Here is a 56,977-nt window from a genome sequence, read left to right on the forward strand (position 1 = left end):
TACTAGATTTTACTTTCGTAATTCAGGGTAATACATCTTTGCCTGCCTCCGCGTTTTCAGAAGGCAGGCCATTTCATTTGACAATATAGGGATGGTCATTCGCGTCATAAGCCTCATCTTTTTTCCGCAAGTCATTCCCCTTTTCAAATACAGCTTCGAAAAAATCGCTCGCCGGTTTTGCCAGCAGCTGATAATATTGCCTGAAAAGCAATGCCGCATGGTTGCCGCTCCACATCGGCGGCAGCAATTCCTTTGGTAATCCCGGATCTACAAATAGGAACTTCCGGTATTCATGCACCAGTTTGGTTCTTTCGACAAAGCAGTCGGCATCACTCATTTTTCCTTCATTGAGCAAGCTTTGATGGATAATGAATTGTTTGCCGTACACTGAAACAAATTCCTCATATTTTTCTTCAATTTCTTCCAATGGCCAGCTTTTCTTGACTAATTCGGCATTATCTTTCGGTCCGATATATTCAGATGTGAAAAAATCCACAAATTCCTGGATTTCATATTTTTCAATCAGCCATTCCACTTCTTTCTCCAAATTATTGGGAGAAATCCAGCAGCTGTGCGTGAAGCTCCCAAAGCCGCTCCAAAGCAGTTCTTTCCTCAAGTCATCCCTGATTTGTCTTTTTTCTTCCGGGATTGAATACATAAGCATTCTCCATTTTCCATCCCATTCATGGGGGTCCAGCTTAAATATTCTCCGGCCCGCTTCATCTATACGACTGACACCGCGCGGTGTTAAAAAGTAGAAGCTTTTATTTCCCTGCCTCTCCGATTGCAGCCACCCCTGCTTGACCATCCTTGATACAGCCACCCGAACAGCCTGTTCATTATGGCCGAACTCTTTCAGCAGCCGAATCAGGCTGCCGATCCAAATTTTGTTTCCATAATGGCGAATATAATCACCATATATTGTAAAGATCATCGATTGTGTGTTAAGGCCCATACATCCGTCACTCTCTTCTTTTTATCTGAATTATAACATTCCTAACATAAAGAATAAGCAAAACAGTTTCTGGATGTCTTGCTGCCCAAACTTTTTTAAACTGAGTAAGAAAGTATAAGATGTTTTAGCATTAAATTTTGAACAAAGCCTTTTGTTGTCTAGCTCCAGCGCCTATCGACTTGCAGACTTCGCACCTGGTGTGCTCCTGCGGCGTAGCTTATTCGAGGATGTTTGGCTCGCCTCGTCGCAAAGCTGCACGACGCCAACTCGAGGAAGCATCACACGAGGCCATTTCAAGTAGTAGCTTTCCTACGATAAGTCAACATCGGCTCGTTCCTCGCCGTGTTTCCTTTATCTCGTCGGAGGCACTCCAGTCTGTACGTCGATGGGCAAGGCGCTTGCGCTTTTCTTAATTAGACTTTATTTTCAACGATGACTGAAATTCCCTGTCCAACCCCGATACACATTGTTGCAAGACCGTACTTTGAATCCCGCCTTTTCATTTCGTAAATCAAGGTTGTTAAAATTCTTGCCCCGCTGGCACCAAGAGGATGCCCAAAAGCAATGGCGCCTCCATTTACATTTACCTTCTCCTTGTCCAGGCAAAGCTCTTTCATGCACTGCAAAGACTGAGAAGCGAAAGCTTCATTAAGTTCCACCAAATCCATATCATCCACACTTAATCCTGCCCGCTCCAGGGCCTTTTTACTCGAGTAGATCGGCCCAAGCCCCATGACAGCCGGTTCAAGGCCTGCTACGGCTCCAACTTTATACGTTACAAGGGGCTTAAATCCTAACTCTTCCGCCTTTTCTTTGCTCATTAACAAAAGGGCCGCCGCTCCGTCATTCACGCCGGAAGCATTTCCAGCAGTGACTGTTCCCCCTGGAAAAATAGGCTTTAATTTGGATAGTTTCTCAAATGTAGTATCCGGACGAGGATGTTCGTCACGATCCACAATGATTTCATTCCCTTTTCTGTCCGTATAAACGACGGGAACTATCTCTTCCTTAAAAACGTTTTCTTCCAACGCCCTTTTAGCTTTCATTTGGCTTTCCAAAGCAAACTCGTCTTGCTCTTCTCTGGAAATGCCAAATCGTTTAGCAACATTTTCCGCCGTTTCCGGCATGGTGTCCGCCCCGTACATTTCCTTCAGTTTTGGATTGGTAAATCGCCACCCGATAGTCGTATCTTGAAGTTCCATTGAACCGCGCGGAAACTCTTTATCAGGCTTGGCCATGACAAGCGGTGCCCTTGTCATGCTCTCCGTTCCGCCGGCGATGAAAATGTCCCCGTCGCCAACGGCAATAGCCCTTGCAGCATACATCACCGCATCCAGTCCCGAACCGCATAGCCTGTTGACAGTCGTTCCTGCAACATTTAAGGGAAGCCCGGCCAATAATGCGGACATCCTGGCAACGTTTCTGTTGTCTTCCCCTGCCTGGTTTGCATTTCCCAGAACAACCTCCTCGATTTCCTCTTTCGGAAGTTTAGTGTTGCGATTGATCAAGGCTTCGATGACGATAGCGCCCAAATCATCCGGCCGGATGTTTTTCAATGCCCCTTTATACCTGCCAAACGGTGTCCTGACAGCATCTACTATCACAACTTCCCTCATTTTTCTATCAACTCTTTTCGTTATTTGTATAGTCATATACGCCTTTTCCGGTTTTCCGCCCTAATCTGCCGGCTTTTACATATTGCTCAAGCAGCGGTGCCGGCCTGTATTTTTCACCGAGTTTTTCATGAAGGTATTTCAGGTTGTTCAGGCGTGCATCCAATCCTACAAGATCAGCCAGTTCAAAAGGACCCATCGGGTAATTCAAGCCCAGCTTTATCGCCTTATCGATATCCTCCGGCGTGCCAAGGCCTTCCTGAAGCATGTAGAACGCTTCATTCCCTACGAGGGCACTGATTCTGCTTGTGACAAAACCCGGGAACTCATTAATGACAACAGTTTGTTTTCCCATCTTCTCTGCGGTATTTTTAATCGCTTCTACAGTTTCTTCACTCGTTTCCAATCCCTTGACGATTTCAACCAAAGGCATTTTATGGACCGGGTTGAAAAAGTGCATGGCGATTGTTTTCTCAGGCCGTCTTGCATAAGAGGCAATTTCTGTTGGACTCATCGTTGATGTATTTGTCGCAAACAGACAGTGTCCTGGTGCGGATTCCTCCATCGCTTCAAACACCTGTTTCTTTATCTCGGCTTTTTCCGGAACAGCTTCAATGATCAGATCCGCATGAGAAGCCGCCTCTTCCAAGTCTGTCTTGTACACTAAATGATCTTTTAAATGTGCAAAGCTTTCCTTCGTCAGCTTCCCTATAGCCAATCCTTTCTCTGCAATGTTCATTATTTCTTCTTTAGCGTTAAGAAGGGCTTCCCCGCTTACATCAGTCAGGCTGACTGAGTGGCCGGCCGCTGCCGCCACATATGCTATGCCTCTTCCCATAACGCCGGAACCGGCCACCGTAATGTTTTGAATCATTCGTTTTCCTCCCTGTAAAAAAGTACGAATAGAAAACTTGTCATCCTCTATTCGTACAGTGTCTAAACCATTATTCAAATGTTCGAAATCGGTTTCATCGCTTCGAATGGATTTTTGCAAGATTTGCAGTATAAGATGCTTCTGCAGGCTGTCGGACCAAAAATATTTTCCATCGTCACATAAGTTGACCCGCAGTACGGACAGTCAACATGCCAAGTGCCATCTTCTTCCATATGCCGGGGCGGAGGTGCAATTCCAAATTTTCTCAGGCCTTCGTGGCCTTTTAGTGTAATTCGGTCAGATGTCCATGGCGGATCATAAATGAACCGGACTTTCGCTGTTTCTGCCGGGGTAGAAGCCTCAATGGCTTTTACGATATTCCTTTCGATAATTTCCAAAGCCGGACACCCAAGGAATGTCGGCAGTACGTCCACTGTCACCTTCCTGTCATTTATATGGATATTTTCGATCATTCCCAAATCAATTACGCTGACTGTATCAATCTCCGGGTCTTTGACAGTATCCAAGATTTCCAATATGGCATGTTTGGAAAGGGGCATGGCTGTCTTCATCATTGATCACTCCTCTTGCATATTACCATGAAGCGGCAGTATCCAGACGGTACACCTCCGAAAGGGTTTCAAGAGCGGAATCCAAGTCGTTCGAATGCTCCCCGATCCGCCCGTTCATTTTCGGTTTTTCAGGGATTTCAGGAAGCTCCAAATCAAGGGATGTGTATGCTTTTTCCAGCTCGGCAAACCATCTTTTCTTCAGAACTGTACCTTCTTCAATCAAACCATAGTCGTAAATGTCTTTCGTCAATTTTCCAAACGCAAAAATATCTCCAAAGTCTTTGACAACTTCATCGATTGCATTTTTCATTCTCTCGATTGCCTCGTCGGAGGAGCTCAAGAGCTGTACAAACCAAGTTTTCCAATGGAGCGAATGGTAAAAGAGCTCCAAGTTCACCCTCGCTGCCATTTCGGCCGCAGGCTTATATGAACTGTTTTTCAATGAATCTATTTTCACTTTCTTTGCAGTGGTATAAAAGTAGTTTCTTACTACGGCGTAAGCCCAATCATACTTGGGCGTTTCCATATAATAGCCTTCACCATTCGGCCTTTCCGCAAGAATGCTGTTTCTGCGTTCCTTGGAAGGGCGCAAATGCGCCAGCTCATCCGCTGTGCCATAACCCAGTTCCTCCAGTAAACTGTAAAACATGGTTGCATGACCCATAGTGTCCTGGCTGATGGAGGAGAACGCCACATCTTCCTCGATATGAGGAGCCAATCCGAGCCACTCGGAGCCCCGAAACGAAATCAGAAAATCATCATCTGCCAATTGAAATAACAAATCTGCAACAGCCTCTTTAAATTTCACATCGGTTTTAACATCTGTCATTTCTATCCGTCCCCTCCCCATGAAAGAATTTCTTTCTCATCGAGCATTTTCTGTTCATATTGCCGCCATTTCTTTTTCAGATAGCCGTAGCCTTTGGCTGTACGGTAATCCTTATTATCCAAACGGGCAACGCTTCTTTTTTCTTCCGGATCTAAAGTGCGGATATGATCCCGCTTTACGACCCATATATCGGCAACGGGTTCTCGCCGCATAAAATTCTCCTGCGCCATGACCAGTGCTATTTCTTCATTTGGCGCCAACAGGCAGAATTGATGCTGGATCGGTGATGTTGCGGTGCGTTTGCTGAATACTTCATACTCATGATAGAACGTGTTTCCGGCAGTCATGACTTTTCCTCCCTATGCTTGGCTGAGCGCTTCCCGCACCCATGCGTTATTTTCATAAGAAACTCTTCTTAAATTCAAGCGTGCCTGGGATCTGGGCCCTTCATTTTTGATGATCTTTTTGAATTCATTCCAGTCCGGCTGCCTGTATTCCCATCTTTCTTCCTCTTCATTATATTTAAGCGTTGGATCCGGAATGGTTAATCCCAGTGAAAGAATCCGGGGAACGTACTTGTTGAAAAATTCCTGCCTGAATTGCTCATTCGTTTTCGTCCTGATTTTGTACTTGATGGTAACGTCCTGCTTGGATTGCCCTGTCGTATCGCTGCTTGCCGGGCCAAAAAACATCAATAAGGCATCCCACCAGCGGTTGAGGGCATCCTGGATCATTTGCTTTTGCTCTTCGGTTCCTTCAGCAAGCGCCATGATAATCGCTTCACCATGCTGGGCATGGAATACTTCCTCTGCACAAATGCGCTGAAGAGCCCTGGCATATGGTCCATATGATGCTCCGAGCATGTTTGTCTGCGTAATGATCGCCGCTCCATCCACCAGCCAGCCAATCAAACCTGCATCGGCCCATGTTACCGTTTTCATATGAAACACATTATGAAACTTCAAATCTCCTTTAAAAAGATCTTGCATCAAGTCATCCCTGTTTTTTCCATATGGCTTCAATAGATCTTCGGCTACCCTCAATAATAATTGGCCATGCCCCATTTCGTCCTGAACCTTTGCCATAATTCCAAGTTTTCTTCTTAACGACGGCGCTTTTGGCACCCATTCCTTTTCGGGGAGCGCTCCCATAATTTCGCTGATTCCGTGCATGGAAATCAATCTGATCAGGGCTATCCGATATTCTTCAGGCATCCAGTCATCAGCTTCAATTTTATCTCCTGCTTCGATTCTTTCGATAAAATTTTGCAATTTTTCTGCTTCCACAGCTTCTTCGGCATACATCAAGCCCGCCATATATATAACCTCCCAGTTTGCATAACAAGGTTTTAACGTTATTGTATGTTATTGTTATATTAAAATCAATCGTTCTCCCCTTGAAATATGATGAAAAGACTTATTTTATCCCGCTTTCTCGACCTGTCCTTCAAACGGCTCATCCGCAACTTTAATTGAATCTGTCGGACATCCGTCGCAGGCATCTTCCAAATCGTCGTACAATTCCTCCGGCACCTGCTCCGTACCCGTATTATCATCCAGGATCACATATGACAGGCCTTCTTCATCATAATCAAAAATATCGGGTGCGCAAGCTCCGCAAGAACCGCAGGCAATACATGTATCCTGATCGACGATAGTATATTTCGGCATAATCGGCATCCTCCTTTTTTTTACTGAATAAATGAATTAAGAAAGTATAAGATTTTTTCGTTTTAAAATTTTGAACAAAGCTATTTGTTGTCTAGCTCCAGCGCCTATCGACTAGCAGACTTCGCACCTCCTCCTACGATAAGTCAACATCGGCTCGTTCCTCGCCGTGTTTCCTTTATCTCGTCGGAGGCACTCCAGTCTGTACGTCGATGGGCAAGGCGCTTGCGCTTTTCTTATTAAACATTCACCTTTTTGTTTTCCATGACTGTTGTACTGTGAATCGGCTGGACCCTTGATGACGGATCAATTGAAACTTTCGCATTGCTGACCGCAATCGGGGCTTCTCCGAATCCGGTGGCAATCAATTTGACTTTGCCTTCATACGTATTGATATCGCCCACGGCATATACACCTTTGATATTGGTTTCCATCTTTGAGTCAACTACAATTGAATTCTTTTCGATTTCCAGCCCCCAGTCTTTGATAGGACCCAGAGAAGCGACAAATCCGTAATTACATAAAACGTCATCCACATCGATTGAAATTTCCTCTTTTGTTTTGACGTGCTGTAAAATGACCTGCTCAATCTGCCGGTCGCCTATCAGATCCAAGGCCACATAAGGTGTAAAAATATTGACAGAGGATTGGTGAAGTAATTCTGTGCTGTGTTCATGTGCTCTGAATTTATCCCTTCGATGTGCTATATTAACTTGTTTGGCAATCGGCTCAAGCATAAGCGACCAATCCACTGCCGAATCGCCGCCGCCGAAAACAAGGACTCGCTTTCCTGAAAACTTTGCCATATCATCCACGAAATAATGAAGGTTCTCTTGTTCGTACTTCGCCGCTTTTTCCAATGGGAGCTTTCTAGGCTGGAAAGCCCCGTTTCCTGCAGTGATAATGACAGTGCGTGAAAAATGCCTTCCTTTATCCGTAGTCAATATGAAGGTACCGTCGTTTGCCTTTACTAAAGATTCTACTGATTCTTCCAGACATATTTCCTGCTCAAACATCTGCATCTGGTTCGTTAAGTTGTCGACCAGCTCCTGTGCACGGACCTTTGGAAATCCGGCTACATCATAGATATACTTTTCAGGATATAAAGCCGTGAGCTGCCCGCCCAGTTGGGGCAGACTCTCGACAATTTTGACTGACATCTGTCTTAGACCTGCATAAAAAGCAGTGAACATTCCGGCAGGCCCGCCTCCGATAATCGTTATATCAAATGTTTTATTATCCATTTATATTTTAAAGCACTCCTTTTTGGCATCGGATTAAGAAAGCATTACCGGCCCTGATTTTCTCAAGTCAACGATTCTTATCGCTTTGCCTTCCGACCTTGGAATACTCTTAGGCGTCCCGATCATCGTTTTTACCGAAACGAGGCAGGCCGATTTAATTTCTTGCTTTATTTTTCTTTCAAGAATCTGCACTTGTTCAGACTTTAGATCTCCATTTATTCCGGAATATAGTTCATCACTTATTTCAACATGCAGCTCTGCACAGTCCATCGGGCCGTCTTTGACCAGTTTGATTTGATAATGGGGAGCCAAGCCTTCGATTTGCAAGAGTACGCGCTCCATTTCGGAAGGGAATACATTCACTCCACGAATGATGATCATGTCATCAGTCCTTCCCTTCACCCTGGACATCCTTGCCGTTGTCCTTCCGCATTCACATTTTTCGCGCGTGATGGAAGCAATATCTCCTGTACGGTATCTGATTAATGGCAACGCTTCCTTAGTAAGGGTTGTAAAAACAAGTTCTCCGTCCTTTCCGTCTTCCACCGGCTCGAGTGTTTCAGGATCTATCACTTCTACAAGAAAGTGGTCATCGGCAATATGAAGGCCGTCCTGTGCTACATGGCATTCGATTGATACTCCCGGTCCCATAATTTCACTTAAACCGTAAATATCGACCGCTTTTATTCCGAGCATATCTTCAATCGTTGCGCGCATTTCTTCCGACCATGGTTCCGCCCCGAAAATTCCATACTTCAGGCTGTTATCCCTTGAATCAAGGCCCATATCCTCCATTTTTTCAGCAATGTTTAAGGCATAGGAGGGCGTACATCCAAGTCCCTTTGGCTTAAAGTCTTGAATGGCCAAAATCTGTCTTTCTGTATTTCCGCCGGAAATGGGCACTACCGCAGCTCCCAACTGCTCAGCGCCGTAGTGCAGCCCCAAACCCCCGGTAAACAGCCCATATCCATAAGCATTATGAAATATGTCGCCTTTGCTTCCGCCCGCTGCCGCTATAGCTCTTGCAATCAGCTCAGACCAAACGCTAATATCGTTTTTTGTATAACCTACGACTGTCGGCTTTCCGCTCGTCCCGGATGATCCGTGCAGACGGACAATATTTTCTATCGGTTCCGCAAACAATCCAAAAGGATAATGATCCCTCAGGTCCTGCTTTTTTGTAAAAGGCAGCTTCGATATGTCCCCTATACTTTTAATATCATCTATTTTTATTCCATTTTGATCAAACTTCTCTTTATAAAATTTCACCTTGTTATAAACCCTGTTCAATGTTTCCTGTAATCGTACAAATTGCAACTCTTCCTTCTCTGTAATTGACAGCGTTTCCATTTCAGGGTTATAAATCATTGAATCTACCTCCATTTGTATTTCTTTTCAGCTTTAATGTAACAAAGATGAGTCGATTCCAAGTAAATATGTTATATTTGTAATTTAATCTTTTGCCTAAAAAAAGTCAACCATTTTTTCGGAAAATTTGATGTGTTTATAATCATTCTTTTATATTTTTATTTCCTATATCCAAGAATCCTCTTCATTTAACCTCAGATTTGTCATATACTTGCAATTTTTCAAATTTTATGTTTACAACATTTTTTTATTATGGTATCTTTGTCTCAAGTTGTAAGGGCTTTCTTGCCATCCGTTTTTCTTTTGTAATAAATCGGTTTTAAGGAGGTGATTTAAACAAAGACAAGCTTGCCTATCTGCAACCTAAGGAAATGCGAAAAAACATGAAATTTTCACACTTATTTTACTGTGCTCAAGGGGGGAAAGTATATGAAGAATATGAAAAAATGGCTTTTTGGCCTGCTGACATTTGTTTTGGTAGCTGCACTGGCGGCATGCGGAAATAAAGAGGAAGCTTCTGGCGGAAACTCCGACAGCGGGGATCAGTCCGGAGAGATTAAAATTGGCAGCATCATAGACGCATCAGGCAGTGCTGCTCCACTTGGAAAACCGGAAGAAGAAACGATCAAAATGATCATAGATGAAGTGAATGAGAAAGGTGGGGTCGACGGAAAGAAAATCAAACTCATCTCCATAGATTCCAAATCTGACCAAAACGAAGCCGTTTTGGGTATGAAAAAGTTGATTGAACAGGAAAAAGTTACAGCGATCATCGGCGGAACGATCAGCGGTAACAGCCTGGCGATGATTCCTCTTGCTGAAAAAGCACAGGTGCCATATATTTCTCTTGCTGCGAGCAAACAGGTAAATAAGCCTGACGACAACTCACCGCGTGACTGGACTTATAAGACTGCGCAAGGTGATGACGTAGTTGTTCCGAAATTATTGGAATATTTGGAAGAGGAAAAATTAAATAAAGTCGCGTGGCTCGGTGTTGCGAATTCATATGGTACAAGCGGCCATGAGGAGTTTGAAAAGCTAAAAGATGAATATGGAATTGAAGCTGTCATTGAGGAAGAATTCGAAGCGACTGTAAACGATGCAAAATCCATGCTTACAAGGGTTAAAAAAGCCAATCCACAAGCGATCATCGTTTGGGGAACAGCCCAGGAATCTGCAGTGGTAACTAAGAACATACGTGAAATCGGCTTGGATATCCCGATCATTGAAAGTCATGGAATCGGTACGAAAGAGTTTATCGAACTTGCCGGGGATGCAGCAAACGGCGTCATCTTCCCTGCCGGCAAACTGCTTGTAGTCGATGAGCTTGAAGACAGCGATCCACAAAAAGAAGTGCTGAACCAGTTTAAAGAAAGCTATGAAAGCAAATATAACAAGGCGGCAAGTACTTTTGGCGGACATGCCTACGATGCTGTCCATATTTTGGTCAGTGCATTGGAGGAAGCTGGAACTGATAAGGAAAAATTGCGTGATGCATTGGAGAATACCGAAGGCTTTGTCGGAATATCCGGCGTATTCAACATGTCAGCCGATGACCATAACGGTCTTAAATCCGACAGCCTGGCAATGATTGAAATCAAGGATGGCAGCTGGATAAAAGGAGATTGATCGTATGGCAGGGAATATATTCTATTCCCTGCTTTCTCCTGGTATAGGAAATTATAAAGCGCTTAGGTTGTTGATAATTCATTATCTTTTTGTGCTACGTCCGGCTCCGACGGACAGGAGGTCCTAGTGCCGCCGGCGCCACAGGACGTGGCGCTTTAAGACGGCCAGCGCCTATCGACTAGCAGACTTCACGCTTCTTCCTACGATAAGTCAACATCGCTCCGCTGCGCGTGTTTCCTTTATCTCGTCAGAAGCGCTCCAGTCTGTACGTCGATAAACAGGCGCTTGCGCCTTTGTTCTTAATAATTATTTTCTTTGCAATCACCCTGAAAGGAGTTTAGAGGATGGAGCTCTTAACCCAAATACTTCAATTGGTTTTCTCAGGCTTAACGATTGGGAGCATTTATGCTCTTATCGCTATCGGTTTTGTCATAACATATAATATTACCGGCGTTCTGAATTTTGCCCAAGGAGAATTTGCCATGCTTGGCGCCATGTTCGCCATCACATTTGTGTCTATGAACATGCCCATGCCCGTCGCAATTGTTCTAAGCATTTTGATAGTGATTCTGATAGGCGGAGTTTTTGAGAGGACCGCCATATATCCTGCAAGGAATTCTTCCTTGCCCACTCTTATCATTATTACAATCGGAGTAGCCATCGCCATGCGCGGGCTGGCTATCCTGCTTTGGGGAACCCAGCCTAAGTCACTTGCCCCGTTCACTAAAAACGATCCAATCAATATAATGAATGCTGTTTTGCTCCCCCAAAGCATGTGGGCCATCGGTATTTCGGTCATCAGTTTGATTGCAATGTTCTACTTTTTCAATAAAACATTTGTAGGAAAAGCCGTTACGGCTTGTGTTGTCAATCGCAACGCGGCCCGCTTGATGGGCATCAAGCCGGAATGGATGTCCTTCCTCTCGATTTCCGTCAGTGCCGGATTGGGAGCAGTTGCCGGAATTATCATAGCTCCCATTTCAGGCGCCTCCTATGAGATGGGCCTCATGCTGGGAGTAAAGGCTTTTGTGGCAGCTGTCATCGGCGGCCTGACCAATGCTCCTGCAGCCATTATCGGTGCTTTCATGATCGGTATTTTGGAATCGTTCACAGAAGGCCTTTGGACTTCCGGCTACAAGGATGCTGTTATTTTTGCCTTGCTATTATTGGTTTTATTTTTCAAACCAAGCGGGCTATTTGCCAAAGCAAGCGGAAAGCGGGTATAAGCATATGATGAGTAGACATAGCCAGCAAAAACAATTGATTGGAATAGCCATTTTGGTTGCGGCTCTCGCCGTCATTCCGTTTTTTGCAAATTCTTTCATGCTGAGTGTCATGATTATGATCGGTTTATATGCCATCGTGACCTCCGGCCTGACGATGCTAATGGGGTACGCAGGCCAAATATCATTGGGGCACGCGGCGTTTTATGGAATCGGTGCCTATTCGGCGGCCATTGTTACAGGTACGTACGGTTTGCCAAGTATATTGGGCATCCTGGCAGGTATTATGATTGCTTCGGCGATTGCTGTCATTATCGGAATCCCTACTTTGAAACTCAAAGAAAACTATTTGGCACTGGCAACGTTGGGGTTCGGCATTATCATATTTGTTTTTTTCAAAGAGTTTAAATCGCTTACAGGGGGATTAAACGGATTTTTTGGCATCCCTTCTTTTGAGCTTTTCGGCTTTTCTTTCAATACGGATATGAAGTTTTATTATTTGGTTTGGCTTATCCTTCTTTTAAGCATTCTGTTTTCCAGCAACATCATCCACTCCCGGGTTGGAAGGGCTTTAAGATCCATACACGGAAGCGATATTGCTGCCAATTCCATCGGAGTCAATATTCAGCAGTATAAATTAAAGGTGTTTGTCCTGAGTGCAATTTATGCCTCCATTGCCGGAAGCCTGTATGCCCATTATGTCTCATTCATCAATCCGGAACTGTTTACAGCCATGGAGTCGATCAACCTGTTAATCATGGTTGTCATCGGCGGCTCCTCCAGTATTTGGGGCGGTATGATCGGCGCAATTGTGTACGTTCTGCTTAATGAAGGATTGAAAGATATTGTCCCTGCGATTCTCCCGAGTGTCGGCGGAGAATTTCAGATCATCTTTTTCGGGATATTGCTTGTAGTCATTTTGATATATATGCCGCAGGGACTTGCGCCGGTATTGGGAAAACTGTGGAACCTGATTCCTTTTAACAGAAAAAAAGATCGTCCGTCCATCGAGAAAAAGAATGAACCCAAAGTATCGGCAGGAGGTAGTAAATGATGAGCAATCCCTTGCTGGAAGTGAATGGACTTACAAAGTCATTTGGAGGGGTCGTAGCGGTCAATGATGTCGACTTTCACCTTAATCCTGGTGAAATCGTTGCAGTCATCGGCCCGAACGGTGCCGGAAAAACAACCTTGTTCAATATGATTACGGGGGTATTGCCTCCAACATCAGGCAAAGTCTATTTCAGCGGAAAGGAAATAACGGGAAAGCAGCCTTTTCAAATCGCGAAAGCGGGAGTTACCCGGACATTTCAAAACCTGCAGGTGTTTGAAAATATGACTGTTGTTGAGAACGTAATGACCGGTGTGCATTGCCGTTTGAAAACTGGCTTTTTAGCTTCCGGTTTTCGACTGCCGCTTGTACGGAGAGAGGAAAAGCAAGCTTTTGATATCGCCATGCATTATTTGAAAAAAGTGGGAATTGCCGATCTGGCCCATGAGGACTCCAAAGTTCTCCCATACGGAAACCAACGTTTATTGGAAATTGCCAGAGCTGCAGCCTCCTCACCGAAATTGATCTTGCTGGATGAACCGATGGCCGGCTTAAACCCCCAGGAGTCTGCACAGCTCGTACAGGTTATCCGGCAAATGAGAGAAGAAGGCATGTCATTCCTGTTTGTCGAGCATGATATGGAGACGGTGATGGGCATATCCGACCGAATTGTTGTAATAGATTACGGGAAAAAAATAGCTGAAGGTACACCTGCCGAAATCTATGAAAATGAAAAAGTCATCGCTGCCTATTTGGGAACAGATGATGAGGAGGCGATATAGATGCTGCAGGTCAATAATATTCATACGTATCACGGGTATCTGCATGTTTTAAAAGGCATCTCATTTGAGCTTGAAAAAGGTGAAATATTTGCCATCGTAGGTTCCAACGGAGCCGGAAAAAGCACGTTGCTCGGCACCATTGCGGGTGTTTATCTCCAAAAGGAAGGCGACATCGTGTACGAAGGCCAAAATATCGGGAAAAAGAAAGTTGAGGAGATTGTTAAGAAGGGTATTTGCCTGGTCCCGGAACGGCGCCAAATATTTGACTCACTCTCAGTTAAAGACAACTTGATGCTTGGAGCCTATCATCGCTTGAAAGAAAGTAAAAAAACATTACAAAAAGACATCGACCGCTGTTATGAACTGTTCCCGAAATTAAAAACAATGGAAAACCGGCCCGGCGGTCTGTTGAGCGGCGGCGAACAGCAGATGCTCGCCATTGCCCGCGGATTGATGTCGAACCCTAAGCTGATGATGCTGGACGAACCCTCATTGGGACTGGCACCGTTGATTGTGAAAGACATCATGAACATACTTGATCATCTGCGGAATGATTTCAATACAACGATCATACTGGTCGAACAGAATGTCAAAGCGGCTTTAAAGGTAGCGGACCGTGCCTGTGTCATAGAACGGGGAGAAATAGTCATAAAAGGAAATGCAAAAGAACTGATGAAAGACCCGCGCGTCAGGGACGCTTATCTGGGAGGAAAAAAGGAGACCAGCTTCATTTCTTGAAGCCGGTCCCTTTTTCCATTTCTTCTACTGAAACAAAAAAATCATTTTTACGATATACCGTTGCATCCATTGTCGCAAGCAGTTCATCCTCACAAAACACTTTAATCTTATACCAGGCAAGCCTGTTGCTCCTCTTTTCTTCTGTTGCTTCAGCCCGCAATATATCTCCTTCTTGTGCAGGTGCCATAAAATTCATGGTCGTAGTCAGCCCTACGGCTGTCTTCCCATAAGAATTGCTGGCCGAAGCAAATACATAGTCTGCCAAAGCAAACAGGATAGCGCCATGCACCGTTTCGTGCGAATTAAGCATATGTTTTTGTACTTCCAATGCAGCAGATGCTGTTCCCTCCCCTAGCGTCTCCAGCTTTATTCCCAAATGCCGGGCATAAGGCTCCTGTTCCAAAACGGAAAAAATCTCATCATAGAATGATTGATGAACTTTTCTTTCATCCACTTTGTTCATAAAAACTCCCTCCTTCGTCACCTTTGCAAACGATTCTCAGTGTAATTTTTAGCAAGGGCTGTTTATTTGTATCAATTTATAAACGAATTATATATTTTTTGTTATATTAAATCAACCAAACTTTTTGAAATTTGGATAAATACTGTCGCCAATATGATAAAATAGTCTCAGCTGCCGGACAATTAAAATAGATGGAGGTTTTAAAATGATGTCAATCAAGGAAATGCTTGAAGGCTACAAGGCAAAAAAGTTTTCGCCTGTTGAGGTCACGAGAGAATATATTAACAGGACAAAGCGGGCAAAAGCGCTTAACGCCTTTATTGAATTGACCGAAGAAACTGCCTTAAACCAAGCGAAAATAGCGGAATCCCGCTGGTCTATAGGACAGGCTGGAAAGCTCGAAGGAATACCGTTGTCGTATAAGGACAATATCTATGTAAAAGGAATACCGGCAACAAGCGGATCAATCATTGACCGCGACTTTGTTCCAACTGAAAATGCTCCCGTCATTCAAAAACTTCAGAACGAAGGGGCCGTCATGATCGGAAAAACGAATATGCATGAATTTGCCTTTGGAATAACAAACAATAACCCTTTTTACGGACCTGCGAGGAACCCTTGGAATCCAGACTATATTTCCGGGGGATCAAGCGGTGGGTCTGCCGTTTCAGTCGCAGCCAATTTAAGTGCGGCTTCCATAGGAACAGATACGGGAGGCTCCATCAGAATCCCCGCCTCCTGCTGCGGACTGATCGGATTAAAGCCGACGCACGGTCTGATCAATAATTCCGGTACCACTCTCATTTCGTGGTCAATGGACCATACCGGTCCTATTGCGAAAAATACTGCTGACCTGGCATTAGTTATGGAAGCAATGACGAATACAAGCTATACATATGAAAATACTACTTTAAAAGGTTGGAGAATCGGTATTCCTTCCACTTATTTTACAGACCGGATGGAACCAGAAATATTGGAAGTATATAAGGATACATTGAAAAAGCTCGAAAAACTGGGAGCCTTGCTTTTTGAAGTAGAGCTGCCACATGCTGAAGAGGCAGGCTCATTAACTTTTACAGTGGCGATGGCAGAGGCCGGATATGTTCATAGAGAAAGGATTGCCGAAAATATAGACAAATACGGAAATGATGTAAAAGCTGTCATGGAATCGAGCTCGGCAATTTCGGCAATCGAATATATTAACGCCCTTACAAGAAAAGAACAAATAACGGCCGAATTCAATCGTTTATTCAATGAAGTTGACCTGATTGTAACCCCCACCCTGCCGGCTCTCCCGAAACCTGTCGGAGAAGAAATTATTCAATTGACCGATGAACCAGAACCTATTTTTAATTGCTTCATCCGATACACATCTTATTTTAACCTGACCGGACACCCGGCCATCTCTATTCCCGCCGGTCTCAGTGACGATAAGCTTCCAGTCGGTGTTCAGTTTGTTGGGGCAAAGCTGAATGAACAGCGCCTTATATCCGCTGCAGCTGCTTTTGAAAAACACTTTCTCGGGGATTTTTATAAAACGAGGGAAGAAGTATTAAAGGAACAAACCTTCAGTTTTCAATGAAATGAAGACATCATTAAGGGGAAGCCTCAGCTTCCCCTTTTATTGATGATCAATCATCTGATTCTTCTGCAATGATGTCTTTTTTCAATAAATACTCAAACGTGATATCCGCAAGCTCCCTTACCTCGTCCTCTGCAGGAATGAAACCCCTTTTGATAAGTTCTTGGTAAAAAAATTCGGCAATTTCTTCTGTATCAATAAACACATCGATTTCGCGCATTTCATTCCGCCCCTTTTCTCTATTTTTTATTCTCTGCTTCCAAATACAGCTCCCAAGCTTCATCATAAACCGATAATGTTGTTTTATAGCTTCCGTTCAATTCAAGGTATTCGCTGATTTCATAATAATCCTGCGAATCTTTTGGAAAGTCGTGATCCTTATAAACTTCTTCCGCAAAAAAACTTAATTCATCTTTTGGTTCCGGCTGCCGGTATTTAAGTAAAAAGTGATAAAAAGATTTCTTCATGATCCCATACGCCTTTCAGCTTTCTTGTTCATCCAATATAATGGATTGTCCAGCACATGTAAACCAAAAGCCCTTGCAGGCAAAAACATTGTTTGTCTTTCTATAAATGTATGCAAAGCCAGTTTCAAAAAGCCCCCTATTTTCAGGGGGCTCGCTGCTTAAAGATTTTTACGCTTTTCGTGTTTCATGATTTTCAAATACGTTTAATTAACCCAGCAGGCGCCGATGATGATCAACAGGATGAACAGCACAACAATCAGCGCAAAGCCGCCTGCGAAACCAAACCCGCCGTATCCACAACCTCCACCATAGCCATACGCAGGCGATACGAAGCCGTCGCATCCACATCCGCAGCCGCCATATCCCCCATATCCGCCATAGTACATGTCATCACTCCCCAATCATTTCATATGGTCTCTTCATCCATATACTATGTAGGTGTTTCGCGGACCGCATGTGCTTTTGCCCATTTTTTAAACAATTGAGGGTTATTTGCTTAGAGGCAACGGCCTATTCAAAAAGCTTTTTAAACTCACCGTATCCTTCTTCTTCCAGCTTTTCCTTGGGTATGAAGCGAAGAGCGGCGGAGTTTATACAGTATCTCAGCCCCGCAGGCCCTGGTCCATCCGGAAATACATGCCCCAAGTGGGAATCAGCAGTCTTGCTTCTTACTTCCGTTCGTATCATACCGTGGCTGAAGTCCTGGTTCTCCAATATTTCACTTTCCTCAATCGGCTTTGTAAAGCTTGGCCAACCGCAGCCGGCATCATATTGATCCTTTGAACTGAACAATGGCTTTCCCGAAATAATATCTACATATATCCCTTCCGCCTTGTTATTCCAGTATTCATTATGAAAAGGAGGCTCAGTTCCATTATTCTGCGTCACTTCATATTGAAGCGGCGTCAACTTTTTTCTCAGCTCATTTTGTTCCATTTTGTTCACCCCAGTGTCGCTCAATGAATTGTGCCCTTCCTGACCCATGTTGGTAAGCAGTGTAGCGTTCGGGATTTTTCCGGTAAAAGTTCTGATGATATTCTTCTGCCTCATAAAAAGGCTTGGCCGGCTCAACCGCTACTGCTATAGGCTTTGAGAACTTTCCGCTTTTGTCCAGATCTTTCTTTGATTCTTCTGCCAAAACCCGCTGTTCTTCATTGTGGTAAAAAATGGCTGGGCGATATGAATCGCCCCGGTCGTAAAATTGTCCACCGGCATCGGTCGGATCGATTTGCATCCAGTATAGATCAAGAAGCTTGTCATAAGAAATGACTGTTGGATCAAACGTGATTTGAACGGCCTCCGTGTGGCCTGTCAACCCTGAACAGACCTGTTCATACGTAGGATTAACAGTTGTTCCGCCAGTATAGCCAGATATAACTTTTTTAATCCCGGGCATTTCGTCAAATGGTTTGACCATACACCAAAAGCATCCACCTGCAAATGTTGCAAGCTGCAGCCGATCATCTGCTCCCATTATTACCCCTCCTTGTACAATACAAATTATTCTGTGGGAACAAGCATCTTCATAGATATCCTATCCTTTTCAAGGTCAAATTCCTGCACCCTTACTTGAATGCCATTGTTAAGTCTCATTTCCTGCAGCGCCACGTATACTTGGTGGTCATTTGGCTGGATAATGACCCACGGCGGCAATTTATAGGCATCCCGTATAAATTTCATTATATAAGATACCGGCAATTTTACATCGCCCAAATAAACATCCTTTTGTTCCAGCACAAGATCGCCATTCTCCAAAGCTTTCGGCTCAAAAGTCATTTTCAACTGCATGGCTTGTGAAAATACAGAAACCTCTCCATAAAGCTCGACCTCATCGGTCAAAAAAACATTATAATGAATGGGCCCATTCAGGCCTTCCTTTTCAATATAATAATTGATAAGGTCGTTCAAATCCTCTTTATGGGTATCTATCGTAAATTCCGAATAGGTACCCGTATCCGAAGCGTTTTTTGGAATCTCCTTTTGATCCGATGATAAAAACAGGAGCAATCCAATGCCGCAAACAAATAGCAAGTTAGCGGCAGCCAACACAATAAAAGCTATTTTCCAAACGTTTTTGTTACCCATTATGTGTCCCCCGTACAGCAAGCTCATCATATATATTTTTCGGCAGTCAAAAGATCATAAATTCGCTCTGCAATCAACTCATACCCTCGAGTATTAGGGTGGAAATAATCAGTATACAACAGACTCTCCTCATTATTTTCAAAAATGTCGGCAACAGGGACAAAAAGAGCATGATCATATTTTGCAATCGTCTCAGAACTTACGTTGTTCCAGTTGTCAACAATTTGATCCATTTCCTTTATATCTGAAAACCATTTGATAAAAGGATTATATATACCGACAAGTACGATTCCGGCATCACTGTTATAACTCCTGATCAGGGTTAATATGTCATCCAGCCTGTCTTGATATTCATCTTCCGCCGCAATGAATTTATTCAGCTTAAGACCCAAAAGGTTTTCCCTGAAGACCTGCATGACATCATTGCCGCCGATCGTAATAATGACAAAATCAGCATCGGTAATGTCTGACTGTACCTCTGGCTGTTGCAGGCGACTCAATAATTGGTCCGTTCTGTTTCCTTTTTTGCCGTGATTTTCAAACTCTGCCTTGTTGATGCCTTTGAGATTCTCAAGGTTTTCTTTTAAGAAGGGAATATAACCCCCATGCTTATCATCAGATCCTACTCCCTGGGTCAACGAATCCCCGACAGAAACTATTTTAACATCTTGAGGTATAAAATCTTCAGGGGGCATCTGCTTATGTTCCAAAGCCGTTTCCTTTTTACCGAGCTCTCTTGTATGGTTCGCACACCCTGCAAGAAGTAATACAAAACACATTAATGCAAATACAATTTTTTTCATATGGCTTGCCCACTCGCTTTATTTAAGTGCCTTCATTATAACATCATATGCCGTATATGATAAAAAGATATTGAACCATTAGAGAAAACAACTATTTATTGCTCAGAGAAAAGCGCAAGCGCCCGTTTAGCGACGTACAAACGGAAATGCGGAAGACGGCTGTTTAGGGGCGACAAGCGCTGGCCGCCGACAAACGCCACATCCTGTGGCGTCGGTGGCACTAGGACATCCTGTCCGTCGGAGGGCAATCCAGTGAAGTCGTTCTTTGACTTCATTGGATTGACCGAAGCGACCTCGAGCCCCTGCCGTCTGAAGCTAGACACTGGAGCCCTCCGCAATGAGATAAAGGATAAGGAAAGGCGGAGAGTGCCTGCCTATCGGCGCAAAGCTAGACGAGCGCTGAAGAAGGCGTAGTTTGCCTTCAGCAGCGATTGGCTTAATCCTTGCGCCGATGGCACTCGGAGCCGGACAACACGGCGAGGTACGAGCCGATGTTGACTTATCGTAGTACTCTGAGCCTACTTCCTCGAATAAACATCCACGCAGAAAAAGCGAAGCTTTTTCGAGGAAAGGAGGACGAAGTTTGCTAGTCGCTGGGCGCTGAAGCTGGACAAAGAAAAGATTCTTTTGAAAAAAATTTTCATATTAGGCTATACTTTACTTTTGCTCTAAAATTAAAAGCGATCTTCATGACCGCTTTTTTCAGTCTGCATAATATGAAAAGCCTATGGCCCCTTGGCCGGTATGAGTGCTGATAACCGGGCTTGTCCAAAGTATCTCAACAGAGTGGAAATCTGTCTGTTTCTCAATCTGCTCTTTCAATTTTGCCGCAAAATCCAGCCCATTTGCATGTGCAATGCTTGCATATTTGATTGTTTTCCCTTTCACATCATTCATAAACTGTTTCATAATATATTTTACTGCCTGTGAATGGCTCCGAACTTTGGCGACCGGGGAATATTCTCCGTTTTCAAGTATCGCAATCGGTTTGATATTCAAGAAGGAACCGATCAATGCTGTCCCCTTTCCAATCCGCCCTCCTTTTACAAGGTTTTCCAATGTGTCTACTACCACAAACAAATTGGTGTTTTTTCTTATTTCGTTCATTCTTTCAAAAATTTCGTCTGCAGCAAAGCCTTCTTTCGCCATTTTTGCCGCTTCCCTTACTTGAAAGCCCAATGCTTTGGAAATAAACAATGAATCTACAACATTTACTTTTCCAGTAGCCATGGCTGCTGCGGCCTTTGCTGATTCTGCCGTTCCACTCAGTTTCCCCGCCAGGTGAATGGATATCACTTCGCTTCCATCCTCTGTCAGTTGATTATAAAGATTAAGCAATTCTCCTATTGCCGGCTGGGAACTTTTTGGAAAGTCCTTTGATCCCTGCATTTTTTTAATGAACTCTTCAGGAGCAATATCAACCCCATCTAAAAAAGTCTCCTCCCCGATGGATATAGTAAGGGGGATAACTCGGATATTCAATTCACTCGCTTCTTCCACCGTCAGATCACTGCTTGAATCCGTCACTATTTTTATCATTTGCATGCTGCACATCCTCAGAGCTTATATTTTGTTTGCGGGCTCACGTATGAAAAAAGCGAACACACCGGTTCGCTTTTTTAATCCCGTTCGTATATTTGGAACTCATAATCATATGGATTTTTGTCATCCTTCGGACCTTTTACAGCTGATATTAAACGCCACTTTTCCCAATCCATTTTTGGGAAATAGGTATCGCCTTCAAATGCTGCCCTGATTTTTGTTACATACAGCCGGTCGGCGACATCCAGAAAAAGCTTGAATATTTCCGATCCGCCGGTAATAAACACTTCTGAGCCGTTTTCTTCAATCCATTCAAGAAGTTTTTCTTTCGTATGAAAAACAAGACAGCCTTCAGCCCGGTATTCTTCATCCCTTGTCAAGATGATATTCGTGCGTTCCGGCAATGGCCGGCCGATCGACTCATAAGTTTTTCTCCCCATCACAATCGGATGGCCCATTGTTGTTTTTTTAAAATATTTCAAATCGGCCGGCAGCCGCCATGGAAGTTCATTGTTATTCCCGATCAGCCCATTTTCATCCTGAGCCCATAAAAAAGAAATCATACACTCACTTCTCCTCTAATATGCGGTTGCGCATTGTAATCTTCCAATGAAAAATCTTCATAAGTAAAAGCGAACAAATCTTTCACATCCGGATTGATTTTCATCTTTGGAAGCGGCCCCGGCTTTCTTGTCAACTGAAGTTTTACCTGCTCAACATGATTTTTATATATGTGGGCATCTCCCAATGTGTGGACGAACTCTCCTGGCTTAAGGCCCGTAACATGCGCCATCATCATGGTCAATAATGCATACGAAGCTATGTTAAATGGGACGCCCAGAAAAATATCGGCTGAACGCTGATAAAGCTGGCAGGAAAGTTTTCCGTCGGAAACATAGAACTGAAACAGACAATGGCATGGCGGCAGCGCCATCTTATCGATGTCCCCCACATTCCAGGCGTTGACAATCATCCGCCGGGAGTCCGGGTTTGTTCTAAGCTGATGCAGAACCTCTTTGATCTGATCCACTGTTTTCCCGTCAGCCGCCTGCCATGACCGCCATTGTTTTCCGTAAACAGGGCCTAGATCTCCGTTCTCGTCAGCCCACTCATTCCAAATTCTGACTCCATGATCCTGAAGATACTTCACATTCGTATCACCGGCCAAAAACCAAAGAAGCTCATAAATAATTGATTTCACATGCAGTTTTTTTGTAGTCAAAAGCGGAAAACCTTCCTGCAGATCAAATCTCATTTGATATCCGAAAGTGCTGATCGTACCGGTACCGGTCCGATCTTCCTTTACTGTTCCGCTTTCAAGCACATGGCTGCATAATTTCAGATACTGTTCCATAAAAGACACCCTCGCTTTATTGTAGGCTGTTTAAAAAATTATACATTTTCGGAGCTTTCACTTTCAATTGTTCCCGTGTATGTTCAGAGTAAAAGTAATAGGCAAAACATTCGGCGAAATACTCTTCCTTGTAGTCGAGAAAATAATCCCGTTTCGGAAATAGTGAGCTTGCCTCCTGTTTCCATACCTCTGTCAATTCCTTATCCGTTTTGTCATCATTATAGGAGAATCGCTGCAGAGAATGGGCCAGCTCATGATATTCAAGATTTACTGAACCGTGGCCTTTCCCTTTTTCACTTGATCCGATTTTGACAAAGACATACTGTGAGCCGCCAGCACCCGGCAAATCATCCCATAACACAGTTTCAGGGTAACCTCTGGGCACCTTCCCTTTCAGATGCTCTACGTAAGGCTGATCCGTCAATTTCCCTTCGAAAAGAATTATTTTTATTCCATTCTTTTTTATATCTGACAAGATTGATTTCGGCAGAAGATCCAGCCTCTTGATGATGTTGGCCGCTTCCTCACCGTCAAACTCTTCTTCCGGCAATATGACTGCATCTTTCAGCAGATTGCCAGACTTTAAGGTTAACATGCTATAAAGTTCGCTTTCTCCAAGCGGCACCCCAATATTTGTTGCCTTGGAAAAGTCGGAAATAAAAAATAGGACAGGGAAAATAAGAAGGATTAATAATATTTTGCGCATTCTGGGCTGCCTCTTCTCTTCTTATGTTTTTTGAGGATAAAATAAATTATATCATATTTATTGAGAGATTTAGAGATTCCCAGAAGAAGATTTCATTGCATCGACGGCTTTAAATAAGAATAAACATGAATTTATTGCATTTAAAGGAACTTTTTCCGTTATCAATGGTAAAAGTTTTAAGTTGAGGTATAATATGAGTATTCGTTTGGAATAAGGAGGGTTAATAGATGACATCTGCACTTATTACAATTGGACTCATTGCTTTGCTTGGTTATTTTGTTTATTTGAATATTGCGGATTAAGAGCTTTGGGCACATGAGCAGCCCAAAGCTCTCTATCCTTTTATTTACAGTTTTTTTCAAAAGCTCCCTTTAAGCTGGCGATGATATTCTCCACTTCACTGTCCTCAATATCTTCCCTCGGAATGAAATGTACAACTTTCTTTCCTTGCATCAGTGCAATGGAAGGCGACGATGGTTCATAGCCGGAAAAATACTCACGCATTTTCGCGGTTGCTTCCCTCTCCTGCCCGGCAAAAACCGTTACGAGATGGTCAGGCTTGACAGTGCTTTCTTCAATTGCTCTGATGGCTGCAGGTCTTGCAAGCCCGGCGGCACAGCCGCAGACCGAGTTGACGACAACAAGCGTAGTCCCCGTTACATGATTCATAAACTCCTCAACTTCTTCAGGGGTCAAAAGCTCTTTGAAGTTTGCCTGCACAAGTTCCTCTCTCATTGGCTTGACCACTTGTTTCATATATTCCTCGTATGCCATCGACATATTGATTCCTCCATTTCCATTACTTCGTCGGCTGTTTCCTTGCTTCAGTCATTTGCTTCCAAACGGAGCCTTTTGCTTCTTCTCCGCCCTCAATGCGCTCGATAGCCATTTTTATTTGCAGCCGGACTTCAAATTCCGGATCGTTCTCCGCCGCTTTAAGGGCTGGCAAAACCCGTTTATCTCCCACTTCATACAGGAACATGGCAGCGCGCCAACGTACAATTCTGCTTTTATCTTTCAGTGCCTGGCTCATTTCTTCCATGGCTTCAGAAAATCCGAGATCTGAAAGACAGTCACCTGCTGTTCTTCTTACGGTGACCGTTTTATCATGCAAACCTTCATATAAAAGAGGAAGAACTCTCTTATCTTCTATCATTCCAAGATAAACGACAGCCAGTCTCCGTATGGATGACTTTTCATCGTGCAGGGCTTTTTCAAGCACCGGAAGATCTTCAAGACCGGGCGTATCCATTTGCTCCAAAAGCTGATATCTTTTTCTCCAATCAGGCTCATCGAGCATTTCCGGGGTGAGCTTGATCAATTTTCTTGTTTGAACAGATTGCCGGGCATCAGGTTTGTTGGCATCTTCGATGATCTGTTTCAATCTTTCGTCGGGATACGCAGCCCCCAGCTCTTCAGTCACCTGTTGTCCAATCGCATCGAGGTCACCATACCTAACTCCCATATCCTTCCATTTTCGCAAAAGGACATAATTATCGCCTTCTGATTGTACCGCTGACATGGCATCTGTAAACCGCTTCGGCAGTCCGAACCTTTTTTCTTCCGTCCCTGTTGACAGTTTGACTTGCAGCGGGATGCCTTTAAACATTTGAACCTGGACCCCTACTTCACCGAAATGTTCGTCCGGCTTGATCATTTCCTCATTTGAAGGATCTGTATTTTCACCAAACACTTCCCTGACTTTTGGTAAAATTTCTTCCCAATGGAACTTCCCATTTCTTTCCACAGCCAAAAAATCGGCTACATGGTAGACTCCTTTTACTCCATCTATTTCAAGAATCTGTTTTATATAAGGCGGGGCTGATTCCATATGTTCCTTTTTATAATTGTTGCTGACACCCGCTTCAAGTTCCTCGCTTAAAATGACCTTCATCGTATTTGGACTCGGTGTCGGTTCAATTGTTTTTATTTTCATGACAATCCACCTTTCCCGAAAATGTTTAAAACCCCTGTGAATAATTGTACCACAGTCTTCACCCTATCCACTAACAGCAGGATCTAACACGCCGGACGCAGCACAAAAAGATAATGAATTATCAACAATTTCCTATACCAGAACAAAGGCGCAAAGAGTTGGTTTGCGCCTTTTTGTTCTACAAATAAAGTATAACTTGCTTCTTAAAACAACCCGATTGCCCGGCCTCGTTCGTCCACATCCATATGATTGGCTGCCGGCTCTTTTGGAAGCCCCGGCATTGTCATCATTTCCCCGGTTAACGCGACAATGAAGCCGGCTCCCAGTTTGGGTTTCAGTTCCCTTACATGAATGATGAAATCCTCAGGACGTCCGAGTTTGGAAGGGTCGTCTGAAAGGGAGTATTGTGTTTTCGCCATACAGACAGGCAAATTTCCCCATCCCTGGTCTTCAAATTCCTTCAATTGCTTTAACGCCGCAACTGAAAACTCTACGTCCTTGCCTCCGTATACTTGTTGAACAATCGTCCTGATTTTTTCCTCAAGAGAATCCGATAGATCGTATAAATAGTTGAATTGCCGCTTGTCCGATTCTATTACGTGCAACACTTTCTCAGCAAGACTTATACCGCCTGCTCCGCCTTTTTCCCAAACCTCTGTCAATGCAACAGGGATAGAATGTTTATCGCACCATTTTTCAAGAAGCGACACTTCAGACTCCGTATCTGCAGAAAATTTATTGATCGCCACAACAAATGGCAGGCCGAATGCTGCAATCGTTTCCGTATGTTTCTTTAAATTCTCCAAACCCTTTTCAAGAGCCATAATATTTTCATGGGTCAGCTCATTCTTCGGAACCCCTCCATGCATCTTTAAGGCCCTGATTGTTGCCACAATAACAACGGCATCCGGCTGCAAACCCGCATTTCTGGATTTGATATGGAGGAATTTTTCTGCCCCAAGATCTGCTCCAAAACCAGCTTCCGTTACTACAAAATCACCCATTTTCGCTGCCGTTTTCGTCGCCATGATGCTGTTGCACCCGTGGGCGATATTGGCAAATGGCCCTCCATGAATGATAGCGGGGGTATGCTCGATTGTCTGGACGAGATTCGGCTTGAGCGCGTCTTTTAATAATAGGGCAAGAGCTCCTTGAACCCCGAGATCTTTTACTGTGACAGGCTTCTTGTCTAAATCATATGCAATAACCATGCGGGAGAGTCTCCGCTTTAAATCCTCCAAATCTGTTGACAGGCACAGCACAGCCATGATTTCCGAAGCGACCGTTATATCAAAGCCGTCCTCGCGCGGAATCCCCTGGGCTGGCCCCCCAAGTCCGACGACTACTTCACGCAAAGCACGGTCATTTAAATCAACTGCCCGTTTCCAAACGACTCTGCGCTGGTCGATTCTCAGTTTGTTCCCCTGCTGCATATGGTTGTCCAGCAATGCAGCAAGTGCATTATTTGCTGTGGTGATGGCATGCAAATCTCCCGTGAAGTGCAAATTGATGTCCTCCATCGGAAGTACCTGTGCACGGCCTCCGCCTGTTGCCCCACCTTTGATCCCCATCGTTGGGCCGAGAGAGGGTTCTCTAAGGGCAATCACCGTCTTTTTTCCAAGCTTTGATAAAGCATCGCCGAGTCCGACGGTCACCGTGGACTTGCCTTCGCCTGCCGGTGTCGGATTGATGGATGTGACAAGGATAAGCTTTCCATCTTTGTTTTTTTGAAGTTCCTTAATCTTTTCATAAGAAATCTTTGCTTTGTATTTCCCGTAATATTCAATGTCATCTTCATACAGGCCTATCTTTTCGGCAACTTGTTGAATTGGCAATACCTCGGCGTTTTGTGCGATTTCGATATCACTCATTGGCTGTTTTCCGCTCACATGCATACCTCCCGATTTTTTAAATCAATTGTACCATATAGCACCATTTTTTCCTTTTATTATCCTTATTCACGCAAAAAAAGCGCCTTAATATCTAATATCAAGGCGCTTTTTTTGGAGTTTATTGACTTGCTGTTTCTTCCTCGTTTTTTTCTTGAATAAGCTTCAGTTCCGTGATCCTTTCCGGGTATTCTTCGAAATACTGTACGAGATCACCGATGCGGTCAATGGAATTCCAGCTCAAGTGATGTTCAATCCCTTCCACATCAGCGTATATATTATCTTCATCCACCCCGATAATCATAAGAAACCTTTCAAGCAGGTCATGACGGTCAACAAGCCGTTTGCCGATTTTTTTCCCTTTGGCGGTTAAAACCAGCCCTCTGTATCGTTCATAGTGAAGGTAGCTTTCCCGATCAAGTTTTTGAACCATTTTCGTAACCGAGGAGGGATGGACTTCGAGAGCTTCCGCTATATCTGAAACCCTTGCATATCCTTTGTTGCTGATCAGTAAATAAATCTGTTCAATATAATCCTCCATGCTTGGGGTCGGCATCTTTATCCCTCCTCTTTCCCGTAATAAGCAAATAAAAGTGTACTATAAGAAAGGAGTTTTAACAAGTGATGTATGTACTTCGGCTTACCGTTATTACAATTTTCGAATAAATCACGTTAATTTTAAGCGTTTTCTTGACTCTTTATTTTACCTGGTGTATAGTTGACTTATCATTTAAGCAAAATATAGGGAATCTACAGATTTTTCAGTTGTTTTGCTTTATGATAATATTTTTTATTGGCATTCGTTGCCGAAGATTTTAGGAGGATTAAGTGCATGCAAAACGGAAAAGTAAAATGGTTTAACAATGAAAAAGGTTATGGATTCATCGAGGTTGAAGGTGGGGACGACGTTTTCGTACATTTTACCGCAATCCAAGGAGAAGGCTTTAAAACACTGGAAGAAGGCGAAGAAGTTTCTTTCGAGATTGTTGAAGGAAATCGCGGGCCTCAAGCTGCTAACGTAAATAAAGTTTCTTCTATATAAAAAAATCCAAAGGCTGACAAATTTTTGTCAGCCTTTTATTGTTAACAATAAATCGCCTTTCTTTCGAAGGCTTTCACCAACCGTACATTGCTTAATGCAAAAGTGGTGAGCGTGCGTTTTGCTATATTCTTTCCTGAAGTGTTTCTTTAAAAAACATTCTTCACAATATTCCTTTAATAGACCATTAATTTCTTTCATCACTTCTGAACGGTTCATGTGACCAACCTTCCCTTGACACTGATTCTTTTTATTCTTGCGTTTCGAGCTTCAGATGACTGTCAATCATCTGATTTCGAAGGGCCTGGCCGGCCAGTTTATGGGCTTCTTTATTTTCATTTCTGGCGATGATTTGAAATGACGGCTTTAGACCCATGGCTTTTATTTTTTCTTCAATCCTGTCCAGCCACAGATTCAGCGTTTCATCAAAACAGGGCCATTCTCCGGACAGCTGTTTAAGCACTCCCTGTGCATCCCCCATGATTACGCAAGGGGAATGCTTCACACCGAGTTGCTGAAGTACCTCCAAAGCATTGTACAATGCTGCATATTCCGCCTCATTGCTGCTCAACAGCTCGAGTAATTTCGCGTTATATCTTATGCGGAATTTCTCTTTGCCTTTATCATAATAAATCACAATGCCAATTCCGGATTCCGCGTTTTCCCGGTCGTATCCCCCGTCAAAATAGATGGTCGGATTGCGCGGCTCATCTTCTGTCTTTTCCATCAGTTTATGAAATTCCTTTAATGTCCATTCCCTTCCCATTTCATCCATTACGGTTATATCTTTAATCCTGCCTGTCTTCAGCATATCGTTGACCAATGGCGTGATCCCCTTATCCTCAAACCATTCCGACTCCAATTGGAGCTGTTTTGTGCCGGGGCCCTTATAATAAAATTTCAGCTTTACATCCATTTAACTGATCCCTCAATGTGATTTTGTTGGTTCAAACATTCCTGTCAGATATAATTTAAGTGATCTTCTTTAAATATGATATTTCCCCAGTTGGACAGAAATAACCGAAAGGAGATGCTGTTAAATTGATTGAAGTATACATTGATGGCGCCAGCGCAGGGAATCCGGGCCCGAGCGGCATCGGCATTTTTATAAAGAATAATGGACAAGTTGAATCTCATTCGATTCCGCTTGGACAGTTGACCAATCATGAAGCCGAGTTTATGGCTCTGATCAGGGCACTGGAAATTTGCCGGGATCGTTCCTGTTCGATTATTTCAGTGAGGTCTGATTCCGCCCTTGTAGTTGATGCCGTCGAAAATACATTCGTGCGAAATAAAAAGTATGCGCCGCTTCTGGACACAGCCCTTCAGCTTGCAAGGTCTTTCGAACTTTTTTTCATTAAATGGATCCCGTCAAAGGAAAACAAAAAAGCGGATGAACTTGCAAGGAAAGCCATCCGGATGAACCGTTAAGAAAGATAATCGATTCATATTTCAGGTCAGCGGGACAATTCCCATTCCGCAAACGGATCTTCCGCCACTTCTTGTTTTAACTGATAAAGCTGGCGGCGTATAGTGTTCATTTCGTGTTCTTGAACGATTTCAAAGGCCGTATGGGGAACGCCTGGCCAATTCGCTTCCTCAAGATCGATTGTGACCGGGACATTACAATGTATTTTGGCCAATTCCCGAGACATATGCATCATCTCTTTGTCCTGTTCTATCTTGTTTCGCTGCGATGGCGTCAAAGCAGATAAATTCTCAAGCAATGACTCAATATTTCCGTGCTCCTGTATAAGCTTCATAGCTGTTTTTTCACCGATTCCCTTTACCCCCGGATAGCCGTCACTGGCATCGCCCATCAAAGCTTTCACATCTACAAGCTGTTTGGGCTCCATTTGAAACTTTTCGGTAAACGAGAGTTTGGTATATTTGGCATAATGGCCGATTCCTTTTTGCATAATCCATACATGCACCTGATCATCCAAAATTTGAAGCAGATCGCGGTCACCTGTCAAAACGGTGACATGGATATCTTTTTTGATTTGTTCGCAAATCGTTCCAATGCAATCATCCGCTTCATAACCGGGAAGTCCTATGTTCGGTATGGAAAATGCTGATGTCACTTCTTTTGCCAAATCGAATTGGGGAATAAGCTCGACGGGAGGTGCCTCCCGATTGGACTTGTAATCTTGGAATATATCATTTCTGAATGTTTTGCTCCCCATATCCCAGCAAACGGCAACATGTGAAGGCTGTGATGATTCCAACGCTGTGAAGAAGTGGCGCAAAAAGCCCTGAACAGCGTTTGTCGGTATTCCTTTGCTGTTAATCATAAACTGCTTTCTGACGGCCGTGGCAAAAAATGAACGGAAAAGCAGAGCCATTCCGTCAACTAGTAATAACCTATTTTTATTCATCAATGGATAGCACCTTTCAGCCATTTTTTTATATTGTCATTATAGCATAGAAAAACAGGGCTTGCCGGAAGCCCTGTTTTAATTTTCTTCCTTTTCGACCGGATTTTCTGGGTATGAAACCCAATCAGAATAACTGCCTGCATACAGCTTGACGTGTTCAAACCCTGCTTCAAGCAATGCGATGATATTCGGGGTGGCTGTCACACCCGATCCACAGTAAACAATGATACTGCCGTCCTTATCCAAATCGGAAAATCTGCTGATCTGTTCTTCGCGGCTCTTCCATTTTCCTGCTTTAAATCCGTCTGTCCATTCGCGATTAATCGCGCCAGGAATATGTCCCAGTTTACGGTCAAGCGGTTCAATAATGCCCAAGTATCTCTCCCTCGCCCTTGAATCAATCAGCACTGCCGTTTGTTTATTTATTGCGGCTTTAACGTCCGCTATGTCCGCGAGCATATCGAGGTTCAAATTGACAGTAAAATGGACAGGCTTCGTACGCGGTTTGACATCCGTTATTGGAAAACCGGCTTTCTCCCAATTTTCCATGCCCCCGTCCAGCACATAAACATCAGGATGCCCCATGTACTTCAACAGCCACCAAAAGCGGGAAGCGAAGCAGCAATCCCCGCCGTCATAGGTGATAACTGTTGTTTTTTCATTGATGCCGGCTTGTTCGAGCTTTTGTTGCAGCTTTTGAATATCGGGCAGAGGGTGCCGGCCCCCGTGTTTCTGAACTTTGTCAGACAGATCATCGGCCAAGTCAAAATGGACAGCACCCGGAATATGTTTATGCTCATAAGTCTTTTTGCCATATAAAGGGTCTGTTAATGAGTAGGTACAGTCAACAATCCGGATATTTTCGTCTTCCAATCTCTCTTTCAGCCATTCTATCGATTTAAAAAACATAAACATTCCCCCTTCAGAAGTTCATTCAGCCGGGGCTATCGCCTGGCGAATCTCCTTCCAATGGCCGATCTTGCCGGTATCCTCAAATGCAAGGAGCCATGCTGAATATTGACCGTTTATATCTTCTACTATGCTTTTTATCATTTTATCAAATTCGGCAGCAAGCATTTCCTGATAATGCTGATTCAACTTGGCCAGGCCTTGTTCCAAATACGAATCTGCAAGCGGGGAAAGCAGATCTTCCAATGCTTCTTCCATTAGCTTTTTCTCGTTCTTTTCAAAAAAAGACTTTGGGTTTTTGAAATACTTGAATGATCCGGCAAAGTATTTCCTATCGCTGTCTTTAAACGCCGGAGAAAAATCAAGTGTGTCCGCCCGGCCAATTTCCGGTGCTGATATCATTAAATTTTCATCCATCGACGCTATTTCCCGATTGATTTGTTCAAATCGTTCCTTCAGAAGCTTTGCTGCAAATTGCTCAACCCGCAATGAGGTGGCCCGAAGTTCCTGTGCAAAATCGAAGCCGGAAGCTTCCAAATAATCATCCAAAGCCCTGTTCAAAGAGTCCTTGTTATTGTTTTGCAATGCCGCGGGATTGAAAGCTTCCTTAAAGAAGTCCGGAAGCCTGTAAAAGACTCTCTGTTTGACGTAATGGACCAGTTCCCGTGCCTCTTGCGCAAGCCTGTCAGGCATTGTTGCGGCCCCCATGCCTTCAAGCCACTCATTCAATTTGTCCCTCGATTCAATAAGCCTGCTTTTGCGTGCAGCTCTCTGAGATTCATCTTCGTTGGCTGAATCAATCATCTGGTCAAGCATTTTTACGGCGCGTTGATATTCCGCTTCAGCAGATTGAACGGCCATTTTTGCCAGGTCATTCTCAAGAAAATTTGAAAATGCATTAGAAAATTCTCCGATATTGGAGGCTTCTTTTGTTTCCTGTTCCTGGGCAAGTTTGCTCGATAGACCAAAAATTCTCGGGAAGCGGATGCCATATTCAGTCAATTGATCCCTGACATACCCCAGCACATCGCTGACTTCTTCATCAGAGGAAGCGAGGTCGATGGCATTGACAATAAAGAACATTTTATCCAGTTCAAAAGCATCTTTTACCCGGCCCAATTGGATCAGGAATTCCCTGTCCGCTTTAGAGAACGCGTGGTTGTAATAAGTGACAAATAATATGGCATCCGAATTTTTAATATAGTTGAAGGCAACGCCTGTATGCCTTGCGTTGATTGAATCCGCTCCAGGTGTGTCCACCAGAGTAATACCTTCTCTTGTAAAAGGGCAGTCATAATACAAATCGATCAGTTCTACAAAGCATGATTGGGATTCATTGGCGACAAAATCTTGGAAATCATCCATGCCTGTAATAATGGATTGGCCGAGTTTGCCGCTAAATTTCTTATATCCTGTTTCAAAGGCGCGCAAGAAAGACAGATGCACCTTCTCTTTCCCTTCACCTTCTTTTTGAGATAGGACTGACGGAATAAGACGGTATGCTTCCTCAAGACTATCGCAATTTTTTCCGAAAAGCTGTAATGATTGGTTGACATCATCAAGCATGTCTTCCGGTTCTTTCAAACGGACTAAGGCAGTTCCATGCTTGTAATCCTGATTCGGCGGACATATCCGATTTATGGCTGCCGTTGTCGGATTTGGTGAAACAGGCAGCACCTTTTCTCCAAGCATGGCATTGGCAAAAGAAGATTTCCCCGCACTAAAAGCGCCAAACAGGGCAATTGTATAGTTATTGTTTTTCAAGCGGCCGGCCTTCTGCTGAAGCTGCGCGGTCATTCTCTCGAAACCTTTTTCTTTCGATAAATAAGAGACGGCGAGATCCAGCTTGCGGATTACATCCTTTTGTGGTGGAATACCGCCATCATCTTCCCCCTCCGGGGCACTTTGCTTCATATACACTTTTTCAGAGACTGTATGGCTCTGCGCATAGTTCCCTTGAAAAATATTTATGTCATTCTCTAACATTTCCCATTGCTGCTGAAGCTTTTCTAAACTCTTATCTTCATTGCCTGTCGGTATCTCGATGCATTCGAGCTTCGTCTCGCAGTCCTTGTTAAGCCTTTCAAGCTCTTCGATGGCTTTAGCCACTTTTTCAACATCAGCAGCCGCTTCCTCGACGGAAAGCAATTCATTTTTTGCCTTTTCTTCTATCGCGGCCGCTATTAGTTCCTTTAACTTGTCGGACTGGTTGACCGCAGCCCTCTTCAATTGATTGGCGAGCTCTTCCGTGTAATTCAGAACATATTCGCCTGTTACCCGCGCACCTTTGTTAATGGCTGAGGCCAGCAAATCGTTATCAAAATCAATTGTTAAGCTTTGAGCCTCGGTTTCCAAGTCGCTCCGTGAAATCGCGCTTGCCTGAAGCTTGCGTGCAAACAGTTCACGCAAATGCCATTCAAGCTGCCGCTCAACTTGGCTCCGGATGCTTTCGGCAAAAGCATTGAGACGGGAGGCTTTTTCTTCTTCCGTCTTTTTTTTGCTCATAAAAAAACCGACCTTGAAATCCGGCTGTGCGGACTCCAAAAACCGTTCTGCCAACTCTCTTATTTCATAAGGCATCAAGTAGGCATTTTTTAGGAGATTGGCTCTTTCCTCTTCAAAATCGCGAATCCATTCATTCGCCCTATTTAGCAACTTTCTCTTTTTGATATGCAGCTTTTCCTGTTCCCTGAAAATGCCGGCAAGCTCTTCTTCTGCAAGCCCGTCAATTACAGCCGTAAAAGGAAGGGCCTCCTGCATTTTCTCCTCTTGCAGCCATATTTCATGCTCTTTGATCATTTGGTGAAAAGCCGCTTCGATTGTATGCTGTATCCAATCCTCATGATTGGCGATGGCATCTTGAATCAATGCTTTTACAGAACCGAATTCATTGAAGTTGTTTCCGGGATCCTTCAATGTGGTGAAGAAGATCTCTTCAGGATACACGCTCCATGCTGCAAAGGAGTCGCGGACCGACTGTTTATAGGCTTCAAATGGCAGTTCATCCTCATTGTGCTTATCAATTTGATTCACAATCAAATAAAGCTTTACACCGTGCCGGAGCAAATTTCTCGTATATAAAAAATTCAGTTCGGATTGGACGTGGTTATAGTCCATCACATAAAAAACAATATCTGCCAAATGTAGTGCCGACTCTGTTGAAATCCTATGTGCTTCATCAGTCGAGTCGATACCCGGTGTGTCCATGACTGTGATTCCCGGGGGAAGATTTGAGCCGTGCTTCCCTATTTCTACTTCCAGCACTTCGCCGCTCTTACAAAACTCTTTCACAGTATCAAAATCATACGGGGCTTTAAATAACAGCGGCTTATCGTTCTTATAATATACTTTGGCGAACTCTTCCTGTGAATCACGGACCTTTACCAGGTTGGCACTGGTCGGAATCGGGCTGGACGGAAGAATCTGTTCACCGATCAATGCATTAATCATAGTGGATTTTCCAGCCGAAAAGTGGCCGCTGAAAGCTGTAATAAATTCTTTATCATGTATTTTCTTGAGCAGTTTGGCAGCCTTTTCAGCACTGGCAGTATCTCCATTTTGCTGGAACCTCTCGAATAATGTGAGTGCTTTTTGAAGCTGCCTATCATTTATGGACCTTTCCAATACCTGTACCATCTGCGTTGACAATCCCCTTACATTTTCTTTTCTATCTCCATTTTACCTAATTTTTAGCCATTTTCATATAGTATGTCCCGAACAATTATAGGGGTTATGAATAATCTGTATGTTTTCGGAGGGCTTTTTCCTCCGCCGGTATTCTGACAGCCAATATAAGCTGATTTAAAACAAAAAAAGCTCCTGCGGTGATATATGCCTGAAAAATAAGGGGTATGATAACCAATTCAACCGTGACGATCAAGTAGTTGGGGTGCTTGATATATTTGAATGGTCCCTTTTTAACCGGCCTTGCACCAGGGAGGACGATGATTTTTGTATTCCAATATTTTCCTAAAGTTGAAATAATCCATATTCTCGCTGCCTGCGCCAGCAGGAATATGACTAATAACGGTTTCCAATAGGTGTTGAGTGTCGGATGAAACCGATTTACCTCGATGATCAGGGAAATAAAAAAGCTGATGTGAATCAGCACCATGGCCCAATAATGACCCTTTCCGTATTCTTTGCCTCCACGCTCTTTCATCCAGCGTTCGTTCCTTTTGGCCAATGCCAGTTCGGACAAACGCTGGATAATGACAAATGTTAAAAATATAGTAAAAAACATCATTCCCACCTGGCCAAAAGAAGCTCGGAACTGAATCCCGGACCCAAGGCAGTTATGATTCCGTATTCCCCGCTTCTTATGTTTTTATTTAAAAAACTTTTTAGTACAAATAGAACGGAAGCTGATGACATGTTGCCGTATTCGCGAAGAACATTTAACGATTCAACTGTTTTTTCCGGCTGGAGCTTCAGGGCTTTTTCATAAGCCAAAATCACTTTTTTGCCCCCGGGATGTGCAATGAATTGTCCGATATCCCGGATTGTCATTTGATGCTCTTCCAAAAAGCCCGATACATTGGGTTCAAGCCAATTTTCCACAAGTGCCGGGATGCTCTTTGAAAATACAACAAATAAGCCCTCATCCTTAATATCCCATCCCATTACATCCAAGGAATCGCTAAGCAATGTGGACTTTGTATCAATCACTCTGGGCACCGGACTGCTTGTAAATCTTTTACAGTCACTCTCTGTACCGGCTACAAGTACAGCTGCAGCTCCATCGGCAAAAAGGGATGTGCCGATCAGGTTGCTTTTTGAAAGATCGTCTTTCTGGAATGTCAAGCTGCATAATTCAACAGCTACAACCAACACTTTTGCTGAGGGAAATGCCCGGCAATACTCATAAGCCCGTGAAAGCCCCGCCGCCCCGCCGGCACACCCCAATCCCCAGATCGGAATTCTCTTTATATGCCTTGAAAAAGGCAGCACATTCATAATTCTTGCTTCGAGGCTCGGTGTGGCGAGACCTGTTGTGCAGATCATGAAGATCGCATCAATATCCTCATACTCGACATTCTTCTTTAACAGCGGGGAGTGCAAGCAGTCTTTTATGGCCTGGGTGCTCAAATCTACTGCCGCCTCAATAAATGCATCATTTTTCTCCACGAATGAATGGTCGCTTTGATACCATTTTATATCTTTGGCAATATGTCTTTTTTCAATCTCCCCATTGTGAAAAACTTTCAGTAAACGGTCAATATGATCAACAGACCTGGAAAAAAGATGCCTGGCAAATTCCATGGCATCTTTCTGAGAAATTTCATTTTCAGGGACTCCTGTTCCGACTGACAAAATGTACGGCAATTGAATATCCCCTTTCTCTTCGCTTCAGGCGAATGTAATGGAAAAGTTATGAGGTCAATTCATTTAAATGTTGAAAAAAATCTGGATAAGAAATGGATATGGCTTCACTATTTTCGATGACGGTCTTCCCTTCGGCAAGGCAGGAAGCAATTGCCAGCATCATTCCGATACGGTGGTCTCCGTGACTGTCAACTGAAGCTGGGCGCAGCTTGGCACCGCCGTAAATGATCATCCCATCATCCGTGGCCTTGATCCTTGCCCCCATTTTTGTAAGCTCTTTGACTACCGTATCAATGCGGTTTGTCTCTTTCACTTTTAATTCTTCCGCATCTTTAATGATCGTAGTGCCTTCAGCCTGAGTGGCAGCCAACGCAATGATCGGAATTTCATCTATCAGCCTCGGAATGATATCCCCGCCTATTTCAATACCTTTTAAACCGGACGATTTAATGGTGATGTCCGCAGCCGGTTCAATTTCATCCGATGCAGTTTCTTCTATTATAATATCTGCACCCATTTCTTCCAGTACATCTATTATTCCAGTTCTTGTAGGGTTTATTCCGACATTTTTGACTGTCAGTTCACTATTTGGGACAATTGCGCCTGCCGTAAGGAAAAAGGCTGCTGAAGAAATATCTCCGGGTACATGGATTGTTGTACCTTTTAAAGCTTGTTTTCCCCTGATCATAGTTTTTAATCCATCGACTTCCACCTGGCATCCAAAGGCTGACAGCATTCTTTCCGTATGATTTCTCGATGTCTGTGGTTCAAGTACGGTTGTCTCCCCTTCCGCGTGGAGTCCCGCCAATAATATGGCCGATTTAACCTGTGCGCTGGCAACAGGAGACGAATATTCAATTCCTTGAAGACCGCCGCCCCTGATGCTGATCGGTGCAAAGCTGCCATTTTCGCGGCCGTCGATTCTGGCACCCATCTGCCTTAAAGGATGCGCCACCCTGTCCATTGGCCTTTTAGCAATGGAGTCATCTCCTATAAGGCAAGCATGGAAAGGGGCCCCGGCTAAAATTCCGAGCATTAGGCGGATAGTCGTTCCGGAATTTCCAACATCAAGGATTTCAACCGGCTCTTTTAAGCCATCAAACCCAGTCCCGTCGATTTCTACATAATCCCCGTCACGCCTGATCCGAACTCCCATCTTTCTGAAACATTCAATCGTATTCAGACAGTCATCGCCTGTGAGCAGGCCGTAAACTTTTGTTTTTCCTTCGGCAATAGCCCCGAGCATGACCGCCCTGTGGGAAATTGATTTATCACCCGGCACACGGATTGTTCCTTTCAATTGAACATCGCCTTCTGTTTTTAATGTTATCGTCAACAGGATTTCCCCCTACATATTTAAATACGTCTCATAATCATTCTTAATCAGGCATTCTTGTGCCTTTTCCCTGTCTTCCTCTGTTTGGAAGCTCAGCCGCAGCACCCCGAAAACATCTTCACGGGCTTCGATGATCCGTATATTTGTCAAGCTGATCCTCTTTTCGGCCAATACGGCCGTCACATGCGAAATAACCCCCGGCTTATCCAGTACGTCGACGTACAGATCGTAGAAAGCGTCGATTGCGCCCCTTGCCCTGACAGGGAGAGCATCCCTGAACTTTTTCGCATCGGCAAAATAGCTGTAAATGTCATCCTGATCCCCGGATTGTACTAGGTCCTTGACATATTCCATCTCATCGATCCATTCATCGATCAATGAAAGCAGACTGCTTTGATTATGTTTGACGACATCTCTCCACATGGCAGGGCTGCTGGAGGCAATACGGGTGATATCCCGGAAACCGCCCGCCGCGAGCCATCGGACACGCTCGTTGACCCCTGCATGTTTTTTCACCTGGCGGACTATACTTGTGGCAATCAGGTGAGGCAGATGGCTGACAACCCCGGTAACCATATCATGTTCCTCCGGTTCCATGACAACGAAATTTGCACCTGTCCCCTTCAGCCAACTTTTTAGTTCACATACTTTTTCTTCGGTCGTATTTCCGGCAGGTGTCAATATATAAAAAGCATTCTCAAACAAATGCCTCCTGGCGCTTCCAGCCCCGGATTTATGGGAGCCGGCCATAGGATGGCCGCCGATGAAAACAGCGCCTTTTTCGCGCAGCACCGCTGACTTTTCCATTATTTTAACCTTTGTACTTCCTACATCAGTGATAATGGCTTCCGGCTTTAGGGGCAGTTCCGCCAACTGGCATATTTTCTGTTCCACTTCTTCAACCGGACAGGCCAGAATGATTAAATCACTGGCTGCCGCTTCTTTTTCAAAGGATGGCAGGCATTCATCGATGATGTTCATTTTCTCTGCAAGCCTGCAGTTTTGTTCGTTCAGGTCATAACCGGTAATATACACACCGGGATGCTCCTTTTTGATCGCTAAGGCAATAGAGCCGCCGATCAGCCCAACCCCTATGATTAAAACTCTTTTATCCAAGCTGTATTTTCCTCTCTGCTAAATCTAGTGTGCGACCAGAACCATCTTTTCTACCAATTCAAAGAGTTCGCTGTTCTCTTCTTTAGTTCCGATTGTGATGCGAACTCCATTAGGAAACGGCCTGACTGTAAAGCCCCTTTCCAGTAAATATTGGAAGACTTCCACACTTTCTTTTCCCGGGATTGAAATAAATATAAAGTTACCCTGTGATGGATAATAATCTATTTCATGCCGCTTGCAGATCCCGTAAAATTTTTGAAGCTCAAGAGCATTTAAGCTCACGCTTTTTTCAACAAAATCCAAATCCTTCAATGCTGCAATAGCGGCTTTTTGGGCAAGCATGGATGTATTGAACGGCAGCCTTACAACTTCCAATTGCTTTATGAAGGATGCAGCTCCGATCCCATATCCTATACGGAACGCAGCAAGTCCGAAAGCTTTTGAGAAAGTCCGCAATACCATAAGATTGTCGTATCGGCCGAGAAGCGGAATCGTTTCAGGATAATCCTCCGCCGTTGCGTATTCGTAATAGGCCTCATCCATGACTACGAGAACATGCGATGGGACGGACTGCAGAAATTGTTCAAGTTCTTTATCGTTCACATAAGTTCCGGTGGGATTATTCGGATTGCAAATCCAAACGACCCGGGTTTTATCATCAATCTCGTTTGCCATTGCCTGCAAATCATGACAGCCGTCTTGTAAAGGCACTTCACGGATCTCCGCATTTTGCACGACGGCATTATGGCGATACTGGGGGAACGTACCAGATGCCATAACTGTATTGGAATTTTCATCCAGCAAAGCTTTGCTTATAATTTGAATCAGTTCATCCAATCCGCTGGAAAAAATCAATTGATCTTCCTTGACTCCTGTGTACTTCGCAACCGCTGTTCTAAGAGCAGCCGCTGCTCCATCAGGATAAATTGCAAAGTCATCAATTTCAGAGATCGCTTCACTCACACGCGGGGAAGTTCCATAAGGATTTTCGTTCGATGCAAGTTTGACGATCTTTTCCAATCCGTACTCACGCTGTACTTCTTCACTTGATTTTCCCGGGGCATATGCTTTCAATGACAGCAGTTGCGGTTTCACTTTTACATTCATCATTTTCCCACCTTTAATTATTTGTAGAAGTCCGGCTCAGCGTCTGGTCAATTGGGAGAGCAGGCGCCCGTCCCAATTAAAAGTTTCTTGTGTATTCTTTGTATTGTTCAACATGATCCTTTATTGCATCTATCCGGTCGTGTCCGAAATGCTCCAATACTGCGGCAGCCAATTCCCATGCAACCACTGCCTCGGCAACCACACTTGCGGCGGGAACAGCACAGCTGTCAGATCTTTCGATGCTCGCCTTGAAAGGTTCCTTTGTATCGATATCAATACTTTGGAGCGGTTTGTAAAGTGTAGGAATAGGCTTCATGACGCCCCTAACCACAATCGGCATTCCCGTCGACATTCCGCCTTCCAGACCACCCGCATTATTGGATCCCCGTGTGTATCCTTTTTCCTTATCCCACAATATTTCATCATGCACCTGGCTTCCGGGTTTGTGGGCGGCTTCGAATCCGATGCCGATTTCCACTCCTTTGAATGCGTTGATGCTCATAATGGCACCTGCCAGTTTCCCGTCCAGTTTCCTGTCGTAATGTACATAACTTCCTACGCCTGCCGGCATTCCCTCAACGACTACCTCTACTATTCCGCCGATCGAATCCCCTTGCTCCTTGGCTTCATCAATCGCCCGCATCATTTTTTCCGCAGCCGCTTCATCCAGGCAGCGAACCGGAGAGCTTTCCGTTTTTTCCTGTAATTCCTCAATGGTTCCATAATTGGTGTTTTCAGCACGGACTCCGCCGATTTCCAAAACGTGGCCGGCGACCTTGATGCCAAGCTGCGATAGAATGATTCTTGCGACAGCCCCTGCGGCTACTCTTGCCGTTGTTTCTCTTGCTGAGGAGCGCTCCAGTACATTTCGCATATCGCGATGGCCATATTTTAATGCTCCATTTAAATCGGCATGGCCCGGACGCGGACGCGTAATCTTCCTCTTTACTTCCTGTTCTTCCTCTTCACCAAGCGGTGCAGCCCCCATAATTTTCGTCCAATGCTTGAAATCCCGATTTTCGACGACAAGTGTAATGGGCGATCCCATTGTTTTGCCGTGGCGTACCCCGCTTAATATTTGAACCTGGTCTTTTTCAATTTGCATCCTTCTTCCACGGCCATAGCCTTTTTGCCGCCGGGATAATTGTTCGTTTATCATTTCTTCGGTAAGCGCCAATCCGGCAGGAACGCCTTCCAAAATTGCGGTCAACTGCGGACCATGTGATTCTCCTGCTGTTAAATATCTCATTCGTCATGCCCTCCAATAGCTATTTAAAATAAAAAACGCCCCTGCATATAGCAGGGACGATTCATTATCGCGGTACCACCCTCATTGCGGAAATTTATTTTCCACCACTCAAACAGATAACGGCTGCTCCCGTCTTTTCATACTGGCCTGAGGCGAATCAAGCGTTCCTAAAAGAAGCTCGAGGAAGTAATTCGCATTCATCTTTGTGCTGATTTTCACCTGCCATCAGCTCTCTGAAGAAACAGGGAGATGAACACTACTTTGTCCTGTCATGGCTATTTTCAAAGTTATTTAACATTAATTTTTACCACATTATGATATGCTTGTAAAGCCAATTTTTACATTTAGCCGCAATGCACGAAAATCTTCATATTTACCGGCGATCGCCCCGGATCAACGATGATATAATTAAAAATAGGCACACAATTTAAAAAATCTGCTTGACAAGTAAACAAATACGGTTTAATGTGTTGAGCTATCAATAAAAATTATAACACACATGCTTTACAGCGTTGAAGTCCTAAAGTTGATTTTTTTAAAAAAATCTTCAACCGCTGTGATGCAGTGAATAAATCAAGGAGGGCTTATCGTTGTCAGAACTGGAAGGTTTACGTTCTCAAATTGAGAAAACCACATTGCAAATGTTAGAGCTGTTAAACGAACGGGGCCGAATCGCTCAAGAAATCGGCAAATTAAAAGAAATGCAGGGCGTGAAACGTTTTGACCCTGTCCAAGAGCGAAAGCTGTTGAATATGATTGCAGATCACAACGAGGGCCCATTTACTACATCAACTGTCCAGCACATATTCAAACAAATCTTTAAAGCAAGCCTGGAATTGCAGGAAGATGACCATCGTCAAGCACTGCTTGTTTCAAGAAAGAAAAAGCCGGATGATACGATCGTCTCCATCCATGGCGAAAACATCGGAGATGGGAAAGCCCACTTCATCATGGGTCCTTGTGCAGTTGAAAGCTACGATCAGGTAAAAGCCGTAGCGCAGGCATTGAAGGCTCAGGGACTGAAACTTCTTCGCGGAGGAGCTTTCAAACCGCGGACTTCCCCTTACGACTTCCAAGGACTAGGCCTGGAAGGCTTGAAGATTTTGAAACAGGCTGCCGATGAGGAAGGCCTTGCTGTTGTCAGTGAGATCCTCAATCCTTATGACATGGAAGCAGCACTCGATTATGTGGATGTCATCCAAATTGGTGCACGCAACATGCAAAACTTCGAGCTATTGAAAGTTGCCGGTGCTGTACGCAAGCCTGTACTGTTAAAACGCGGACTTGCAGCAACGATCGAAGAGTTCATGTATGCCGCCGAATACATCCACGCACAAGGAAACGACCAAATCATCCTTTGCGAGAGAGGGATTCGCACGTACGAAAAAGCGACAAGAAATACGCTTGATATTTCCGCTGTTCCGATTTTGAAGAAAGAAACGCATCTGCCGGTTGTAGTTGACGTTACTCACTCAACAGGCCGTAAAGATCTCCTTCTTCCTGCAACAAAAGCGGCAATCGCCATTGGTGCGGACGCTGTCATGGCGGAAGTGCACCCGGATCCTGCAGTGGCACTTTCTGATTCCGCCCAGCAAATGGACATCGCACAGTTCAACGAATACATGGAAGAAGCCAAAGCTTTTGCAAGCAAAATCGAAAAAGAAACAGCCAATATTTAATTCTAAGAAAGGCGAAAGGCGCCTGGAGCTGGACATTAGTAACCTTTGTTTGAAGATAAAATTCGTTAAATTTTTTATACTTTCTGCAACAAAAAACGATTCAATTTCGGTTGTCCGAAACTGAATCGTTTTTCTATGCAAATAAAGAAAATAATCACTATTACAAATTATAAATGGCGGAATATTTTTTAACAAGATAGTCGGTTAAATATTTGGCGGATAAACCTTCCCCTGTGGCTTCCTTGATCAATTCAAGCGGTTTTTTCGTTTTGCCGTAACGATGGATATGCTTGGTGAGCCATTCCTTTATCGGCTTGAGATTTCCCGACTTTAACAGCCCATCATATTCCGTTATTTCCCTCACCATGGCATTTTTAATCTGTGCAGCATACATATATCCAAGCGCGTAAGAAGGAAAATACCCGAAATTGCCGGCCGCCCAGTGCACATCCTGCAATACCCCTTCAGCATCGTTCTTTGGGCGGATTCCCAAATATTGTTCATATTTATCATTCCATATGTCCGGTAGGTCCTCAACGTTGATTTCGTTATTGAACAGGCCCTTTTCGATTTCGTACCGGATGATAATATGCAGAGAATACGTCAGGTTGTCAGATTCGATCCGGATCAGAGAAGGTTCGGCTTTGTTGATAGCGCGGTAAAATTCGTCCAGCCGGATGTGATCCAATATACCGCCCGCGTATTTCCGCAATAATTCAAGGTTGTATTCCCAAAAGGATTTGTCCCTTGCCAAAATATTTTCATAAAATAATGATTGTGATTCGTGGATTCCCATTGAAGTTCCCCTGCAAAGAGGCGTTCCAATCAATTCCTCTGATATATTTTGTTCGTACAATGCGTGCCCGCCTTCATGGATGGTTCCGAAAACAGCCATTCTCCAATCATTATCATAGTATCTTGTTGTTATCCGCACATCTCCCGGATTGAGCCCAGTGGCAAATGGGTGAATGGTCTCATCAAGTCTTCCCGCCCCCAAGTCATAACCCATCTGCTCCAAAATTTTCAGGCTGAATTCCCTTTGCTTTTCCTTAGGAAAAGGCTGATAAAGGAAATCCGTTGCCTGCTTGTTTCCGGATTCATTTATTTTTTGAATCAAGGGAGCGATGGCCCCTTTCAAGGTTTCAAATTCCTTGTCTACAGTTTCCACTGTAACACCGGGTTCGTACAGATCGAGCAATGTATCATATTTGTTGCCTTTATAGCCCCAATACTCAATGAACTTTTTATTGAAATCCACAAGCTTCTCAAGATATGGCTTAAACATAGCAAAATCAGATTTTTCGCGGGCTTCTTCCCACACATTCTCCGCTTCGGTTTGCAAAATCACATATTCCTTATACTCGTTTGGGGGAATTTTCTTGTTGCGATCATAGATTGTCTTACATTCCTCCAATGTTTTTTGCACCAGTTCCGGCAACTCCTCCTTTTGCCCGGACAATTTTGCGATAAAAGCAGCCATTTCTTCAGAAATCGACATCTGATAGTATTCGTCGGATAAAGTGCCTATGACTTGGGACCTCTGTTTTACCCCTTTTTTTGGGGCGCCTGTCCGCAAATCCCAATAAATAAGCTGGAGAGCTTCTTTGAACGCTTCCATCTTTTTCACATATTCCATAAAAGTAGTTTCCGTTTCGTTCAATCGCATGTAAACGCCTCCATTATGTATGAATACATCAATCTTATACCACATTGGCAGACTATTCCAGAAAATCTTCCTCAACCATAGCAAAACGCAAGTGATCTTAAATTCACTTGCGTTTCATTTTTGGGCAATATTCCTCTTTTCCGATAGAACATGATAAATTGCCTTATTCAGGCTATGTTCCGCCTCCTGCAGACGCCTTTTTGCTTCTTCGGGCAGATGCTCCTTTTGCAGGATTTCGTTGGAGGAGTACAATGCGTCGGATATCCTTTTAAAGTCGCTCATCATTTGAGACATAACCATTAATCACTCCCTTTTTTGAATTTATAACAAGAGTATATTCTAAACCCTTTCCTTATATTCTTTTGTAAAGGCTTTCATTTTGAAGAAAAATCAATGCCTTCCCAAATCAGGAAGGCATTACTCGCTGTTTCACCTATAAATAACATTCTATAAGCCATGTTCTGTACCTTTGTACTGCAGACGATCATAGGGCGATCTCGTACTCAGGCGGTAATCATCTATCTGCAGGCGCTATGCCTGCCTCTTGTTGCGTTGATTTCCGCAATAAGAGTGCCTCTACCATTATTTGAGTTTCTCGCTCACGGGGTTTACCTCGTTCCACCTTTGCCGTTTCCGGCAAAGCTTCGTCACTGTGGCACTTTCAAGGTATTCACATCATATCTGTATAGACTTAGATGCTTTCCCTGCCGTCAGCCGTATCCCGGCTGCCCTGGCTTATTGTTTCACCAGGCGTGATCACTACGGGCATCTCAGCACCGTGCGAGCATGGACTTTCCTCTGCCGCTTTTAAAAAAGCGAACAGCGATTACCCGAATGTTATTTAACCGAATGATTATTATAGTATAGAATTGTTATTTTTTCAAGTAGCAATAAAAGGATGTTTATACATTTTCATCAAGTTTGCTTCCAAATACATGCTTTTCCAAATTCGACAGCCGCTTTAAAATATCAAAGTTAGTCGTGCCTGCAGGCTGGATATGCTGGCGGCGTGAACTCTCTTCCAGCTGTTTTTTCAACCTCATGTTTTCCTGCTGCATCTCATCAATGATGGAATGCATGGATTCATAATCCTTGATGATCAAATCCAAGAACTTATCCACTTCTTCTTGTTTGTATCCTCGAAAACCTGTCTTAAATTCTTTTTCCAATATTTCTTTAGCAGTAAGTTTTAATTTCTCAGCCAACATTCGAGACCACCTCAAATTCAAACGACATTAATATCATTCTTTCAAAATATTGGTTATTTGTCAATTTAACCATTGAAATAATCAGCTCATTAATCTTATGTACGGAAACAAGGATGATTCCTTGGCCATTCATCCTTGTTCCATTTTATCAATAAGGAAACATCGGTCCTCCCATTGGACCCATCGGCCCCATTCCTGGTCCCGGGCCAAATCCGGGCCGCAGCGGCATACCATATCCCATTCCAGGAGGAGCAATCGATTCGGTATTCGTCACTTCAGTCGCACATGACTCAGTGTGCGGGAAGCTATGCACATGATTATAATTAATGTGGTTAACAGTTGTTGTATGAGATGGGTGAATTTCAGGTACAACATAATTATAACATTTGTTGATTACACAGCATTTCGTCGGGTGCACCACTGGCGGACATACCTTTGTACCACAGTTTATATACATAAATTAAACTCCTTTCCACCAAAGATTCTTTACACTAACAACCTATGTAAAATAACCATACATGTACTGATACAAACACCTATTTTACTGTTTGGCCGCAGTCAAAAACATTTGATCAATATACGACATTTCCAAACAAATTGCGCTATTTGGACCAAAATAAAGTCGAATGTTGCGCTTGCCCGGGAAATGTTTATCAGGATTATTCCTGGCCGACGCCTTGAATCTTTAATGGTGTGAAAAGAGAGCAGTGCCAAGCGCACTTTTTATTTTATTCATACATACTATACCATATATTTGCTTAGGGAGGGAGACCTGTAATGACGGAAAATTTTTCAAAGGACAACTCAAAAAATAAGGGCCATGAACCCATTAATCAGTTAATGAAGGCGATGAATGACTTTTTCGAGCACCGCCCTGTCAAAGGTTTTTTGGAAAGCATTGATGAATTATTCGTAACTTCCCCTTTTTCAAGCAGCTTTCCTGTAGAATTAAAGGAAACCGGCTCAAAGTACATCATCCAGGCAAAGCTGCCGGGAATTAAAAAGGAACAAATTGAGATTGACGTTTTGCAGCAATACATTACAATCTCAGTTATGCATCGGGAAACGATCACCACCGAAAATAAACACCAGGAAGTAGTCCAGCATAAAGATACAACAAGAAGAACTTCCCGAACCATTCCGCTGACAAAAGCCATTGATACAAAAAATGTAAAGGCAACGTATGAAAACGGCCTTTTGACAGTCTCCATCAACAAACTAAAGGGAAAAAGAATTGATATCACATAGCAGCTTAGCGTTACCGGATAGTTGAAAAAAGGAACGGTCATATTTGACCGATTCCTTTTTTCTTTAGGTTTTGAAGAGACTTCCCAGACCTTTTGCCATATTGGAAACTTGTGTTAAGGCATTCATCATTTGGCCTGCAGTATCCATCATTTTATTCAGGTCAAGAGAGCCGCTTTGGGATTTGAATGAATTCAGAAATGAGTTAAAATGGCCTGTTTGCGGCGGTTGGGGCAGTTTTGGAATATGATAAGGATGGGAATATCCGCCCTGGTATTGACTATGCAAATGTTCTTCATCTGCCTGCAAAGGATTATGAAATAACTGGCTGGTTAGGTTATTTCCTCCATGCGGCGGATTCATATATTGTTGAGCATGCATATGGCCCATTTGCATTGGAGCTTGGTAAAAACCGTTAGGCGGATACGTCCCAAAGCCTGAATGATGAGGCACTGGCATGTTCGGGTAAGGAGGGGCATAACTTGTAATCCTTCTCATGTGGTACATCCATGATATCCTCCTTCTTCTTCAAAATTACTCTACATATAAAATATGTTCATTGCCGAGAAATGTGATAAAAGCACATTTTGGAAACGCATACAAATATGTCGATTTTTCTCCTCCTTTGTCGGAAGTCTCACTTTTCTATTAAAAAGGAAATCAAAAAAACTATGTTACTATGTAAAAAAAGCCTGGGAGGTATGTTCATGACAATTCACGAATTAAAGGAAAAGTTTCTCCAGAAAAGGTCATACCCTATTGAAGACACTTGTCAATTGCTGGACTTTGCTAAACAGACTTATATCAATAACGAAATATCCCTGAAGGAATTCAGGAGCGTTGTTCGTGAATTGGAAGCACTTGGGGCCAAAAACATTGATGTGTTCTTTGAAAGCGCTATTAAAACTGAGGCATAGAGCAAAAGCAAATCCCCGGGGTTATTGATCCGGGGATTTGCTTTTTTCTATTTCTTCAAGAATCCGTTCCAGCACATATTCGATCGATTGGATATGGCTCTTGAACCTCTTTATGCTTGTATCGGGAAAAAACGCCCGAATGGAGACCATCTGTAAGTTTTCAGCGGTATTTTTAATTTGCAGCGGATGAAGGTTTTTGGGCCTGATATCGGTCACCCACTTGACAGCTTTCGGTTCCCATTCCTCGCTCAGCGCCTTCACTTTGTCAGCAAAAGGTTTCACTTCTGTATAGAAATCTCCCTGTTTCCCCGTTGCACGGCAACGCTGAAAAGATTCGGCTGCCCGGCGGTTGCACTCGAGCAATCCGCTTGTCATTTCTTTCAATTGTCCATACTCCATCTCTTTAGCACCTCTATGCTCCGGCTCCATCGCCTTTGTTCCTGCACTAATCATCTTATCTTCCTACAGGCAGCTTTTCAAGGGGTAAAGTATTTATGAAACATGGTATTGTCTTATTCTCTCTCTTGCGTTTTTCAATTCCAATTGAGCGAGTTTTCTATCTATTTCCCTTCTCTCCCGACTCATTCTGGCTTTTTCATTTGACTCTTCATCCCTGACTTTTTCGGCAATTTGCTCTTCCAGCAGATCCAACTGGTCCTTGATTTCTGCCAGCTTATTAAGGCAGTCTTGCAAATTCATCGTTATCTCCTTTCGTCCGGCTTATTTGATAACGTATTCTCCCTTCCGAAAGAACTTCCTGCCAAGCTGACAAAACTAGAAGCAAATCGGCAAACAAAGTGTTTAATCTTTTTTAACCTGCACTGCTTTTCGACAGGTTGTCAAGGGGCGTTTGAAAACAGCTGCTTTGCAAGATGATACAGCCGGAGCTGTTCCTGCTTTTGATAAAACCAGTCCGTCACAGCAGCCGGTTTTTTCATGCATGGAGCTTTTGGCCATCCGCGCTTTGGGGGGTGTTTCAAAGACCAGTCCTCCACTGCCCTTTCGTGATGTTCAATAATGGGCAGAACAGCCCTGATAAAAGGATTTTTCCGATTTTTTCGTTCGTAGGCATAACGTTCATAGTCATAACGTGAGCCGGTGGGTTCGGTTTTGACGGCAAAATGGAGAAAACGCGGATAAAGATCATTATCAAACAAAATGGAGGCAAGGCGTTTGCCCAAATGTATCCTTTTCCATACGTTTTTAAACTGAACAACACTTTCCCCATACAATTCACCATTTGCAGTCGGAAAAACAATGCAATTGAAATGCAGGAGCTCATGAAGGACAAAAAAGGCCGAATGAAATATTTTATATTTATAAGACGGGTGTAAAATAACCGGCTGCTGAATGACATGTTGTTCATTAACAATCAATGCATACAGTAGCCTCTTTCTCTCGCCTCTTTTCCAGAAATGCCGCCATTCATTTTGCATGAAACCCGAGACATTAAAATGATCCAGCAAATGGAACATCGGGCGTCCTGTCTTTTTTGAATATTGATATATAAGAAGTTGGGGAAAGGCATCTTTAAAAATGATCCAATTCGCCCTTTCCAATGACAAAAAAAGATTTTTTCTCGTCTTCTCATCAAGGATTTCCGGGATAATTTCTCCATATAGATCCCCCATATTCCATCCGGTGTTTCTCGAGACCATAGACGCCAAAAAAGACCATGCGATTTCAGGATTCTCCAAAAAGAATCGCTGATAGCATTTTGTCCTTGAAATGTTATCTTTATTTCCTCTAAACTCTTCCTGTCTTATCCGATTTATAATAAAATATTCATTGGATCGAATCCTGTCAAATGGACTGCCGGGCTTCATCACTGTATGCTCCCACATCATTTTCTCTTTAATATGTACCAAAGTTCCATATTTTTATTCAATGCCTGTGATATAATTTAAATTCATAAGGGGGATAAAACATGGAATTTCATTATCCTACAGGCCGGAAATATGTGGCACGGCCTGAAAAAGAGAATAAAAATGATCTGCCCGATAAAGAGATCATTTATAGTAACAGGGGCATGACGCTGGAAGAGGATTTAAATGAAACAAACCAATATTATTTGTCCAATGGACTGGCTGTCATCCACAAAAAGCCAACGCCGGTTCAGATCGTCCATGTCGATTATGCAAAGAGGAGCACTGCCGTCATAAAGGAAGCCTATTTCCGCCAGGCATCGACAACTGATTATAATGGGATATCCAATGGAAAATACATTGATTTCGAAGCAAAAGAGACAAAGAGCCCTACATCCTTCCCATTGAAAAATATTCATGGGCACCAGATAGAGCATATGAAAAATGTAATCAAACAAAATGGGATTGCCTTTGTCATCATCCGTTTTTCGGCCACGGAAGAAATCTATTTGCTTGAAGGAGAGCATCTATTCAAATTTTGGGACCGCATGAAAAATGGCGGCCGCAAGTCAATCACAAAACAGGAACTAAAAACCTATGGGCATTCCATCGAATTAGGGTGGGCGCCAAGGATCGATTATTTAAAAGTCATACGGAATCTTTATTCATTCTGATATTGATAAAGAAACTGCTGTATGGAAAGTGAGGATTATGAATGGGAGAGAATTATCAATCTCGGACAGAGCGGCGCCGTAAACTGGGTGCCGATAAAAAAAATCAGAAGGGCAAGAAAAAAGGCCTATTCAAAAAGGTGGTTGTACTTTTACTGATTCTTGCATTTGCAGGTTTGGCAGCTGGCGCCGGCACGTTTGCCTGGTATGTAAAAGACGTCCCCAAACTTGACAAGCAGTTGCTTGTCGACCCTGTCGCTTCGGAATTGCTCGATATTAACGGGGAAGTGTTTACGACTTTGGGAGCAGAGCGGCGTGATTATGTTGAAATTGACGACATTCCCAAACAGGTAAAAGATGCTGTTTTGGCTACAGAGGATGTACGCTTTTACAAACATCACGGCATAGATGTCAAAAGGCTTGCCGGAGCAGTCCTTGCCAATTTCTCGCGCGGGTTCGGTTCTGAAGGAGCTTCCACCTTGACTCAGCAGGTTGTTAAACGCTCTTTCCTTTCCGATGAAAAAACATTGAAAAGAAAAGCCCAGGAAGCGTGGCTGTCCATCCAGCTTGAAAATAATTACACGAAAGACCAGATTTTTGAAATGTACGTGAATAAAATTTATTATTCAAACGGCATTCATGGTATTGAAACAGCTTCGAAGTTTTATTTTGATAAAACCCTTGATGAATTGGAATTGCAGGAAGCGGCGTTTTTGGCGGGTCTTCCGCAGAGCCCGAACAATTATAATCCATATAAACATCTTGAAAAAGCGGATAAGAGGAAAAACATCGTTTTATCTCTCATGTATCAGCATGGCAAAATCAGCAAAGAACAAATGGAAAAGGCCAAGAATATCTCCGTTGGCAAAACTCTCGTCCCTCAAGAGAAGAACCAAAATGAGTCATATAAGTATGATTCTTTTGTAGATCAAGTCATCAGGGAAGTTGAAGAAATGGGAGATTATAACGTCTTTGCGGATGGATTGAAAATTTATACAACGTTGGACCCCGATGCACAGCAATATACCGAAAAAATGCTCTTTACGGATGAAGTCGTCCAATATCCTGATGAAAAATTCCAGGCCGGAATCGTGCTGTTGGATACAAAATCCGGTGAGGTAAGGGCAATTGGCGGCAGCCGGAACCAGGATGTCAAACGCGGACGCAATTTCGCTACACAGTTGAAAGATAAAACACCGGGTTCTACGGCAAAACCGATTTTTGATTACGGTCCTGCCATTGAGTACCTAAATTGGTCGACATATGAACAGATCGTGGACGAACCATATACGTACACGGGCGGTACACCGATCAATAACTTTGACAGATCCCACCTGGGACAGATGTCCATCAGGGAAGCCCTGTACCGTTCAAGAAACATTCCTGCTTTAAAAGCTTTCCAGGAAGTCGGGCAGGAAAATGTAAAAGAGTTTGCAGAAAGATTGGGATTAGATGATCCTAAAATAGTGGAATCTGATGCAATCGGAGGGGGAGAACAGCATCCTTCCCCTATGACTCTTGCCGGTGCGTATGCAGCCTTCGGCAATAACGGAATGTATAACAAGCCGCATACGGTCAAAAAGATTGTTCTGATGGATGGCGAAACGGAAATCAAGAACAAAGTGGAGCCTGAAGTTGCCATGAAAGATTCAACAGCTTACATGGTGACGGATATGCTGAAAGACGTGCTGTCGGGCAAATCGGGTGCTACAGGAGGAGCAGCAGCCATACCCGGATTGCCGGTTGCAGGTAAAACCGGCACAACAAACTATAGTAAAGAAGACATCCTTAAATATAACATTCCTGACGGAAGCTCCCCCGACTCCTGGTTCGCCGGGTATACGACAAATTATACGATTGCAGTTTGGACAGGCTATGAAGAGAGAAAGAATCCGGTCCTTCCAAAGGATCTGACCATTGCTCAGCATCTATTCAAAAACCTGATGACGCATGTGTCGGCAGATGTTCAAACACCCGATTTCACCATGCCTAAAAGCGTTGTTCGGGCTGCGGTTGAAAAAGGTTCAAACCCTGCCAAAAAACCTAGTAAGTATACTCCTGAGAGCAATATTGTCTACGAGCTGTTTGTCGCAGGCACGGAACCGACCGAAGTATCACAGGCATATGATAAACTTGATGCCCCTTCAGTATCCGGGGAATATAAAGAGGATGGAAACCAGGTCGTTTTCTCATGGAGCCATCCGGACATGGATAAAAATGATATGAAATTTGAAGTGAAGGTAAACCTTGGAGGCGGGAAACAAAAAGACATCGGGACAACTTCAGACACAAGCTATACAATCAATGAAGTTGAACCCGGTGAAACATACGGAATTCAAGTTGTTGCAGTTGCAGGCTCTCAAAGGAGCGCACCAGGGTCTGCCAGCGTGACCGTCCCTTCGCAGGAAGATGAGGAAGATGAGGAAGATGTCCAAGACGAAGATGAAGATTCAGAAAATCAAGATGGCCAAGAAGACCAGGGCGATGAACAACAAAACGACCAGGATCAAAACCAAAATGATGATAAACAAAATGATAACAACGGACAACAGCCTGGAAATAACGGAAATGACGGGAATGGTAATCCCGGAAACGTGAATCCTGGAAATGGCAACAATGGCAATGACCAGGAAAACCCCGATAACCCTGATTCACCGGCCGATACCAATCCGGAAGGCCGAAGGGAAAATAACTGATTTAAAAAAATGGATGGCCTATTGGCCATCCATTTTTTTAACAGAGTAAAAAAGTATAAGATGTTTTAGCTTTAAAATTTTGAACAAAGCCATTTGTTGTCTAGCTCCAGCGCCTATCGACTAGCAGACTTCGCACCTCCTCCTACGATAAGTCAACATCGGCTCGTTCCTCGCCGTGTTTCCTTTATCTCGTCGGAGGCACTCCAGTCTGTACGTCGATGGGCAAGGCGCTTACGCTTTTCTTATTATTTATTACTGTTGCATCTCTTTTCTTCATTCTTTTCTTCCCTTCCCTGCACAAATCGAGTAAAGGGCAAATGTGGCATTGCGGATTTTGAGCTTTACAATGGTATCTTCCGAAAAAGATCATTCTGTGATGACTGATGGACCAAAGTTCTTTTGGAATTTTTCGCATTAATGCCTTTTCAACTTCTAATACGCTGTCTTTCCAGCGGCAGAAAGCCAAACGCTTGCTGACCCGTTCCACATGTGTATCAACTGCAATGGCAGGAATGCCAAAAGCCACTGAAACGACGACATTGGCTGTCTTGCGCCCAACCCCGGGAAGTTTGACGAGTTCATCACGGTCGGCCGGCACTTCTCCCCCGTATTCTTCCAAAAGCATGAGGCACAGCTTTTGGATATTCTTTGCTTTATTACGGTAAAGCCCAATGGAACGTATATCCTGCTGCAATTCCTCAACAGGCACTTTAAGGTAATCTTCCGGTGATTTATATTTTTTAAAAAGGGATTTGGTTACCTTATTGACAAGGACATCGGTGCATTGGGCCGATAATAAAACAGCGATGACAAGTTCGAACGGATTCGAATGATTCAACTCACATTCGGCTTCAGGAAACATTTCCCCCATTGTGTCGATGCAAAATCGGATTTCCTGCTTATTCAGCATATATTCACCTCCAATGTGTCAAAGGTCATGGTTCCAGCCAATTGTAAACCGGAATAGTCTTTGATGTTGTTTCTGTTGCGGGCTGGGCAGGCTGCTTCGTTTTTTGCCTGAATTGTATGCCCTGCATCCGCGCCTGTTCAAGAGTACGGACTCCGTTTCTCTTCCAATTGAATAAAATGCGGTCTATATAGCGAAAACTCAGCTTTCCCGCCAAAACCGCCTCCCTCAAAGCAGCTTTGATAATAACCGGGTCCTGTCCGTCATCATCCAGCCACATGGCCAGATTCTCACATTCCATCGGAGACAGCGGCCTTCCGAATTCCTGCTCAAAAAGGGTGTATAAGTCATGTTCCTCGAGCAATGTATGTTTCAAGCCGTTTTGCTTTTTATCAAATTTTAATTCATCGGCAAGCCTTGCCCACAATGAGCTCAATGAATATTTTTCAAAGCGGATCCCATCTTCTGAAAGTCCTTCCTCTATCGAAAGAATCTGCATTTGTACAAGTTTTCTTAACAGGCCGGAACATTCACTGCTGTTTATCGTCATTCTGCCAGCCAATTGTTCCGGTGTAGGAAACTCGTTGCCTGCCTCAATAAACGAAAGGATATGCAATAACAGTGCCAATTCTTTTTCATCCAAACCGATCTGCTTGTACTTCTGCATTAAAAGATTCGGGACCTGAATCATGCCGGCTTCCATCCACGACACTATTATATCTTTATCCATATTCAGCACCTCGTCTTTACTAGCGTGGAAACCGCTTTTTATCCTTCGATGCAAAGACCACGCACAAATTGCACGTGGCCTCTATATATTATTGACTTTTAGACTCCACAAAAGAATGAATTCGGCTGATCGCTTCTTCCAGCAATTCAAGCGATGCCGCATACGAAAGCCTGATGTTTTCCGGTGAACCGAAGCTGGAACCCGGCACGACAGCCACAAGCGCCTCTTCAAGCAATGCCCGTACAAAGCTGTCTACATCTTTATAGCCGGCAGTTTCAGCAGCTTCTTTGACGTTCGGATATAAATAGAATGCCCCTTGGGGTTTCAGGCATGTCACACCCGGAATATTTATCAGTTTTTTATGAATGATGTTCATTCTTTCTTCAAATGCCTGCCTCATTTTTTCTACTGGTTCCTGGGTTCCGTTATAAGCCTCAATCGCACCATATTGGGATGTTGTTGCCGGATTGGAAGTCGAATGGCTTGCGACGTCCGTCATGGCCTTGATGATTGTTTCGTTTCCCGCCGCATATCCAATTCTCCAGCCGGTCATGGAATGTGATTTGGACACCCCGTTGATAATGATGGTCAAATCTTTAAGTTCAGGCGACAATTGAGATATTGAAACATGCTCATGGCCGTCGTATAGAAGCTTTTCATATATTTCATCAGAGATGATCAATATATTGTTTGCTTTACAAACTTCCCCAATCTCGCCCAGTTCTTCTTTAGAATAGACCATGCCTGTCGGATTGCTCGGCGAGTTGATAATGACAGCCTTTGTTCGGGAAGTTATCGCATCTTCAAGCTGTCTGCCGGTAATTTTGAAGTGATTGGCTTCTTCTCCGTCGATGAACACCGGCTCTCCCCCAGCCAATTTTACCTGCTCCGGATAACTTACCCAGTATGGAGTCGGGATGATCACTTCATCCCCATCATTCAATATGACCTGGAAAAGTGTATAAAGGGCGTGTTTGGCACCGTTTGTAACAATGATTTCAGAAGCTTTATAATCAAGCCCTTGATCCCTTCTGAATTTACCGATGATTGCCTGTTTCAATTCAGCCAGGCCGCCGGCGGGTGTATACTTTGTATGTCCTTCTCCCATGGAACGGTATGCCGCCTGAATAATATTATCCGGGGTGTTAAAATCCGGTTCACCGGCTCCCAGCCCGATCACATCGAGGCCGCTCGCTTTTAATTCTTTTGCCTTTGCTGTAATGGCCAGTGTGGATGAAGGTGAAACTTTGGATACCCGATTTGATAATTCAATCATATACAACCCCTGCTTCCTCTATAAATTTTCTATTTTTCTCAACCATTTCCCAGAATCGAAATGGATGTAATAATAATTTAAGTTGGAGTTTTCATCCAGATAGGACAATTCCCAGACAGGAAGTTCCTTTTCCATCCCCAGCCTGACACCAAGAATCTCTTTAGGTTTTTTTTCGCTCAGTAATTTATTGACTGCGTCCTGCTTTGAGACACCGTCTGATATTTTCTTTACATGGACTTTATCTTTTTTATTGTCCGGAATCCATGCAGCGGCTTCCTGGCCTTTG

61 protein-coding genes, 1 other RNA gene, 1 pseudogene and 1 other annotated feature (1 of these 64 cut by a window edge) are annotated in these 56,977 nt (G+C 43.7%); of the genes and pseudogenes, 13 read left to right on the forward strand and 50 right to left on the reverse strand.

The annotated features are described in order from the left end of the window. Nucleotides 1–73: 73 nt before the first annotated feature. The 10 genes from paaX to D4N35_RS09700 all read right to left on the reverse strand — a co-directional run bounded on the left by paaX (nt 74) and on the right by D4N35_RS09700 (nt 9,122). Entirely contained in the window at nt 74–955 is an 882-nt protein-coding gene (paaX, locus tag D4N35_RS09655; protein ID WP_120072928.1) for a phenylacetic acid degradation operon negative regulatory protein PaaX, read from the reverse strand. 413 nt (nt 956–1,368) lie between these two features. Beyond that, nucleotides 1,369–2,571 (reverse strand): thiolase family protein, encoded by a 1,203-nt coding sequence (locus tag D4N35_RS09660; RefSeq protein ID WP_120072930.1) that lies wholly within the window; start codon nt 2,569–2,571, stop codon nt 1,369–1,371. 7 nt (nt 2,572–2,578) lie between these two features. Then, nucleotides 2,579–3,442: a 3-hydroxyacyl-CoA dehydrogenase gene (locus tag D4N35_RS09665; RefSeq protein WP_120072933.1), complete on the reverse strand. Its 864-nt coding sequence runs from the start codon at nt 3,440–3,442 to the stop codon at nt 2,579–2,581. A 74-nt stretch (nt 3,443–3,516) separates the two neighbouring features. After that, entirely contained in the window at nt 3,517–4,014 is a 498-nt protein-coding gene (gene paaD, locus D4N35_RS09670; protein ID WP_120073066.1) for a 1,2-phenylacetyl-CoA epoxidase subunit PaaD, read from the reverse strand. Nucleotides 4,015–4,036: 22 nt separating this feature from the next. Next, the gene (paaC, locus tag D4N35_RS09675) at nt 4,037–4,843 is read right to left on the reverse strand and encodes a 1,2-phenylacetyl-CoA epoxidase subunit PaaC (RefSeq protein WP_120072935.1); all 807 of its coding nucleotides are present in this window, start codon (nt 4,841–4,843) and stop codon (nt 4,037–4,039) included. 2 nt (nt 4,844–4,845) lie between these two features. Next, entirely contained in the window at nt 4,846–5,190 is a 345-nt protein-coding gene (paaB, locus tag D4N35_RS09680; RefSeq protein ID WP_120072937.1) for a 1,2-phenylacetyl-CoA epoxidase subunit PaaB, read from the reverse strand. A gap of 12 nt (nt 5,191–5,202) precedes the next feature. Then, nucleotides 5,203–6,159, reverse strand: a complete 957-nt coding sequence (paaA, locus tag D4N35_RS09685) for a 1,2-phenylacetyl-CoA epoxidase subunit PaaA (protein ID WP_120072939.1) — start codon at nt 6,157–6,159, stop codon at nt 5,203–5,205. 105 nt (nt 6,160–6,264) lie between these two features. Beyond that, nucleotides 6,265–6,513: a ferredoxin gene (locus D4N35_RS09690; protein ID WP_120072941.1), complete on the reverse strand. Its 249-nt coding sequence runs from the start codon at nt 6,511–6,513 to the stop codon at nt 6,265–6,267. A 236-nt stretch (nt 6,514–6,749) separates the two neighbouring features. Next, complete coding sequence (locus tag D4N35_RS09695) at nt 6,750–7,754, reverse strand: NAD(P)/FAD-dependent oxidoreductase (protein ID WP_120072943.1); 1,005 nt, start codon at nt 7,752–7,754, stop codon at nt 6,750–6,752. A 33-nt stretch (nt 7,755–7,787) separates the two neighbouring features. Further along, the gene (locus D4N35_RS09700) at nt 7,788–9,122 is read right to left on the reverse strand and encodes a phenylacetate--CoA ligase family protein (protein WP_120072945.1); all 1,335 of its coding nucleotides are present in this window, start codon (nt 9,120–9,122) and stop codon (nt 7,788–7,790) included. Between the two features lie 438 nt (nt 9,123–9,560). Between D4N35_RS09700 and D4N35_RS09705 the strand changes: the two genes are divergently transcribed. The 5 genes from D4N35_RS09705 (at nt 9,561) to D4N35_RS09725 (ending at nt 14,545) form a co-directional block, all read left to right on the forward strand. Beyond that, nucleotides 9,561–10,751 (forward strand): ABC transporter substrate-binding protein, encoded by a 1,191-nt coding sequence (locus D4N35_RS09705; protein ID WP_120073068.1) that lies wholly within the window; start codon nt 9,561–9,563, stop codon nt 10,749–10,751. 344 nt (nt 10,752–11,095) lie between these two features. After that, nucleotides 11,096–11,977: a branched-chain amino acid ABC transporter permease gene (locus D4N35_RS09710; RefSeq protein WP_120072947.1), complete on the forward strand. Its 882-nt coding sequence runs from the start codon at nt 11,096–11,098 to the stop codon at nt 11,975–11,977. A 4-nt stretch (nt 11,978–11,981) separates the two neighbouring features. Then, nucleotides 11,982–13,028, forward strand: coding sequence for a branched-chain amino acid ABC transporter permease (locus tag D4N35_RS09715; protein ID WP_120072950.1), 1,047 nt, complete (start codon nt 11,982–11,984; stop codon nt 13,026–13,028). Further along, on the forward strand, nt 13,028–13,807 hold the full coding sequence (locus D4N35_RS09720; RefSeq protein ID WP_208646292.1) for an ABC transporter ATP-binding protein: 780 nt from the start codon (nt 13,028–13,030) through the stop codon (nt 13,805–13,807). The genes D4N35_RS09715 and D4N35_RS09720 overlap by 1 nt, the downstream gene beginning before the upstream one ends. Next, on the forward strand, nt 13,808–14,545 hold the full coding sequence (locus D4N35_RS09725) for an ABC transporter ATP-binding protein (protein WP_120072954.1): 738 nt from the start codon (nt 13,808–13,810) through the stop codon (nt 14,543–14,545). Here D4N35_RS09725 and D4N35_RS09730 read toward each other — a convergent pair. Next, on the reverse strand, nt 14,535–15,008 hold the full coding sequence (locus D4N35_RS09730) for a hotdog fold thioesterase (protein WP_120072957.1): 474 nt from the start codon (nt 15,006–15,008) through the stop codon (nt 14,535–14,537). The two genes, D4N35_RS09725 and D4N35_RS09730, sit on opposite strands and share 11 nt — an antisense overlap. Before the next feature lie 205 nt (nt 15,009–15,213). Here D4N35_RS09730 and D4N35_RS09735 point away from each other — a divergent pair, with 205 nt between their 5' ends. Then, nucleotides 15,214–16,590, forward strand: a complete 1,377-nt coding sequence (locus D4N35_RS09735; protein ID WP_120072959.1) for an amidase — start codon at nt 15,214–15,216, stop codon at nt 16,588–16,590. 49 nt (nt 16,591–16,639) lie between these two features. Here D4N35_RS09735 and D4N35_RS09740 read toward each other — a convergent pair whose 3' ends face one another. The 15 genes and pseudogenes from D4N35_RS09740 to mntR all read right to left on the reverse strand — a co-directional run bounded on the left by D4N35_RS09740 (nt 16,640) and on the right by mntR (nt 27,928). After that, nucleotides 16,640–16,810, reverse strand: coding sequence for a YozD family protein (locus D4N35_RS09740; RefSeq protein WP_120072961.1), 171 nt, complete (start codon nt 16,808–16,810; stop codon nt 16,640–16,642). A gap of 19 nt (nt 16,811–16,829) precedes the next feature. Beyond that, the gene (locus D4N35_RS09745; protein ID WP_120072963.1) at nt 16,830–17,057 is read right to left on the reverse strand and encodes a YozE family protein; all 228 of its coding nucleotides are present in this window, start codon (nt 17,055–17,057) and stop codon (nt 16,830–16,832) included. A gap of 203 nt (nt 17,058–17,260) precedes the next feature. Further along, a pseudogene (locus D4N35_RS18405) lies at nt 17,261–17,335 on the reverse strand (YjcZ family sporulation protein); the annotation flags it as partial. A 232-nt stretch (nt 17,336–17,567) separates the two neighbouring features. Next, nucleotides 17,568–17,993 carry a peptide-methionine (R)-S-oxide reductase MsrB gene (gene msrB, locus D4N35_RS09755; protein WP_120072968.1) on the reverse strand — a complete coding sequence of 142 codons (426 nt, stop codon included), beginning with the start codon at nt 17,991–17,993 and terminating at the stop codon, nt 17,568–17,570. Beyond that, on the reverse strand, nt 17,980–18,531 hold the full coding sequence (msrA, locus tag D4N35_RS09760; protein ID WP_120072970.1) for a peptide-methionine (S)-S-oxide reductase MsrA: 552 nt from the start codon (nt 18,529–18,531) through the stop codon (nt 17,980–17,982). The genes msrB and msrA overlap by 14 nt, the downstream gene beginning before the upstream one ends. A gap of 26 nt (nt 18,532–18,557) precedes the next feature. Next, nucleotides 18,558–19,142, reverse strand: a complete 585-nt coding sequence (locus tag D4N35_RS09765; protein WP_120072973.1) for a YpmS family protein — start codon at nt 19,140–19,142, stop codon at nt 18,558–18,560. Between the two features lie 26 nt (nt 19,143–19,168). Next, entirely contained in the window at nt 19,169–19,945 is a 777-nt protein-coding gene (locus D4N35_RS09770) for an SGNH/GDSL hydrolase family protein (protein ID WP_120072976.1), read from the reverse strand. Nucleotides 19,946–20,647: 702 nt separating this feature from the next. Continuing rightward, the gene (locus D4N35_RS09775) at nt 20,648–21,490 is read right to left on the reverse strand and encodes a DegV family protein (RefSeq protein ID WP_120072978.1); all 843 of its coding nucleotides are present in this window, start codon (nt 21,488–21,490) and stop codon (nt 20,648–20,650) included. A gap of 74 nt (nt 21,491–21,564) precedes the next feature. Beyond that, nucleotides 21,565–22,050, reverse strand: coding sequence for a dihydrofolate reductase (locus D4N35_RS09780; RefSeq protein ID WP_120072980.1), 486 nt, complete (start codon nt 22,048–22,050; stop codon nt 21,565–21,567). Then, nucleotides 22,047–22,841, reverse strand: a complete 795-nt coding sequence (locus tag D4N35_RS09785) for a thymidylate synthase (protein ID WP_120072982.1) — start codon at nt 22,839–22,841, stop codon at nt 22,047–22,049. The genes D4N35_RS09780 and D4N35_RS09785 overlap by 4 nt, the downstream gene beginning before the upstream one ends. A 16-nt stretch (nt 22,842–22,857) precedes the next feature. Next, nucleotides 22,858–23,547 carry an anthrax toxin lethal factor-related metalloendopeptidase gene (locus D4N35_RS09790; RefSeq protein WP_120072984.1) on the reverse strand — a complete coding sequence of 230 codons (690 nt, stop codon included), beginning with the start codon at nt 23,545–23,547 and terminating at the stop codon, nt 22,858–22,860. A gap of 342 nt (nt 23,548–23,889) precedes the next feature. Further along, nucleotides 23,890–24,327, reverse strand: coding sequence for a BrxA/BrxB family bacilliredoxin (locus D4N35_RS09795; protein ID WP_120072986.1), 438 nt, complete (start codon nt 24,325–24,327; stop codon nt 23,890–23,892). A gap of 19 nt (nt 24,328–24,346) precedes the next feature. Next, nucleotides 24,347–25,483 carry a conserved virulence factor C family protein gene (locus D4N35_RS09800; RefSeq protein ID WP_120072988.1) on the reverse strand — a complete coding sequence of 379 codons (1,137 nt, stop codon included), beginning with the start codon at nt 25,481–25,483 and terminating at the stop codon, nt 24,347–24,349. Between the two features lie 203 nt (nt 25,484–25,686). Further along, a complete protein-coding gene (locus D4N35_RS09805) occupies nt 25,687–27,378 on the reverse strand; it encodes a formate--tetrahydrofolate ligase (protein WP_120072990.1) in 1,692 nt (563 codons plus the stop codon). A 115-nt stretch (nt 27,379–27,493) separates the two neighbouring features. Then, complete coding sequence (mntR, locus tag D4N35_RS09810; RefSeq protein ID WP_120072992.1) at nt 27,494–27,928, reverse strand: transcriptional regulator MntR; 435 nt, start codon at nt 27,926–27,928, stop codon at nt 27,494–27,496. A 276-nt stretch (nt 27,929–28,204) separates the two neighbouring features. Between mntR and cspD the strand changes: the two genes are divergently transcribed. Next, nucleotides 28,205–28,414, forward strand: a complete 210-nt coding sequence (gene cspD, locus D4N35_RS09815) for a cold-shock protein CspD (RefSeq protein ID WP_018707214.1) — start codon at nt 28,205–28,207, stop codon at nt 28,412–28,414. 27 nt (nt 28,415–28,441) lie between these two features. On the opposite strand, the gene D4N35_RS09820 is transcribed toward cspD, so the two are convergent. Both D4N35_RS09820 and D4N35_RS09825 read right to left on the reverse strand, forming a co-directional pair. After that, on the reverse strand, nt 28,442–28,630 hold the full coding sequence (locus D4N35_RS09820; protein ID WP_120072994.1) for a zinc-finger domain-containing protein: 189 nt from the start codon (nt 28,628–28,630) through the stop codon (nt 28,442–28,444). A gap of 31 nt (nt 28,631–28,661) precedes the next feature. Further along, entirely contained in the window at nt 28,662–29,327 is a 666-nt protein-coding gene (locus D4N35_RS09825; RefSeq protein ID WP_120072996.1) for a reverse transcriptase-like protein, read from the reverse strand. Nucleotides 29,328–29,452: 125 nt separating this feature from the next. Here D4N35_RS09825 and D4N35_RS09830 point away from each other — a divergent pair, with 125 nt between their 5' ends. Continuing rightward, nucleotides 29,453–29,842 carry a reverse transcriptase-like protein gene (locus tag D4N35_RS09830; RefSeq protein WP_120072998.1) on the forward strand — a complete coding sequence of 130 codons (390 nt, stop codon included), beginning with the start codon at nt 29,453–29,455 and terminating at the stop codon, nt 29,840–29,842. Nucleotides 29,843–29,868: 26 nt separating this feature from the next. On the opposite strand, the gene D4N35_RS09835 is transcribed toward D4N35_RS09830, so the two are convergent. From D4N35_RS09835 to aroC, 9 genes are all read right to left on the reverse strand, one after another. Next, a complete protein-coding gene (locus D4N35_RS09835; protein WP_164876335.1) occupies nt 29,869–30,789 on the reverse strand; it encodes a 5'-3' exonuclease in 921 nt (306 codons plus the stop codon). Nucleotides 30,790–30,867: 78 nt separating this feature from the next. Further along, nucleotides 30,868–31,698: a sulfurtransferase gene (locus D4N35_RS09840; RefSeq protein WP_120073002.1), complete on the reverse strand. Its 831-nt coding sequence runs from the start codon at nt 31,696–31,698 to the stop codon at nt 30,868–30,870. Nucleotides 31,699–31,719: 21 nt separating this feature from the next. Continuing rightward, nucleotides 31,720–35,334 (reverse strand): dynamin family protein, encoded by a 3,615-nt coding sequence (locus D4N35_RS09845; RefSeq protein ID WP_120073005.1) that lies wholly within the window; start codon nt 35,332–35,334, stop codon nt 31,720–31,722. Nucleotides 35,335–35,428: 94 nt separating this feature from the next. After that, nucleotides 35,429–35,941 (reverse strand): isoprenylcysteine carboxyl methyltransferase family protein, encoded by a 513-nt coding sequence (locus D4N35_RS09850; RefSeq protein ID WP_120073007.1) that lies wholly within the window; start codon nt 35,939–35,941, stop codon nt 35,429–35,431. Continuing rightward, nucleotides 35,941–37,023 carry a type III polyketide synthase gene (locus D4N35_RS09855; RefSeq protein WP_120073009.1) on the reverse strand — a complete coding sequence of 361 codons (1,083 nt, stop codon included), beginning with the start codon at nt 37,021–37,023 and terminating at the stop codon, nt 35,941–35,943. Before D4N35_RS09855 ends, D4N35_RS09850 begins: the two co-directional genes overlap by 1 nt. A 46-nt stretch (nt 37,024–37,069) precedes the next feature. Continuing rightward, complete coding sequence (gene aroA, locus D4N35_RS09860; RefSeq protein WP_430722762.1) at nt 37,070–38,353, reverse strand: 3-phosphoshikimate 1-carboxyvinyltransferase; 1,284 nt, start codon at nt 38,351–38,353, stop codon at nt 37,070–37,072. Nucleotides 38,354–38,371: 18 nt separating this feature from the next. Beyond that, nucleotides 38,372–39,475 carry a prephenate dehydrogenase gene (locus D4N35_RS09865; protein ID WP_120073013.1) on the reverse strand — a complete coding sequence of 368 codons (1,104 nt, stop codon included), beginning with the start codon at nt 39,473–39,475 and terminating at the stop codon, nt 38,372–38,374. 24 nt (nt 39,476–39,499) lie between these two features. Next, nucleotides 39,500–40,582: a histidinol-phosphate transaminase gene (hisC, locus tag D4N35_RS09870; RefSeq protein WP_120073015.1), complete on the reverse strand. Its 1,083-nt coding sequence runs from the start codon at nt 40,580–40,582 to the stop codon at nt 39,500–39,502. Between the two features lie 76 nt (nt 40,583–40,658). Beyond that, nucleotides 40,659–41,831, reverse strand: a complete 1,173-nt coding sequence (gene aroC / locus D4N35_RS09875) for a chorismate synthase (RefSeq protein ID WP_120073017.1) — start codon at nt 41,829–41,831, stop codon at nt 40,659–40,661. 49 nt (nt 41,832–41,880) lie between these two features. Beyond that, nucleotides 41,881–42,113 (reverse strand) — a binding site (T-box leader). A gap of 308 nt (nt 42,114–42,421) precedes the next feature. Between aroC and D4N35_RS09880 the strand changes: the two genes are divergently transcribed. Then, nucleotides 42,422–43,510, forward strand: a complete 1,089-nt coding sequence (locus D4N35_RS09880) for a bifunctional 3-deoxy-7-phosphoheptulonate synthase/chorismate mutase (protein WP_120073019.1) — start codon at nt 42,422–42,424, stop codon at nt 43,508–43,510. A 160-nt stretch (nt 43,511–43,670) separates the two neighbouring features. Here the strand turns inward: D4N35_RS09880 and D4N35_RS09885 are convergent, their stop codons facing one another. From D4N35_RS09885 to D4N35_RS09905, 5 genes are all read right to left on the reverse strand, one after another. Next, nucleotides 43,671–45,176, reverse strand: coding sequence for a carboxypeptidase M32 (locus D4N35_RS09885; protein ID WP_120073021.1), 1,506 nt, complete (start codon nt 45,174–45,176; stop codon nt 43,671–43,673). A gap of 114 nt (nt 45,177–45,290) precedes the next feature. After that, nucleotides 45,291–45,470: a hypothetical protein gene (locus tag D4N35_RS09890; RefSeq protein ID WP_128205402.1), complete on the reverse strand. Its 180-nt coding sequence runs from the start codon at nt 45,468–45,470 to the stop codon at nt 45,291–45,293. Between the two features lie 151 nt (nt 45,471–45,621). After that, an RNA gene (gene rnpB / locus D4N35_RS09895) (RNase P RNA component class B) lies at nt 45,622–46,014 on the reverse strand. Nucleotides 46,015–46,078: 64 nt separating this feature from the next. Further along, a complete protein-coding gene (gpsB, locus tag D4N35_RS09900) occupies nt 46,079–46,384 on the reverse strand; it encodes a cell division regulator GpsB (RefSeq protein WP_120073025.1) in 306 nt (101 codons plus the stop codon). A gap of 148 nt (nt 46,385–46,532) precedes the next feature. Then, on the reverse strand, nt 46,533–46,841 hold the full coding sequence (locus D4N35_RS09905; RefSeq protein ID WP_120073027.1) for a CotD family spore coat protein: 309 nt from the start codon (nt 46,839–46,841) through the stop codon (nt 46,533–46,535). 320 nt (nt 46,842–47,161) lie between these two features. On the opposite strand from D4N35_RS09905, the gene D4N35_RS09910 reads away from it, so the two are divergent. Next, a complete protein-coding gene (locus D4N35_RS09910; RefSeq protein WP_120073029.1) occupies nt 47,162–47,632 on the forward strand; it encodes an Hsp20/alpha crystallin family protein in 471 nt (156 codons plus the stop codon). Between the two features lie 63 nt (nt 47,633–47,695). On the opposite strand, the gene D4N35_RS09915 is transcribed toward D4N35_RS09910, so the two are convergent. Continuing rightward, the gene (locus tag D4N35_RS09915; RefSeq protein ID WP_120073031.1) at nt 47,696–48,136 is read right to left on the reverse strand and encodes a YppG family protein; all 441 of its coding nucleotides are present in this window, start codon (nt 48,134–48,136) and stop codon (nt 47,696–47,698) included. Between the two features lie 200 nt (nt 48,137–48,336). Between D4N35_RS09915 and yppF the strand changes: the two genes are divergently transcribed. Further along, nucleotides 48,337–48,546 carry a YppF family protein gene (gene yppF, locus D4N35_RS09920; protein ID WP_120073033.1) on the forward strand — a complete coding sequence of 70 codons (210 nt, stop codon included), beginning with the start codon at nt 48,337–48,339 and terminating at the stop codon, nt 48,544–48,546. Nucleotides 48,547–48,567: 21 nt separating this feature from the next. On the opposite strand, the gene D4N35_RS09925 is transcribed toward yppF, so the two are convergent. The 3 genes from D4N35_RS09925 to D4N35_RS09935 all read right to left on the reverse strand — a co-directional run bounded on the left by D4N35_RS09925 (nt 48,568) and on the right by D4N35_RS09935 (nt 50,372). Continuing rightward, complete coding sequence (locus D4N35_RS09925; RefSeq protein ID WP_235870350.1) at nt 48,568–48,999, reverse strand: YppE family protein; 432 nt, start codon at nt 48,997–48,999, stop codon at nt 48,568–48,570. Nucleotides 49,000–49,038: 39 nt separating this feature from the next. Beyond that, nucleotides 49,039–49,245, reverse strand: a complete 207-nt coding sequence (locus D4N35_RS09930; RefSeq protein ID WP_120073036.1) for a hypothetical protein — start codon at nt 49,243–49,245, stop codon at nt 49,039–49,041. 140 nt (nt 49,246–49,385) lie between these two features. Next, the gene (locus D4N35_RS09935) at nt 49,386–50,372 is read right to left on the reverse strand and encodes a DUF2515 family protein (RefSeq protein ID WP_120073073.1); all 987 of its coding nucleotides are present in this window, start codon (nt 50,370–50,372) and stop codon (nt 49,386–49,388) included. A 101-nt stretch (nt 50,373–50,473) separates the two neighbouring features. On the opposite strand from D4N35_RS09935, the gene recU reads away from it, so the two are divergent. Both recU and D4N35_RS09945 read left to right on the forward strand, forming a co-directional pair. Further along, a complete protein-coding gene (recU, locus tag D4N35_RS09940) occupies nt 50,474–51,085 on the forward strand; it encodes a Holliday junction resolvase RecU (protein WP_120073038.1) in 612 nt (203 codons plus the stop codon). A gap of 41 nt (nt 51,086–51,126) precedes the next feature. Then, nucleotides 51,127–53,778 (forward strand): penicillin-binding protein 1A, encoded by a 2,652-nt coding sequence (locus tag D4N35_RS09945; RefSeq protein WP_120073040.1) that lies wholly within the window; start codon nt 51,127–51,129, stop codon nt 53,776–53,778. A 184-nt stretch (nt 53,779–53,962) separates the two neighbouring features. On the opposite strand, the gene nth is transcribed toward D4N35_RS09945, so the two are convergent. The 4 genes from nth to D4N35_RS09965 form a co-directional block, all read right to left on the reverse strand. Continuing rightward, a complete protein-coding gene (gene nth / locus D4N35_RS09950) occupies nt 53,963–54,688 on the reverse strand; it encodes an endonuclease III (RefSeq protein ID WP_235870351.1) in 726 nt (241 codons plus the stop codon). Nucleotides 54,689–54,713: 25 nt separating this feature from the next. After that, nucleotides 54,714–55,415 carry a DnaD domain-containing protein gene (locus D4N35_RS09955; RefSeq protein WP_120073042.1) on the reverse strand — a complete coding sequence of 234 codons (702 nt, stop codon included), beginning with the start codon at nt 55,413–55,415 and terminating at the stop codon, nt 54,714–54,716. 88 nt (nt 55,416–55,503) lie between these two features. Continuing rightward, nucleotides 55,504–56,688, reverse strand: a complete 1,185-nt coding sequence (locus D4N35_RS09960; protein WP_128205403.1) for a pyridoxal phosphate-dependent aminotransferase — start codon at nt 56,686–56,688, stop codon at nt 55,504–55,506. Nucleotides 56,689–56,709: 21 nt separating this feature from the next. Further along, a protein-coding gene (locus D4N35_RS09965; protein WP_120073044.1) for a cell wall elongation regulator TseB-like domain-containing protein crosses the window boundary here: on the reverse strand, nt 56,710–56,977 show its 3' portion. The gene runs 209 nt beyond the window's last position; 268 of the gene's 477 nt are visible here — the last part of the coding sequence; its start codon lies off the right edge, out of view; it ends in the stop codon at nt 56,710–56,712.

Origin of the sequence: Siminovitchia fortis (assembly GCF_003605365.2) — a bacterium.
In the GTDB taxonomy this organism is placed as follows: Bacteria; Bacillota; Bacilli; order Bacillales; family Bacillaceae_C; genus Siminovitchia; species Siminovitchia fortis.

Coding starts and splice junctions, on each gene's coding strand:
- paaX (WP_120072928.1), bottom strand. CDS start 955: ATGGGCCTTAACACACAATCGATGATCTTTACAATATATGGTGATTAT.
- D4N35_RS09660 (WP_120072930.1), bottom strand. CDS start 2,571: ATGAGGGAAGTTGTGATAGTAGATGCTGTCAGGACACCGTTTGGCAGG.
- D4N35_RS09665 (WP_120072933.1), bottom strand. CDS start 3,442: ATGATTCAAAACATTACGGTGGCCGGTTCCGGCGTTATGGGAAGAGGC.
- paaD (WP_120073066.1), bottom strand. CDS start 4,014: ATGAAGACAGCCATGCCCCTTTCCAAACATGCCATATTGGAAATCTTG.
- paaC (WP_120072935.1), bottom strand. CDS start 4,843: ATGACAGATGTTAAAACCGATGTGAAATTTAAAGAGGCTGTTGCAGAT.
- paaB (WP_120072937.1), bottom strand. CDS start 5,190: ATGACTGCCGGAAACACGTTCTATCATGAGTATGAAGTATTCAGCAAA.
- paaA (WP_120072939.1), bottom strand. CDS start 6,159: ATGGCGGGCTTGATGTATGCCGAAGAAGCTGTGGAAGCAGAAAAATTG.
- D4N35_RS09690 (WP_120072941.1), bottom strand. CDS start 6,513: ATGCCGAAATATACTATCGTCGATCAGGATACATGTATTGCCTGCGGT.
- D4N35_RS09695 (WP_120072943.1), bottom strand. CDS start 7,754: ATGGATAATAAAACATTTGATATAACGATTATCGGAGGCGGGCCTGCC.
- D4N35_RS09700 (WP_120072945.1), bottom strand. CDS start 9,122: ATGATTTATAACCCTGAAATGGAAACGCTGTCAATTACAGAGAAGGAA.
- D4N35_RS09705 (WP_120073068.1), top strand. CDS start 9,561: ATGAAAAAATGGCTTTTTGGCCTGCTGACATTTGTTTTGGTAGCTGCA.
- D4N35_RS09710 (WP_120072947.1), top strand. CDS start 11,096: ATGGAGCTCTTAACCCAAATACTTCAATTGGTTTTCTCAGGCTTAACG.
- D4N35_RS09715 (WP_120072950.1), top strand. CDS start 11,982: ATGATGAGTAGACATAGCCAGCAAAAACAATTGATTGGAATAGCCATT.
- D4N35_RS09720 (WP_208646292.1), top strand. CDS start 13,028: ATGAGCAATCCCTTGCTGGAAGTGAATGGACTTACAAAGTCATTTGGA.
- D4N35_RS09725 (WP_120072954.1), top strand. CDS start 13,808: ATGCTGCAGGTCAATAATATTCATACGTATCACGGGTATCTGCATGTT.
- D4N35_RS09730 (WP_120072957.1), bottom strand. CDS start 15,008: ATGAACAAAGTGGATGAAAGAAAAGTTCATCAATCATTCTATGATGAG.
- D4N35_RS09735 (WP_120072959.1), top strand. CDS start 15,214: ATGATGTCAATCAAGGAAATGCTTGAAGGCTACAAGGCAAAAAAGTTT.
- D4N35_RS09740 (WP_120072961.1), bottom strand. CDS start 16,810: ATGCGCGAAATCGATGTGTTTATTGATACAGAAGAAATTGCCGAATTT.
- D4N35_RS09745 (WP_120072963.1), bottom strand. CDS start 17,057: ATGAAGAAATCTTTTTATCACTTTTTACTTAAATACCGGCAGCCGGAA.
- msrB (WP_120072968.1), bottom strand. CDS start 17,993: ATGGAACAAAATGAGCTGAGAAAAAAGTTGACGCCGCTTCAATATGAA.
- msrA (WP_120072970.1), bottom strand. CDS start 18,531: ATGGGAGCAGATGATCGGCTGCAGCTTGCAACATTTGCAGGTGGATGC.
- D4N35_RS09765 (WP_120072973.1), bottom strand. CDS start 19,142: ATGGGTAACAAAAACGTTTGGAAAATAGCTTTTATTGTGTTGGCTGCC.
- D4N35_RS09770 (WP_120072976.1), bottom strand. CDS start 19,945: ATGAAAAAAATTGTATTTGCATTAATGTGTTTTGTATTACTTCTTGCA.
- D4N35_RS09775 (WP_120072978.1), bottom strand. CDS start 21,490: ATGCAAATGATAAAAATAGTGACGGATTCAAGCAGTGATCTGACGGTG.
- D4N35_RS09780 (WP_120072980.1), bottom strand. CDS start 22,050: ATGATTTCTTTTTTATGGGCTCAGGATGAAAATGGGCTGATCGGGAAT.
- D4N35_RS09785 (WP_120072982.1), bottom strand. CDS start 22,841: ATGGAACAGTATCTGAAATTATGCAGCCATGTGCTTGAAAGCGGAACA.
- D4N35_RS09790 (WP_120072984.1), bottom strand. CDS start 23,547: ATGCGCAAAATATTATTAATCCTTCTTATTTTCCCTGTCCTATTTTTT.
- D4N35_RS09795 (WP_120072986.1), bottom strand. CDS start 24,327: ATGTCGATGGCATACGAGGAATATATGAAACAAGTGGTCAAGCCAATG.
- D4N35_RS09800 (WP_120072988.1), bottom strand. CDS start 25,483: ATGAAAATAAAAACAATTGAACCGACACCGAGTCCAAATACGATGAAG.
- D4N35_RS09805 (WP_120072990.1), bottom strand. CDS start 27,378: ATGCATGTGAGCGGAAAACAGCCAATGAGTGATATCGAAATCGCACAA.
- mntR (WP_120072992.1), bottom strand. CDS start 27,928: ATGCCGACCCCAAGCATGGAGGATTATATTGAACAGATTTATTTACTG.
- cspD (WP_018707214.1), top strand. CDS start 28,205: ATGCAAAACGGAAAAGTAAAATGGTTTAACAATGAAAAAGGTTATGGA.
- D4N35_RS09820 (WP_120072994.1), bottom strand. CDS start 28,630: ATGAACCGTTCAGAAGTGATGAAAGAAATTAATGGTCTATTAAAGGAA.
- D4N35_RS09825 (WP_120072996.1), bottom strand. CDS start 29,327: ATGGATGTAAAGCTGAAATTTTATTATAAGGGCCCCGGCACAAAACAG.
- D4N35_RS09835 (WP_164876335.1), bottom strand. CDS start 30,789: ATGAATAAAAATAGGTTATTACTAGTTGACGGAATGGCTCTGCTTTTC.
- D4N35_RS09840 (WP_120073002.1), bottom strand. CDS start 31,698: ATGTTTTTTAAATCGATAGAATGGCTGAAAGAGAGATTGGAAGACGAA.
- D4N35_RS09845 (WP_120073005.1), bottom strand. CDS start 35,334: ATGGTACAGGTATTGGAAAGGTCCATAAATGATAGGCAGCTTCAAAAA.
- D4N35_RS09850 (WP_120073007.1), bottom strand. CDS start 35,941: ATGTTTTTTACTATATTTTTAACATTTGTCATTATCCAGCGTTTGTCC.
- hisC (WP_120073015.1), bottom strand. CDS start 40,582: ATGAATGTAAAAGTGAAACCGCAACTGCTGTCATTGAAAGCATATGCC.
- aroC (WP_120073017.1), bottom strand. CDS start 41,831: ATGAGATATTTAACAGCAGGAGAATCACATGGTCCGCAGTTGACCGCA.
- D4N35_RS09885 (WP_120073021.1), bottom strand. CDS start 45,176: ATGCGATTGAACGAAACGGAAACTACTTTTATGGAATATGTGAAAAAG.
- D4N35_RS09890 (WP_128205402.1), bottom strand. CDS start 45,470: ATGTCTCAAATGATGAGCGACTTTAAAAGGATATCCGACGCATTGTAC.
- gpsB (WP_120073025.1), bottom strand. CDS start 46,384: ATGTTGGCTGAGAAATTAAAACTTACTGCTAAAGAAATATTGGAAAAA.
- D4N35_RS09905 (WP_120073027.1), bottom strand. CDS start 46,841: ATGTATATAAACTGTGGTACAAAGGTATGTCCGCCAGTGGTGCACCCG.
- D4N35_RS09910 (WP_120073029.1), top strand. CDS start 47,162: ATGACGGAAAATTTTTCAAAGGACAACTCAAAAAATAAGGGCCATGAA.
- D4N35_RS09915 (WP_120073031.1), bottom strand. CDS start 48,136: ATGTACCACATGAGAAGGATTACAAGTTATGCCCCTCCTTACCCGAAC.
- yppF (WP_120073033.1), top strand. CDS start 48,337: ATGACAATTCACGAATTAAAGGAAAAGTTTCTCCAGAAAAGGTCATAC.
- D4N35_RS09925 (WP_235870350.1), bottom strand. CDS start 48,999: ATGATTAGTGCAGGAACAAAGGCGATGGAGCCGGAGCATAGAGGTGCT.
- D4N35_RS09930 (WP_120073036.1), bottom strand. CDS start 49,245: ATGAATTTGCAAGACTGCCTTAATAAGCTGGCAGAAATCAAGGACCAG.
- D4N35_RS09935 (WP_120073073.1), bottom strand. CDS start 50,372: ATGAAGCCCGGCAGTCCATTTGACAGGATTCGATCCAATGAATATTTT.
- recU (WP_120073038.1), top strand. CDS start 50,474: ATGGAATTTCATTATCCTACAGGCCGGAAATATGTGGCACGGCCTGAA.
- D4N35_RS09945 (WP_120073040.1), top strand. CDS start 51,127: ATGGGAGAGAATTATCAATCTCGGACAGAGCGGCGCCGTAAACTGGGT.
- nth (WP_235870351.1), bottom strand. CDS start 54,688: ATGCTGAATAAGCAGGAAATCCGATTTTGCATCGACACAATGGGGGAA.
- D4N35_RS09955 (WP_120073042.1), bottom strand. CDS start 55,415: ATGGATAAAGATATAATAGTGTCGTGGATGGAAGCCGGCATGATTCAG.